The organism is Oxalobacteraceae sp. CFBP 8761 (genome assembly GCA_014841595.1).
In the GTDB taxonomy this organism is placed as follows: domain Bacteria; phylum Pseudomonadota; class Gammaproteobacteria; order Burkholderiales; family Burkholderiaceae_D; genus Telluria.
In genome coordinates, this window is sequence record JACYUE010000001.1 from 1 (window position 1) to 57671 (window position 57671).

Annotated in this window: 42 protein-coding genes and 2 pseudogenes (1 of these 44 running past the window's edge); 26 read left to right on the top strand and 18 right to left on the bottom strand. The window is 63.5% G+C overall.

What is annotated here, in order from left to right; genetic code table 11:
- Positions 1–1125 precede the first annotated feature (1125 nt).
- Entirely contained in the window at positions 1126–1542 is a 417-nt protein-coding gene (locus IFU00_00005; protein MBD8540658.1) for an SMI1/KNR4 family protein, read from the top strand.
- Positions 1543–1568: 26 nt separating this feature from the next.
- On the opposite strand, the pseudogene IFU00_00010 reads toward IFU00_00005, so the two are convergent.
- The 6 genes and pseudogenes from IFU00_00010 to IFU00_00035 form a co-directional block, all read right to left on the bottom strand.
- Positions 1569–2363: pseudogene (locus tag IFU00_00010) on the bottom strand (ATP-binding protein).
- Between the two features lie 8 nt (positions 2364–2371).
- Positions 2372–3520 (bottom strand): annotated as a pseudogene (locus IFU00_00015) (IS21 family transposase).
- Positions 3521–4167: 647 nt separating this feature from the next.
- Positions 4168–5790 (bottom strand): GDYXXLXY domain-containing protein, encoded by a 1623-nt coding sequence (locus IFU00_00020; GenBank protein ID MBD8540659.1) that lies wholly within the window; start codon positions 5788–5790, stop codon positions 4168–4170.
- On the bottom strand, positions 5787–6749 hold the full coding sequence (locus tag IFU00_00025) for a DUF2157 domain-containing protein (protein MBD8540660.1): 963 nt from the start codon (positions 6747–6749) through the stop codon (positions 5787–5789). Before IFU00_00025 ends, IFU00_00020 begins: the two co-directional genes overlap by 4 nt.
- A gap of 117 nt (positions 6750–6866) precedes the next feature.
- Entirely contained in the window at positions 6867–8309 is a 1443-nt protein-coding gene (locus IFU00_00030; GenBank protein ID MBD8540661.1) for a DHA2 family efflux MFS transporter permease subunit, read from the bottom strand.
- A 120-nt stretch (positions 8310–8429) separates the two neighbouring features.
- Positions 8430–8993 carry an acyloxyacyl hydrolase gene (locus IFU00_00035; GenBank protein MBD8540662.1) on the bottom strand — a complete coding sequence of 188 codons (564 nt, stop codon included), beginning with the start codon at positions 8991–8993 and terminating at the stop codon, positions 8430–8432.
- A 185-nt stretch (positions 8994–9178) separates the two neighbouring features.
- On the opposite strand from IFU00_00035, the gene IFU00_00040 reads away from it, so the two are divergent.
- Positions 9179–9835: a suppressor of fused domain protein gene (locus tag IFU00_00040; protein MBD8540663.1), complete on the top strand. Its 657-nt coding sequence runs from the start codon at positions 9179–9181 to the stop codon at positions 9833–9835.
- 45 nt (positions 9836–9880) lie between these two features.
- Here IFU00_00040 and IFU00_00045 read toward each other — a convergent pair whose 3' ends face one another.
- Entirely contained in the window at positions 9881–11074 is a 1194-nt protein-coding gene (locus IFU00_00045; GenBank protein ID MBD8540664.1) for an amidohydrolase, read from the bottom strand.
- Positions 11075–11319: 245 nt separating this feature from the next.
- On the opposite strand from IFU00_00045, the gene IFU00_00050 reads away from it, so the two are divergent.
- From IFU00_00050 to IFU00_00065, 4 genes are all read left to right on the top strand, one after another.
- Positions 11320–13422: a molybdopterin oxidoreductase family protein gene (locus IFU00_00050; protein ID MBD8540665.1), complete on the top strand. Its 2103-nt coding sequence runs from the start codon at positions 11320–11322 to the stop codon at positions 13420–13422.
- A 25-nt stretch (positions 13423–13447) separates the two neighbouring features.
- Positions 13448–14524 carry an aminopeptidase gene (locus IFU00_00055; GenBank protein MBD8540666.1) on the top strand — a complete coding sequence of 359 codons (1077 nt, stop codon included), beginning with the start codon at positions 13448–13450 and terminating at the stop codon, positions 14522–14524.
- A 173-nt stretch (positions 14525–14697) separates the two neighbouring features.
- The gene (locus tag IFU00_00060; GenBank protein MBD8540667.1) at positions 14698–16386 is read left to right on the top strand and encodes a long-chain-fatty-acid--CoA ligase; all 1689 of its coding nucleotides are present in this window, start codon (positions 14698–14700) and stop codon (positions 16384–16386) included.
- 88 nt (positions 16387–16474) lie between these two features.
- Positions 16475–18157: a long-chain-fatty-acid--CoA ligase gene (locus IFU00_00065; GenBank protein ID MBD8540668.1), complete on the top strand. Its 1683-nt coding sequence runs from the start codon at positions 16475–16477 to the stop codon at positions 18155–18157.
- Between the two features lie 54 nt (positions 18158–18211).
- Here IFU00_00065 and IFU00_00070 read toward each other — a convergent pair whose 3' ends face one another.
- Entirely contained in the window at positions 18212–18655 is a 444-nt protein-coding gene (locus IFU00_00070) for an acyl-CoA thioesterase (protein MBD8540669.1), read from the bottom strand.
- A 56-nt stretch (positions 18656–18711) separates the two neighbouring features.
- Between IFU00_00070 and IFU00_00075 the strand changes: the two genes are divergently transcribed.
- Positions 18712–20595, top strand: coding sequence for an ABC transporter ATP-binding protein/permease (locus IFU00_00075; GenBank protein MBD8540670.1), 1884 nt, complete (start codon positions 18712–18714; stop codon positions 20593–20595).
- On the opposite strand, the gene IFU00_00080 is transcribed toward IFU00_00075, so the two are convergent.
- From IFU00_00080 to IFU00_00090, 3 genes are all read right to left on the bottom strand, one after another.
- Positions 20596–21669, bottom strand: coding sequence for a type II asparaginase (locus IFU00_00080; protein ID MBD8540671.1), 1074 nt, complete (start codon positions 21667–21669; stop codon positions 20596–20598).
- A 31-nt stretch (positions 21670–21700) separates the two neighbouring features.
- Entirely contained in the window at positions 21701–22984 is a 1284-nt protein-coding gene (locus IFU00_00085; GenBank protein MBD8540672.1) for an amidohydrolase family protein, read from the bottom strand.
- An 82-nt stretch (positions 22985–23066) separates the two neighbouring features.
- The gene (locus IFU00_00090) at positions 23067–24335 is read right to left on the bottom strand and encodes a dicarboxylate/amino acid:cation symporter (GenBank protein MBD8540673.1); all 1269 of its coding nucleotides are present in this window, start codon (positions 24333–24335) and stop codon (positions 23067–23069) included.
- A gap of 252 nt (positions 24336–24587) precedes the next feature.
- Here IFU00_00090 and pyrC point away from each other — a divergent pair, with 252 nt between their 5' ends.
- From pyrC to IFU00_00115, 5 genes are read left to right on the top strand one after another with little or no spacing between them, the layout of a single operon-like run.
- Positions 24588–25637: a dihydroorotase gene (pyrC, locus tag IFU00_00095; protein ID MBD8540674.1), complete on the top strand. Its 1050-nt coding sequence runs from the start codon at positions 24588–24590 to the stop codon at positions 25635–25637.
- Positions 25638–25642: 5 nt separating this feature from the next.
- A complete protein-coding gene (locus tag IFU00_00100; protein ID MBD8540675.1) occupies positions 25643–26446 on the top strand; it encodes a DUF3025 domain-containing protein in 804 nt (267 codons plus the stop codon).
- A gap of 15 nt (positions 26447–26461) precedes the next feature.
- Positions 26462–27463 (top strand): Gfo/Idh/MocA family oxidoreductase, encoded by a 1002-nt coding sequence (locus IFU00_00105; GenBank protein MBD8540676.1) that lies wholly within the window; start codon positions 26462–26464, stop codon positions 27461–27463.
- Positions 27460–27816 (top strand): VOC family protein, encoded by a 357-nt coding sequence (locus IFU00_00110; protein ID MBD8540677.1) that lies wholly within the window; start codon positions 27460–27462, stop codon positions 27814–27816. The genes IFU00_00105 and IFU00_00110 overlap by 4 nt, the downstream gene beginning before the upstream one ends.
- A 57-nt stretch (positions 27817–27873) precedes the next feature.
- Entirely contained in the window at positions 27874–28269 is a 396-nt protein-coding gene (locus IFU00_00115; GenBank protein MBD8540678.1) for a DUF469 family protein, read from the top strand.
- Between the two features lie 14 nt (positions 28270–28283).
- On the opposite strand, the gene IFU00_00120 is transcribed toward IFU00_00115, so the two are convergent.
- Positions 28284–29042, bottom strand: coding sequence for a hypothetical protein (locus IFU00_00120; GenBank protein MBD8540679.1), 759 nt, complete (start codon positions 29040–29042; stop codon positions 28284–28286).
- 209 nt (positions 29043–29251) lie between these two features.
- Between IFU00_00120 and IFU00_00125 the strand changes: the two genes are divergently transcribed.
- A complete protein-coding gene (locus tag IFU00_00125) occupies positions 29252–29986 on the top strand; it encodes an NYN domain-containing protein (protein MBD8540680.1) in 735 nt (244 codons plus the stop codon).
- Here the strand turns inward: IFU00_00125 and recG are convergent.
- Positions 29983–32043, bottom strand: a complete 2061-nt coding sequence (recG, locus tag IFU00_00130) for an ATP-dependent DNA helicase RecG (GenBank protein MBD8540681.1) — start codon at positions 32041–32043, stop codon at positions 29983–29985. The genes IFU00_00125 and recG overlap by 4 nt on opposite strands.
- A 118-nt stretch (positions 32044–32161) precedes the next feature.
- Here recG and queA point away from each other — a divergent pair, with 118 nt between their 5' ends.
- From queA to IFU00_00160, 6 genes are all read left to right on the top strand, one after another.
- Entirely contained in the window at positions 32162–33184 is a 1023-nt protein-coding gene (gene queA, locus IFU00_00135; GenBank protein MBD8540682.1) for a tRNA preQ1(34) S-adenosylmethionine ribosyltransferase-isomerase QueA, read from the top strand.
- Between the two features lie 12 nt (positions 33185–33196).
- On the top strand, positions 33197–34336 hold the full coding sequence (gene tgt / locus IFU00_00140) for a tRNA guanosine(34) transglycosylase Tgt (GenBank protein ID MBD8540683.1): 1140 nt from the start codon (positions 33197–33199) through the stop codon (positions 34334–34336).
- A gap of 180 nt (positions 34337–34516) precedes the next feature.
- On the top strand, positions 34517–34849 hold the full coding sequence (gene yajC, locus IFU00_00145) for a preprotein translocase subunit YajC (GenBank protein MBD8540684.1): 333 nt from the start codon (positions 34517–34519) through the stop codon (positions 34847–34849).
- A gap of 58 nt (positions 34850–34907) precedes the next feature.
- A complete protein-coding gene (gene secD, locus IFU00_00150; GenBank protein MBD8540685.1) occupies positions 34908–36782 on the top strand; it encodes a protein translocase subunit SecD in 1875 nt (624 codons plus the stop codon).
- 16 nt (positions 36783–36798) lie between these two features.
- Positions 36799–37821 carry a protein translocase subunit SecF gene (secF, locus tag IFU00_00155; GenBank protein MBD8540686.1) on the top strand — a complete coding sequence of 341 codons (1023 nt, stop codon included), beginning with the start codon at positions 36799–36801 and terminating at the stop codon, positions 37819–37821.
- Between the two features lie 478 nt (positions 37822–38299).
- A complete protein-coding gene (locus IFU00_00160; protein MBD8540687.1) occupies positions 38300–42037 on the top strand; it encodes a PAS domain-containing protein in 3738 nt (1245 codons plus the stop codon).
- Between the two features lie 67 nt (positions 42038–42104).
- Here IFU00_00160 and IFU00_00165 read toward each other — a convergent pair whose 3' ends face one another.
- The 5 genes from IFU00_00165 to IFU00_00185 form a co-directional block, all read right to left on the bottom strand.
- Positions 42105–43937, bottom strand: a complete 1833-nt coding sequence (locus tag IFU00_00165) for a glycoside hydrolase family 15 protein (GenBank protein MBD8540688.1) — start codon at positions 43935–43937, stop codon at positions 42105–42107.
- Complete coding sequence (gene fabG, locus IFU00_00170; protein ID MBD8540689.1) at positions 43930–44727, bottom strand: 3-oxoacyl-ACP reductase FabG; 798 nt, start codon at positions 44725–44727, stop codon at positions 43930–43932. The genes IFU00_00165 and fabG overlap by 8 nt, the downstream gene beginning before the upstream one ends.
- A 263-nt stretch (positions 44728–44990) precedes the next feature.
- A complete protein-coding gene (locus IFU00_00175) occupies positions 44991–45824 on the bottom strand; it encodes an HDOD domain-containing protein (protein ID MBD8540690.1) in 834 nt (277 codons plus the stop codon).
- 92 nt (positions 45825–45916) lie between these two features.
- Complete coding sequence (locus tag IFU00_00180; GenBank protein MBD8540691.1) at positions 45917–46198, bottom strand: hypothetical protein; 282 nt, start codon at positions 46196–46198, stop codon at positions 45917–45919.
- Positions 46195–46668, bottom strand: coding sequence for a MarR family transcriptional regulator (locus tag IFU00_00185; GenBank protein MBD8540692.1), 474 nt, complete (start codon positions 46666–46668; stop codon positions 46195–46197). The genes IFU00_00180 and IFU00_00185 overlap by 4 nt, the downstream gene beginning before the upstream one ends.
- Positions 46669–46847: 179 nt before the next feature.
- Between IFU00_00185 and IFU00_00190 the strand changes: the two genes are divergently transcribed.
- From IFU00_00190 to IFU00_00220, 7 genes are all read left to right on the top strand, one after another.
- Positions 46848–47786 carry a helix-turn-helix domain-containing protein gene (locus IFU00_00190; GenBank protein MBD8540693.1) on the top strand — a complete coding sequence of 313 codons (939 nt, stop codon included), beginning with the start codon at positions 46848–46850 and terminating at the stop codon, positions 47784–47786.
- 136 nt (positions 47787–47922) lie between these two features.
- Positions 47923–49224, top strand: a complete 1302-nt coding sequence (locus IFU00_00195) for an acetylornithine/succinyldiaminopimelate transaminase (GenBank protein MBD8540694.1) — start codon at positions 47923–47925, stop codon at positions 49222–49224.
- 68 nt (positions 49225–49292) lie between these two features.
- The gene (locus tag IFU00_00200) at positions 49293–50345 is read left to right on the top strand and encodes an arginine N-succinyltransferase (GenBank protein MBD8540695.1); all 1053 of its coding nucleotides are present in this window, start codon (positions 49293–49295) and stop codon (positions 50343–50345) included.
- Positions 50336–51415, top strand: coding sequence for an arginine N-succinyltransferase (astA, locus tag IFU00_00205; protein MBD8540696.1), 1080 nt, complete (start codon positions 50336–50338; stop codon positions 51413–51415). Before IFU00_00200 ends, astA begins: the two co-directional genes overlap by 10 nt.
- Positions 51408–52892 carry a succinylglutamate-semialdehyde dehydrogenase gene (gene astD / locus IFU00_00210; protein MBD8540697.1) on the top strand — a complete coding sequence of 495 codons (1485 nt, stop codon included), beginning with the start codon at positions 51408–51410 and terminating at the stop codon, positions 52890–52892. The genes astA and astD overlap by 8 nt, the downstream gene beginning before the upstream one ends.
- A gap of 2 nt (positions 52893–52894) precedes the next feature.
- A complete protein-coding gene (gene astB / locus IFU00_00215; protein ID MBD8540698.1) occupies positions 52895–54235 on the top strand; it encodes an N-succinylarginine dihydrolase in 1341 nt (446 codons plus the stop codon).
- A gap of 98 nt (positions 54236–54333) precedes the next feature.
- Positions 54334–57671 carry the 5' portion of an NAD-glutamate dehydrogenase gene (locus tag IFU00_00220; GenBank protein MBD8540699.1) on the top strand. It continues 1369 nt past the right edge of the window, so 3338 of the gene's 4707 nt are visible here — the first part of the coding sequence; its start codon is at positions 54334–54336; the stop codon falls past the right edge of the window.

The window sequence follows — 57671 nt, forward strand, 5'->3', positions numbered from 1 at the left end:
GCGCCGATGATAGTGCTGCAACCAGTGTGAAAGTAGGTTATCGTCAGGCTAGTTATATAGAAAAGCACCACTCAGTGACCTGAGTGGGGCTTTTCGCTTTGGAGCGCAGAAACTCAAATGCCTGAATGATCCGTGGCTAACTCCTCACTTCGACGGAACTCAGCATATGTATGATCAGACCAACTCCACTTGTGCCGGCGCTCATCCAAGACGTTACGCATCAGAAGAATGAATACCAGGAAGCATGGTACCGACGATCGCCTACATTGGTGCAAAGTCCATCTCGCCATCATCGCTGTCACACGATAATTCCCGGCTATCGAGGTAGCCAATAAGATTGCTTGCTCTGTACCGAGATCGCGGTGCCTTCAAATCAGCTCTCCCTTGCTTCTCTCAGTGCCTTGACCGTCGGGCCCACTTGCCAGCAGTACTACGCCGTTATGCCGTCAAGCAGGCAGCCGCAATGCTAACGCCCAGCTCGAGGATCCGATCGACGCACCGATGGTACGAGTCTGCACCCCTGCGTTGAGAAATCCAGGTTTTGGTGGATGGCTGGTATAAGGGCAAAGCGCGTGCGCGCGCTTGCGTGTGATGTGGCAGAAGCCGTGGACGCGGCGTCATTGAAATCTGGGTTGGTCTGATTGTGAATACCCATCGAGGCAACGTCAGAGCGGCTACGGATATGCTTACGGCGGCGCATATTATTGACCGCACCCAACCGGTTGAGGACGGGCCCGCACCCGTTGTCAATTTCCGGCAGTAAGACGCCACCGATTTTCGGCGTAATGGCACCACTTTGACCACTGATTTCAGGGGCTCAAACTGAGGTTGCAAGAATGCTCGATTTCGAGTGGCCTGGCAACGAGGTTTTCCGATGTAAATGGGGTTTTTAGACTATTTATTGTCGACCCAAATGCTGTGCCTGACCTTCTAGCCGGAGACCGTAAGGCTCTGCCGAGGCCATCCGTTGTGGGAGGACGCCGTCGATGGGTAGGCGCCTGCGGTCGAGTACAATCGACAGCAACCGGCCTAGGAGCAGTCACCCGGTTCTCTTTCCAAAAAATCGCGACCGAAAAAAATTATGAGAAACCTGGCTGAACTGAACATAATGAGGGGGGAAAGGCCGTGGAGCGCCCGGCACCCTCAAGAGAAGACATTGTTGAATTTGAACAAGCTTTTGGAGTGTCGCTGCCGCCCGGACTGTCTTTTCTTTTGCAAGCTTCGAACGGAGGTCATCCTGAATTCGACGCCGTTGGCGGCCCGGATGGACATTATGCAATCAATTGCTTTTACCATCTCATCGCGAGTGACAAAGGAACGAAAAGCATATGGTATGCAATGACACATTGGCGCCCGATTTTGGGCGATCATGCTGTTCCATTCGCCAACACTGGCGGTGGCGACCAATTTTTTATCGACCTGTCAAATAATCCTCCGAGTGTAAAGCTATGCCGACACGATGAAGGAATGCGGTTAATTGAGGTCGCGCCTTCCTTTGAAGTTTTTATTGACGAACTCAGTTTCGATCCCGATATGATCTGATGGATGCGCGGCGTTCGTGCGATTAGTCAGACCTCATTTATCGCGGCCTTCCTCCTCTTTTCTAGTGGTGGTTTGGACCCTTCCGACTCAGGCGGCAGGGCACGATAGCTCTCTCCATTAAGCACTAGTTTGTATGCGCCATGGCGTAAGCGGTCTAAGGTGGCCGCGCCAATCATCTTGTTAGCCGTGAAGGCGGCGCCTCACTCGTCGAAGTGCAAGTTCGACGTCAGGATCGTGGCCGTTCTCTCGTAGCGCTCAGCAATCAGGTCGTGGAAATCCTCGTCCTCGGGCGGTCGGAGCGGTTTCAGCCCAAAGTCACCGATGATGAGCAGCGACACCTTGCTGAGGTACTGCAGGCGCCGTTCGTACGTGCCCATGGCCGGCGCGGTGCGCAAGCTTGCCATGAGCTGGGTCTGGGTGATGAACAGCACGTCATAGCCCTGGCGCGCGGCTGCGTGCCCCAGGGACTGCGCCAGATGGCTCTTGCCTGTTCCACAGGGGCCGGCGATGAGCACGGCCACCTTCTCGTCGATGAATCGGCAGGTTGCCAAGTCAGGGACGGCGGCGCGGTTCACTCCGGGCAATCGGTTGAAGTCGAACCCGTCGAGCGTCTTCTGGTTGCGGAAGTTCGCGCCGCGCATGCGCTGCGCCAGCTTCTTCTGGTCGCGGCGGGCGACGTCGTCATGAATTAGCAGGCTCAGAAACTCGGTAAAGGCCAGTTTGCGGTCGATGGCTTCGCGGTTGCGTGCTTCCAGCGAGTCGAGGATGCCGGACAGGCGCAATTGTTTGAGCAGGGAAGTCAGTTCTGGAATTGAGTGCATGGTCGTTCTCATTGAAAGAGAGTATTGGTGGCGCGGTAGAGGCGACCGCTCTCGGTGTAGGTGCTGGCCAGGGCGTCGAACGCCGCCAGCAAGTCTTGTTGGTCGAGTCCTTTCTCGAGGATGCGTTTGACGACGTTGAGACCGGGCGTGCCGTAGTGGTTGGCACGCGAAAAGGCCGCCTCCAACCTGACGGCGCCGTATTTCTTCTGCAGCCCCAGTACGCCCGGCACGGCGCGCATGCGGATCAGTACCTTGTCGCCGAACATGGCGCGAACCATGGCCGCGCATGCCGGGCCCACTCGTTCGGCCTCCGCCATGCACCATTTGGTGTCCTTCAGGAGCCATGCCTGTGCCTCAGGCGGCATGTGGTCGGGCACGGTCTTGCGCTCGCCCCGGTGCTTGAGCCGTACGTGGGTGGCGACCGGCTCGTGTTCGAGGTACATCGTCACCACGGTGTCGCTCGCCTGGAGCCAGAGTGCCCGGCCGACCAGGCGGAACGGCACGGAGTAATAGATGTACTCGAACTGCACATGGGTATCGCGATGGACCTTGACCTTGAGTCACGTGGCCAGTTGGGGCGGCACGTCGGGCAAGGGCTTGAGCAGACTCTTTTCCACGGCGGCGAAGCGCTTGAGGGGCGCTTTGCGGGTCGTGCCGTGGATGCGATTGCCGGCCTGTCCCAGCACCCATTCCTGCAGTTGCCGATTGGCGTCTGCCAGGTCGCGGAATTCACGCAGTGGCAGGAAGCCGCCCTTGATGTATTTGACGCCCGCTTCCACGATGCCCTTCTTTTGCGGATCCCTGGACGGACAGGCATCGATCTTGAATCCATAGCCCTCCGCGCACTCGCCATGCGAGCGCTGTACTTCCGGCTCGTACACGCAGTTCCGCGTGATCGCGCACCTGGCGTTGTCGATCGTCACGCGAACGGGCGCGCCGCCGAACCACTCGAACGCACGGCGATGGAAGCCGACCCAGGTGGCGACGGTCTGGTCGCACACGAATTCGGCGTACTGGTGGCGCGACCACGCCAGCGTCATCACGAAGAACCAGGTCTTGAAGATTTCGCCTGTATGCACATCGGTGATGGGCGGACCAGCGCCGTAGTCGACTTGCACCGCCTCGCCCGGCTTGAACTCCAGGCGCAGCGGCACCTCAGCTACGTTGTCGACTCGCGAACCTGGGCGATCTTCTTGCGGCCCATGGTCTTCGACCGGGCGATCTTCCGGTCTGAGATGGTCACTACGAGCCGAGCAGCGGCTGCCTGACTGCCCGCCGGCGTCAGTTTTTTGCCGTTGTTCGTCGTAGGCGTGCGCGACGCATACAACGCTGAGTAGGCTCAGACGCTGTTTTGGAAAGCTGGTTCTATCCGTGTTGACCTCAATCGATCGCTTTCTTGTTGAGGCAGAGTCACCGCCGCACCCAGTAGACCAGACCAGGCTAGCCGACCGCTGCGCCAATACTCGAATAGGGCAGCTGGGCTGCAAGCTTGCCGAACGGTAGGGTGGACTCTCTCTGCGCCGATGATGGTGAGCGGTCGCTCATACCGTTTCGCGGCGCAGCGTTTGGTACTGTCTCGTTCGATTTCCTCCAACCAACGTCGATAGCAGGCTCTGCGATATCGTAAAAAAGCCGTTGACAATCATCATGAAACATCGCATACTCTCTTTCCTCCTGCTGCGACGAACACAACGCTTCGAAGAATACGGCAGAGGAAGCAGCACCGAATAAAGTTCTTTAAAAATTAACAGTCGATAAGTGTGGGCGTTTGATGAAGGTGCCAAGAACCTCGGTTCTTGATTACTTAAATTATCAAATGTTCACAAAANCGCTGTCCCGTGCCAGGTTCGTCCTCCGATATGGTTTCCAATGCCGGTCCACGAAGTCCTACTAGGATTGCCTCTCCTTGTTCATCAATGTGAAACTCTCCATATTTCGCACTGCTCCAACGACTCCCATCGCCTTCTTTGAAATACCAGGCGTCCGTAACAAGGACATTCCTGTTACCTCGCCGCACTACCTTAATCAATACCTCATCCGGCTTCGGTTTGTCGATCCCAACACGCCAATGCGTGACGACTGCCACGCCGTTTGCACCGCGTTTTGCAACCGCCAGGCCGGAGGCTTGTGTTGAGTCTTCGACTTCCGCAGGCAGAATGAATCTGAGCCTCATATAGTCACCCTGCATCAATGAGCGAGGATCCACCGGTTCTAATGCCACAAAGATCGTCGTGCCTTGGCGGATTAGCAGTTCGTTATCCCAGATTTTGACATTGATTGCGATGACGATCACACTGACTGGGACCACAAGCGCCCATTGCTTCCACCGGGCCGCAGGTATATCGACTGGTGAAATAGGGTTCCCCTGACTCTCCCGGTTCAATAGCCGATTGCTAAAAACTAAGGTCACACCGATACCAAATAGAAGAAAAGCTTTGTAGAGCAGGGGCCAGTCGAGCCTGTAATACAGCGATCCTGCCGTCCACAACCCGGCAACACAGGACACAAGCGCAAGGTGCTTTCGATAGAACAGAAAGTTGACGATTCCCATAAGGATGATGGCTCCCAGCGGCAAGGCGAAATAGCTGAGTACTGAAACCGGTATCGTGGCAAATAGCAACCAGGGGCGGTAGGACGTGTTTGCTTTTCCCGCTAACCACAGACAGGACCCTGCTGCAGTGCAGACCGAGATTACTGGAGGAAGGATGAGAAAATTTCCCAAACCAGTTCCTCCGTCCATCCATGCATGAAAGAACACAGAACCACTAAGCAGAAACGTGGGGCCAGAAGAGTAGGTCAGCATCACAATGATCATCAAGCCAGATCCGATCAGGATGGATTCGATGATCTCTGCCGCCAGATAGCTGCCAGCACGCTCGGTCTGTTGCAACAAGACGTGTGCAGTCAGCCACGCAAAACAGGACCCATACCAGGCAGGCAAAGGTATGAAAGACGTGATGTACTGCATGTTGCCGTCAAACCTTGCGCCTAATAGCCATACTGCTGCAGCTGCCAATAAGGCGCGTATCCATCGTTGCGGAACAAGGCAACTGGATGCAACGGCTACGAGGCCTGGTAACAGCTCTGGACCTCTGTGAAGCGGATTGAAATAAAGAAGAATCAGACTGCTTGCCATAAAGGCCGCCGCCGCATACTCGAGAAAAAGCGCAGTGGGGCGGGCAGCCAGAATGCCGATGGCGCATGCAAGCGTGATGCTACCAACGACAACCGGCTGCCAACCCTGTGCATCTTCAAGAAACAGCATCACTAACACGCCGCACAGCGGGATGGCTGCGAGCGCAGTCATCAGCGCAGTCATGATGACAACAGGCCAAGGTCGGGATGCTTCTCCAGTGTCCTTGGGTGGTGCCTCGATCAGTCCTGAGGCGATGGCGTCCTGAAGCGCACGTGCCAAATCCTGACTCATGATTTATCCTCCACCAAACGGGCGCGATGTAGCTCGAGGATCAGCGACACGGTAATTCCCAATACGACGAGTGCTGCAAGCGCACTGATGCAGAAAACAACGAGGAGTGAGTTGAATTCAAAACCCATCTTGGTGAATCCGCCAACGATCAGCAAACCCATGCCAAGCGCGCAAATACTGAGTGCGCGAATGTCGAATAACTGATGCAATATGCCAAGACCAGTCGCGTAGGCGACGGCGAGTAGCGCAGCTATATAAATGTCGCTGGCATCATGAAAAAGACTGGCAATGCCAGCTGTCGTGACGAATACCGTGGAACACAGAATCGCCAGGTTGAAAGACCAAATCCCGGCACCGGTATAACGCTGTGATGGCTTGAACAGCGCATATGACATGCTGAACATGAGCACAAACGTCAGAAGATTGGTGCCGGTCAGATGGTTATCATGCTGCCAGAGGCCCAGGTGTCGCCACCATACTGTCACGCCCGTCATCGCAACGATGAGCCAAGCGCACCATATGGCATCAGAACGCGCGGCCAAAGCAAGCGGTACCCCCAGTGCTGCCCACCCTGCAAACATTTGCCACAAGTCGGCCCCGGACTGATAGTGCTGGCCAAAGAACGCCAGCAACGCGCCGATGACCAGAAATCCAAGTAGCGTCAGGGGCGTTCGACGTCGGATACTGCGAGCTGCCCACACGGCTGCGGTGACGAGGGCCAACTCCAGCCCGAAGAACATGGGAAACGGGTTTTCGGTTATCCAGTTGGCCGCGACAAAAAAAATGACGCCCAGTCCGGCAAACAGAAGCGCGACAAGATACACCGCCTGTTGTAGTGACACTTTGGCTGCGATACCAATGCCTTCACGTGACGCGCTGTGGAGCAATGAAGCGTAGGTATTCGCCGGAAAATGGTGTCGTCTGGCGAGTTCTAGAACAGCCAAGCGCATGCTTAACATGATTTTCTCCATAGAAAGTCGTGAAACATTCTAGGAGCCATCACGTCAACTAGCCTTGATGCGGCAGAACGATCTGTCAGGCACCCCTGGCATGGGTTTGATCAAGGCCATTCAGACTCACTGCCCCGTCACCGTTACCGGTTCGACCGTCTTGGCCACGCCGCGGCTCTGGCTGATGCTGTCGCCATCATCGCGGCGCAGGCGCCAGAACACCAGGGAAGAGAACAGCGTCAGTATCGCCAGCGCCATGAACCCGTGGTGTATTGCTTGCGTCACCTGACCCCCATTGGTCTGGGACACGTCACCAAGGAACCAGGCGGTGACAATCGATCCAGCGGCCAGGCCAAAGCTCATCGACAATTGCTGCAGCGAACTCGAGATCGTGCTCGCCATGCTTGAGTCCGCCGGTTCGATATCGGCGTAGGCCAGCGTGTTCATGCTCGAAAACTGCAGTGAGTTGAAGAACCCCAGCATCAGGCTGATGCACACGATCATGATCAATGGCGAACCGGCATCGACCAGCGTGAACATGGCGATGGTGACGCCAATCATGATCGTGTTGGCCAGCAGCACCTGGCGATAACCGAAGCGCGCCAGCAGGCGCGGCGCGAACAGCTTCATTCCCATTGCCGCCAGCGCCGATGGCATCATCATGAGCCCCGACTGCCACGCCGGCATCCCCAGGCCCAGCTGGTACAGTAGCGGCAGCAGGAACGGCAAGCCGCCCACCCCCAGGCGTGTGACGAAGCCGCCCAGCACGGCAATGCGGAAGGTACGCACCTTGAGCAGCGTCAGGCGCAGCAACGGAAACTTCGTGCGGCATGCGTGCCAGGCGTAGGCGCCGAGCAAACCCAGTGCCAGCAAGAACAGCAGACCGGCCGTGATGCCGTCGAGCGTGTGTTCGCCAAACACTTCCAGCACCCACGACAACAAGGCCGTGCCGCTACTGAACAGCAACAGACCGGCCACGTCGAGCGGGCGCCGCTGCTCCGAACGGTAATCCGGCATATGCCGCCACACAAAGTACAGCGCGATCAGGCCCACCGGGATATTGACGAAGAAGATCACGCGCCATGACGTCCAGTGCACGATCAGCCCGCCGATCGTTGGGCCCAGCAACGGCCCGATCAGCGCCGGGATGATCACGAAGTTCATCGCACCCAGCAACTCATTCTTGGGGAACGTGCGCACGATTGCCAGGCGCCCGATCGGAATCATCATCGCGCCACCCAAGCCCTGCAGCAGGCGCGCGCCCGTCATCATCCGCGCATCGACCGACAAGCCGCACAACACGGATGCAAAGGTGAAGATCGCGATCGCCGTAAAAAATACGCGCCGCGTACCGAAGCGATCGGCCATCCAGCCACTGAGTGGAATACCGACAGCCAGGCCCAGGATATAGCTGGTGACAACGGATTTGAGACTGAGCGGTGTGACGCCGAGACTGGCGGCGATGCTGGGGATGGCAGTGTTGACGATGGTCGCGTCCAGCTGTTCCATGAACAGGGCGATGGCGACGAGCCAGGGGAGGTAGCGTTTGAGGGTGGGCGAAGGAGTCAATCGGGCCTCGACAACAGCGCGCGGACTGCGCCGCGAAAGGCCCGATTGTGTCATGAAATGCTATTTACCCGCGCCGTGTACCCGCAGCCGAAGCGGGTGTTACGTGGGTAACAAAACCCATCAGAAGCGGTAGGCTGCCTTGGCGACAAGCCAGTTGGCGCCGGCGTTCGGGCTCTTGATGCTGCCGTTCGAGTAGTGCTGGTATTTCAGGCCGAAGTCCCACTTGGCGGTGGTGTAGCCCACGCCGATATGGTCGCCGAACTGGAACGCGGTCGACAGTTCCTTGTCTTCATTCTTGTACAGCGTCGACAGCAGGTTCAGGCCGATGCCGATTTCGCCATACAGGCCCAGCTTGTTGTCGTTCTGGTAGCGGAACACCGGGGTAAAGCCCAGCACGCCGATGTTCTTGTTGCGACCGCGGACGTTCTCGTACGAGTTCAGGCGCCACAAGGCCAGGTTCGTTTCAAAGTAACCTGACAGATGACGGCCATTGCCTGCGAACCATTGCTTGTCCCAGTCCGACTGGATCGCGACACGGCCCATGCGCTGCTGCGGATTGGTGCCGTATTCGAACGATACGGAATCGATGTAGCCGTTGCCCACGGTGGACTGGGCGAACGCGGCAGGCGCGCACAGCGCGGCGCTGGCCAGCGCCAGCATGCTGATTTTTTTGAGAGTGAACATGGTCTACCTGGAAAGGGTGGGGGATGACATTTTGGAATAATGCGGTATTGTACTAGCGAGAACAATAGCGTGCTGGCAGCCACGCAAGCGGGCGGCGCAGGTATCATAGGCGCCCGCCGCAACAATATCGATCAATCACCATGGCCGAACCAACCATCACCCCGCTGTATCCGTTGACCGCGCCGATGCAGCGCCAACCCGAATCCGTCGTGCTGCCGCATGACCCGGTCGGCGAGCACATTGCCGCGCACCTGGGCGCCCCCGCGATGTTCTTCCACGAGACCGATGGCGGCGCCGTCCAGGTTGACATCCACGTGATCGGACCAACCGCCGACTTCCCCTACGTGCGCCTGGTAACCTCGGGAATGAGCAAGCGTCCGATGACAACGCCAGAGGGCGCGCCGCCGTTCGCTGAACTCATGATGACCTTGCCGGCAAACTGGCAGCTCGACGAAGCGTCGATCAAGGAAGAGCGCTGGTACTGGCCGGTGGCCCTGATGCGCCACCTGGCGCACTATCCGCACCACCAGGGCACCTGGATCGGCCTGGGCCATGCGCTGCCCAACGGCGCCCCGCCCAAGCCCTACGTCGATGGCGTGGGCTTCTGCGGCGCCATTCTGCTGCCGCCGGTATCGGCGCCGGAACCATTTCATTCGGTGACGGTCGAAGGCAAGGACATCTACTTCCACTGCGTCGTGCCACTGTTCAAGGAAGAACTGGATCTGGCGCGGCACCAGGGGTTTGCCGCCCTGATCGACAAGTTCAACGACAAGGACGTGACCGATGTCGTCGACCCGGCACGCAAGAACACGGTCAAGAAAAAATTCCTCGGCCTGTTCTAGGCGCCCTCAAGCAGGACCGGGCACGGTGCCCGGCCCGCTAGCTTGTCAGGCAACTGAAAGACGCATCTCCGCCAGGCGTACCCAATAACTCGCGCCAATCGGCAGCAGATTGTCGTTGAAATCGTAACTGGCATTGTGCAACTGGCATGGTCCAAGACCGTGGCCACCAGCGCGATGGTCGCCGTCGCCATTGCCCAGGAAGACATAGCACCCTGGTTTGGCCTGCAGCATGAAGGCGAAATCCTCGGCGCCCATGGTCGGCTCGACATTTGCGTTGACCGCGTCCGGGCCCACCACCGCGCGCATTGCCTCGATCGCAAACGCGGTCTGCTCGGTGTGGTTTACCAGCGGCGGATACTTGCGCTTGAAGCCAAAGTCGACCGTCGCGCCAAAGCCCGCAGCAATCCCGTCAGCCATTTCCTGCATGCGGCGCTCAATTAGGTCGAGCACCTCGGTCGTGAACGTGCGCACCGTGCCCACCAGCTGCGCTTCATCCGGAATGATGTTGGTGGCACTGCCTGCGTGGATCTGGGTGATCGACAACACCGCCGTGAGCAGCGGATTCTTTTCACGTGAGATGATCGTTTGCCACGCCTGCGCGATCTGCACCGCCACCATGATCGGATCGATGCCGCGGTGCGGCTGCGCCGCGTGGGCGCCCTTGCCGCGCACGGTCACGCGAAACTCGTTACTCGACGCCATCATCGGCCCGTCGACGACGGCAAACGTGCCTTCGGCAATGCCTGGCCAGTTGTGCATGCCGTACACGGCGTCCATCGGGAAGCGTTCGAACAGACCATCTTCGATCATGCGCTCCCCGCCGCCGCCGCCTTCTTCGGCCGGCTGGAAAATCAGATACACGGTGCCATCGAAATTGCGGTGCTGCGCCAGATAGTGCGCGGCGCCGAGCAGCATCGCCGTGTGGCCGTCGTGGCCACAGGCGTGCATCTTGCCCGCATTGGTCGACGCGTGGGCGAAGCCATTGATTTCCTGCATGGGCAGCGCGTCCATGTCGGCGCGCAGGCCGATCGCGCGGTCGGACGTGCCGTTCTTGATGATGCCGACGACGCCCGTCACGCCAAGGCCGCGCACGACGGGAATGCCCCACGCTTCGAGCCGGTCGGCCACGATCTGCGCGGTACGGTGTTCTTCGTAGCCCAATTCGGGATGCGCGTGCAGGTCGCGCCGGATTGCCTGGATTTCGGCGAGTGACGCCAGGATAGGTTCAACCAGTTTCATGATGTTCTCCGCGATGGGGACCTCGGTGGCGCTGCCGCGCGCTGCAGCGCGTCAGGCGCTGCACGTAGGGGTTTGCTGGAGGCCCCTCGGTTGTCTTGCCACCCTTGCATGGCATGGTTTTAACTATTGTAGCGTGCCTTAAACAGACTTGTCAGGGGAGGTCACGGACCCCGTCCGAATCGTATAAAGTATTGGTTTAGCGCAGTTTTTTCAGTGCAGCCTGCATTCAACGCCCAAATAACAATATGACCACCACCACCGTCCGTGCGACCTGTCCCCATGATTGCCCCGATACCTGCGCGCTGCTGATCAAAGTCGAGAACGGCGTCGCCACGGAGGTCAAGGGCGACCCGGACCATCCCACCACGGCCGGCGTGCTGTGCACCAAAGTCGCGCGCTACGTCGAGCGCACCTATCACCCGGATCGCGTGCTGTACCCGATGCGGCGCGTCGGCCGCAAGGGCGAAGGCAAGTTCGAGCGCATCACGTGGGACGCCGCCCTGGACGAGATCGCCACGCGCCTGACCGGCATTGCCGCGCGCGATCCCGAAGCGATCCTGCCGTACAGCTATTGCGGCACGATGGGCCTGGTGCAGGGCGAATCGATGTCGCTGCGCTTTTTCAATCAACTGGGCGCGTCGCTGCTCGATCGCACCATCTGCGCCACGGCCGGCGCAACCGGCTACCGGTATTCCATCGGTAGTTCGATCGGCACCGACCTCGAACAGTTCCAGAACGCCAAATTGATCCTGATCTGGGGCGGTAATCCGATCGCGTCGAACCTGCATTTCTGGATGCGTGCGCAAGAAGCCAAGCGCAATGGCGCTACCTTGATTGCCATCGATCCGTATCGCTCGCTCACTGCCGAAAAATGCCATCAACACATTGCGCTGCTGCCCGGCACGGATGCCGCGCTGGCACTGGGCATGATGCATGTGCTGATCAAGGAAGACCTGCTCGATCACGCCTACATCGACAAGCACACACTGGGTTTCGAGCCGCTCAAGGCGCGCGCGCTCGAATGGCCGCCGGAACGCACGGCCGAGATCTGCGGCATCACTGTCGATGAAGTGGTCAATCTGGCGCGCCTGTATGGCCAGACCGCAAAGAACGGCGAGGCGGCCGCGATCCGCGTCAACTACGGCATCCAGCGCGTGCGTGGCGGCGGCATGGCCGTGCGCAATATCGCCTGCCTGCCGGCCCTGGTGGGCGCCTGGCGCCTGCCCGCAGGGGGCATCCAGTTGTCGAGCTCAGCCTCGTTCCCGACCAACCGTCCGGCGCTGCAGCGCCCGGATCTGCTGGCGGGCCGCACCCCGCGCACGATCAACATGACCACGATCGGCGACGACCTGCTGCGCGAGAGCGCCCCCGATTTCGGCCCGAAGATCGAGGCCGTGATCGTCTACAACGCGAATCCGCTGGCGATCGCGCCCGATTCGCGCAAGGTGCAGCAGGGCTTCGAGCGCGAAGACCTGTTCACCGTGGTGCTCGAGCACTTTCATACCGACAGCGCCGACTACGCCGACATCCTGCTGCCGGCCACCACCCAGCTCGAACACGTCGATGCGCACCTGGCCTACGGCCACCTGTACATGATGGCCAATAACGCCGCCGTCGAGCCGGTGGGCGAATCCAAGCCGAATACCGAATTCTTCCGCCTGCTTGCCGCGCGCATGGGCTTTACCGATCCCTGCTTCCGCGAGAGCGATGACGCCATTGCAGCGCAAGCCTTCAACAGCAAGGATACGCGCGCAGTGCACTTCGACTGGGAGTCGCTCAAGCGCACAGGCTGGAGCAAGCTCAACATGCCGGACGCACCGTTTGCCGACGGCGGCTTCACGACGCCATCGGGCAAGTGCGAGTTCTTTTCCGAGAGCATGCTGGCCGACGGCCTCGATCCGGTGCCGACGTACATCCCGCCGTACGAGTCGGTCGCCTCGAACCCGGAGCTGGCAAAAACCTATCCGCTGGCCATGATTTCTCCGCCGGCACGGAACTTCCTCAACTCGACGTTTGTCAATGTACAGAGCCTGCGCGCAACTGAGGGCGAACCGCACCTCGACATCCACCCGCGCGATGCCGCCGCACGCGGCATCGCGCACGGTGACATGGCGCGCATTTATAACGACCGCGGTTCGTTCCTCGCCCGTGCACGCGTGACCGACAAGGCGCGCGCCGGACTGGTGGTGGGCTTGTCGATCTGGTGGAAAAAACTGGCTACCGACGGCAAGAACGCCAACGAAGTCACCAGCCAGCGTTTGACCGACATGGGCCGGGCGCCCACTTTCTACGACACCCTGGTGCAGGTTGAAAAAGCTGCGCCCCCGACACGAGATGACGCCCTCTAGATTCTCACAGGCCTTCCGGCCGCTCATGGCCGTGGCAGCTGCGGCCCTGATGTTGACAAGCTGCTCATCGCTCTCGTACTACACCCAGGCCGCGCAAGGCCAGTTGCAACTGCTGTCCGATGCGCGCCCGATCGACGACTGGATCGCCGACACCAGCACCAGCGCCAAATTGCGGCACCGGCTCGAGGCAGCGCGCCAGATCCGCCGCTTCGCCATCCAGGAAATGCAGCTGCCCGATAACGGCAGCTACACCAATTACGCCAGTCTCAAACGCCCCTACGTGCTGTGGAACGTGGTGGCCACGCCCGAACTGTCCCTCAAACCGATCCAGTGGTGCTTTCCGGTAGCCGGCTGCGTGAACTACCGCGGCTACTACAGCAAGACCGACGCCCAGGCCTATGCCCGGCAACTGCGCGCAGAAGGCCATGACGTGGAAGTGGGCGGCGTGAGCGCCTATTCGACGCTCGGCTGGTTCAGGGACCCGCTGGTGTCGACCTTCATCAACTACCCCGACGCCGAACTGGCGCGCCTGATCTTCCATGAGCTGGCGCACCAGGTCGTCTACGTCGCGGGCGACTCGCAATTCAATGAATCGTTTGCCAGCGCCGTGGAGCAGGCCGGCGTGGAAGCCTGGCTCGAACGCTTCGGCAACCCGGCCATGAGCGCGGCCTACGATCGCTATAAAGCCCGCAAGCGCGACTTCCTGGCGCTGCTGCTGCGCTATCGCGGTGAGCTCGAGCGCACCTACAAGAGCATCGAACCGGACGCCACCAAGCGTGCCACCAAGGGCCGCCTGTTCATCGCGCTGCAGAACGACTACCAGGTGCTCAAGGCAAACTGGGGCGGTTACGCCGGCTATGACCGCTTCTTTGCCGAGCCGCTGTCCAATGCCCATCTTGCCTCGGTGGCGACCTACAATGATCTGGTACCAGCGTTTCGCGCCCTGCTACGCCGCGAGAAAACGTGGGCGGGTTTCTACAAGGCCGTCAACCGTCTTGCCGCCCTCGACAAGAAAGAGCGCACCCGTGTGTTGACGGGGTTGGCGGCGACGGGTTCCACGGGCCTGCAGGTGGTGCAGCGCACCATGAGTGCTCTGCCGTAGAGGACCGGTTCCAATCGGCGTAAAAGCGCTTGCGCACAAGGGCGCTGCCCGATAGCATCACAACCAGCGATAGCAAAGGCATAAGCTTCGTGCGCACGCGAGCCGGCAACATAGCACGGCCGTCGACAAGAACGATCATGATCTTGAAAAAGATCCCGAGACAGAGGCAACCCATGGACAAGATTTGGCTGCAGTCGTATCCACCAGGCATGCCGGCAGAGATCAATCCGGACCAGTACTCTTCGCTGGTGCAATTGCTGGAAGAATCGTTCAGCAAATTCGCAGACCGCAACGCCTTTGTCTGCATGGACAAGTTCCTCACCTACCGCGAACTTGACGCCTGTTCGCAAAAGCTCGCCGCCTGGCTGCAAAGCCGCGGCCTGACGCCGGGCGCGCGCGTGGCCATCATGATGCCCAATGTGCTGCAGTACCCGATCGCGCTGGCCGCCGTGCTGCGCGCCGGCTACGTCGTCGTCAACGTCAATCCCCTCTACACCGCGCGCGAACTCGAACACCAGATCACTGACTCGGGCGCCGAAGCCATCATCGTGCTGGAAAACTTTGCCCACACCGTGCAGAAGGTAATGGGCAAGACGCCGCTGCGCCACGTGGTGGTGGCGAACATGGGCGAGCTGCTTGGTGGCGTCAAGGGCATGGTGGTCAACCTCGTGGTCCGTCACGTCAAGAAGATGGTGCCCGAGTTCTCGCTGCCGAACATGGTGACCTTCAAGGATGCGCTGGCGCAGGGCGCCCGCATGACCTTCAAGCCGGCCACGCTCAAGGCCGGCGACGTCGCCTTTCTGCAGTACACGGGTGGTACCACCGGGCCCTCAAAAGGCGCCACGCTCACGCACCGCAACGTGATCGCCAACGTGCTGCAAAGCGAAGCCTGGTCGGCGCCGGCGCTGGGCGAGGCGGGCGGCGAGCCTTTGACAATCGTGTGCGCGCTGCCGCTGTATCACATCTTTGCGCTGACCGCGTGCGCCATGTGGGGCATGCGCATGGGCGCCCTGAACGTGCTGATCGTGAACCCGCGCGACATCCCCGGCTTCGTCAAAGAACTGGCCAAGTACCGCTTCAACATGCTGCCGGCCGTGAACACGCTGTACAACGCGCTGGTGAACAACCCCGATTTCGCCCACCTCGATTTCTCCGGTCTGCGCATCTGCAATGGCGGTGGCATGGCGGTGCAAAAGGCCGTGGCCGACAAATGGCGCGATATCACCGGCGTGGCCATCATCGAAGGCTACGGCTTGTCCGAGACGTCGCCGGTGGCCACCTGCAACCGCGCCGACGTGCTGGACTTCACCGGCACCATCGGCTTGCCGGTGCCATCGACCGACATCGCCATCATCGACGATGCCGGCAATCCGGTGGCGCTGGGCGAAAGCGGCGAGATCGCGATCCGCGGTCCGCAAGTCATGCAGGGATACTGGAAACAGCCGGCCGAAACCGCCAAGGTCATGACGGCCGACGGCTTCTTCCGCTCGGGCGACATCGGCATCATGGACGCGAACGGCTACGTCAGGATCGTCGATCGCAAGAAGGACATGATCCTGGTCTCGGGTTTCAACGTCTACCCGAACGAGCTCGAAGGCGTGATCGCCGGCCATCCAGGGGTGCTCGAGTGCGCCGTGGTCGGTGTGCCGGACGCCCATTCGGGCGAGGCGGTCAAGGTATTCGTGGTAAAAAAAGACCCGGGCCTCACGACGGACGACTTGCTGGCCTACTGCAAGCAGGAATTCACCGGCTACAAGCGCCCCAAGTACATCGAGTTCCGCGATGAGCTTCCCAAGACCAACGTCGGCAAGATTCTCCGCCGCGCGCTGCGGGACGAAAAGCAGGCGGACACGGTGGCGTAAGTCACGGCGGATGATGGGCAACCAGCCGAAGCCGCCCGCGAGGCGGCTTCGGCGTTTTATTGGAACAACAAGGAAGGCAGTGGAATACATGGACAAATTCTGGCTCACGTCGTACGAAACCGGTGTACCGGCAGAGATCGATGCGACGCAATATCGCTCGCTGGCGCATTTGCTCGAGGAGGCGTTCCGCAAGTACGCCGACCGCAAGGCCTATGCCTGCATGGGCAAGTCCATCACGTTTTCCGAACTCGATACGATGTCGCAGCGCATGGCCGCCTGGCTGCAGGCGAAAGGCCTGAAACCGGGCGCGCGCGTGGCGCTGATGATGCCCAACGTGCTGCAGTATCCGGTGGCGCTGGCCGCCGTGCTGCGCGCCGGCTATGTCGTCGTCAACGTCAACCCGCTCTACACCCCGCGCGAGCTGCAGCACCAGCTGACCGATTCGGGCGCCGAGGCGATCGTGGTGCTGGAAAACTTCGCCCACACGCTGGAACAGGTAGTCGGAAAGACACAGGTCAAACACGTCATCCTGGCCACCATGGGCGACCTGCTGGGCGGCCTGAAAGGCACGCTGGTCAATCTGGTGGTGCGCAAGGTCAAGAAGATGGTGCCGGCCTATTCGCTGCCAGGTGCGGTCGCCTTCAACAAGGTGCTGGCCGACGGCGCGCGCGAAACGCTGGGGCAGGTTGCGATCGGCCATGACGACATCGCCTTCCTGCAGTACACGGGCGGCACCACGGGCGTGTCGAAAGGCGCGGTGCTGCTGCACCGCCACGTGATCGCCAACGTGCTGCAGAACGAGGCCTGGTTCGCGCCGACCCTGGGGCGCCAGCTGGCGGGCCAGCAGGCGCAGTTTGCCTGCGCGCTGCCGCTGTACCATATCTATGCGCTGACGGTCTGCGCGCTGCTCGGCCTGCGCGTGGGCGGCATGAACCTGTTGATCCCGAACCCGCGCGACATCAAGGGCTTCATCAAGGAACTGGGTGGCTACCGCATCAACATCTTCCCGGCCGTGAACACGTTGTACAACGGCCTGCTGAACAACGACGATTTCGCCAAGCTCGATTTTTCGGGCCTGATGGTGTGCCCGGGCGGCGGCATGGCCGTGCAAAAAGCGGTGGCCGACAAGTGGCTCAAGACGACGGGCATCCCGATCGTCGAAGGCTACGGCTTGTCCGAGACGTCGCCCGTGGTCACCGCCAACCGCTGCGATATCAGCGAGTTCACCGGCACCATCGGCCTGCCGCTGCCCTCGACCGAACTGCGCATCCTGGACGATGCCGGCAACGCCGTCCCGTTCGGCACCCCCGGCGAAATCGCCGTGCGCGGGCCGCAGGTCATGGCCGGCTACTGGCAGCGCGATGACGAAACGGCCAAGGTCATGACGCCCGACGGCTTCTTCAAGACCGGTGACATCGGCATCATGGACGACAAGGGCTACACGCGCATCGTCGATCGCAAGAAGGACATGATCCTGGTTTCGGGCTTCAATGTGTACCCGAACGAAGTCGAAGGCGTGGTCGCGTCGATGCCGGGCGTGCTCGAAGTGGCGTGCGTGGGCGTGCCTGATCAGCATTCGGGCGAGGCGGTCAAGCTGTACGTGGTCAAGAAGGATGCCAGCCTCACCGTCGACCAGGTCACCGCGTTCTGCAAGGAGCAGCTGACCGGTTACAAGCGGCCGAAGTTCGTCGAGTTCCGCGAGACGCTGCCGAAGACGAACGTCGGCAAGATCCTGCGGCGCGAACTGCGCGACGAAAAAAAGCCGGGCTGATGCCGGCGTGACGTTCTGAAGGCCGCCATGATGGCGGCCTTTTTCACGACCGGATCACCGGTTTGCGATCAGCGATTCGAGTGGCGGTAACTGGCGCGGCTTGCGATCCGGGCCGGTGGCCACGTAGGTCAGCGTCGCCTCGGTCACCTTGACCACCTCGGCCGCCAGCCGGTTGCGCTCGGCGTACACCTCGACGAACACCGTGATCGACGTGTTGCCCACCTTGGTGATATCGGCATAGAACGACAGCAGGTCGCCGACGAACACCGGATTCTTGAACAAAAACGAGTTTACGGCGATGGTCGCCACGCGGCCATTGGCGCGGCGCGTGGCCGGCAGCGAACCGGCCAGGTCGACCTGGGCCATGATCCAGCCGCCGAATACATCGCCATACACATTGGCGTCGGACGGTGCGGGCATGACCCGCAGTTCGGGCATCTTGCCGGCGGGGAGGCGAATGGTACTGGGCGTGGTAACGGTATTTTCGGGCGTGGTCATCGTGAATTCTCGGTAAAAGCTACAATCGACCCGAATTGAACCACAAAAGTCTCCCCATGCGCCGCAATACCTCACTTCCGCCGGACCCTACCGGCATTCCCCGCAACGACTGGGCAACGCTCAAGACCTTGTTCCCGTACCTGTGGGTCTACAAGTGGCGCGTGCTGGCCGCCATGGGCGCACTGGTCGCGGCCAAGATGGCCAACGTCGGCGTGCCGTTGGTGCTCAAGCGGCTGATCGACGGCCTGGCCATCGATCCCGCGCACCCGCACGCACTGATGGTGCTGCCCGTTGGCGTGCTGATCGCCTACGGTCTGCTGCGGCTGTCGATGACTGTCTTCACCGAGCTGCGTGAATTTCTGTTCGCGCGCGTGACGCAGCGCGCCGTGCGCACGATCGCGCTGCGCGTGTTCCGTCACCTGCATGCGCTGTCGCTGCGCTTTCACCTGAACCGGCAGACGGGTGGCATGACGCGCGACATCGAGCGCGGCACGCGCGGCGTGAACTCGCTGATCTCGTACTCGCTCTTCAACATCCTGCCGACGCTGGTCGAGATCACGCTGGTACTGGGTTACCTGATACTGAACTACGACATCTGGTTCAGCATCATCACCGCCGTGGCGCTGGCCTCGTACATCACCTTTACCGTGGTGGTCACCGAATGGCGCACGCACTTCCGGCGCACGATGAACGATCTCGAATCGAAAGCCAGTACCAAGGCGATCGACTCGCTGCTCAATTACGAAACGGTGAAATACTTCGGCAACGAAGACTACGAAGCCAAGCGCTATGACGAGGGCCTGAAGAACTACGAGAACGCCGGCGTGCGCTCGCAGACTTCGTTGTCGGTCCTGAACACGGGCCAGTCGCTGATCATCGCGACTGCCGTCACGCTGATCCTGTGGCGCGCCACGCAGGGCGTCATCAACGGCACCATGAGCCTGGGCGACCTGGTGCTGGTCAATACCTTCATGATCCAGCTGTACATGCCGCTGAACTTCCTGGGCGTGATCTACCGCGAGATCAAGCAAAGCCTGGCCGACATGGAGCGCCTGTTTGGACTGCTCGACCAGAACCGCGAAGTGGCCGACGGTCCCAAGGCGCTGCCGCTGGATATCAAGGGTGCGCAGGTCGAGTTCTCGCACGTGGAATTCAGCTACGAGACCAAGCGCCAGATCCTGTTCGATGTCGACTTCACCATCGCCGCCGGCACCACGACGGCGGTGGTGGGCCACAGCGGCTCGGGCAAGTCCACGCTGTCACGCCTGCTGTTTCGCTTCTATGACGTGAACGGCGGTGCGATCAGGATCGATGGCCAGGATCTGCGCAACATCACCCAGTCGTCGCTGCGCGCGGCGATCGGCATCGTCCCGCAGGACACGGTGCTGTTCAACGACACGATCGAATACAACATCGCGTATGGCCGCCCGGGTGCGAGCCGCGATGACATCGTGGCAGCCGCGCGTGCGGCGTCGATCCACGACTTCATCGAAAGCCTGCCGGATGGCTATCAGAGCATGGTGGGTGAGCGGGGCCTGAAACTGTCCGGTGGCGAGAAGCAGCGCGTGGCGATCGCGCGCACGCTGCTGAAAGACCCGGCGCTGCTGATCTTCGATGAAGCGACGTCGGCGCTCGACTCACGCGCCGAGCAGGCAATCCAGGCGCAGTTGAAAGAGATCGCGAAGAACCGCACGACGCTGGTGATTGCGCACCGCCTCTCGACGATCGCCGATGCGCAGCAGATCATCGTGCTCGATCACGGCAAGATCGTCGAGCGCGGCACACATGGTTCGCTGCTGGCGGCGCGCGGCCTGTATGCGCAGATGTGGGACCGGCAGCTGGCGCGGCCTGACGAGGATGTGGCCTCGCCGCCGCTGGTGCCGGAAGCGTTTGAACGCGTGGACGGCGCAACCGTCCACCCTACGGTATCCGGCGCGTAATCAATACGTGTAGAACATCCGCTGGATTTCGCTGGTGCTGGTCGTTCTGGTCAGCGCCAGCATCAGCAGGATACGTGCCTTTTGGGGACTGAGCGTATCGGCCACCACGAAGTCCAGCTGATCATCATTGGCTTCGCCATTGCGCGCCACGATGCCCTGTCCCACGCGGCTCGCGCGCACCACGATGACGCCCTTGGCACGTGCAGCCACCAGCGCCGGTTTGGTTTTGGCAGGCAGGCTGCCGTTGCCGACACCCGCATGCACCAGCCCCTTGGCGCCGGCTGCCACCAGCGCATTGACCGCCACATCGCCCACGTTCGCATACGCGTACGCCACGTCCACCTGCGGCAGCGCATCGAGTTTGGCCAGATCGAATTCGGTGTCGACCGTGTGCTTGCGCGTCACGTCGCGATAAAAGAACGGCTTGCCGCCCTGGATGTAGCCGACCATGCCCAGCTCCGTCGTGCGGAAGGTGTCCGCCGTCGTCGTATTGGCCTTGGTGACGTCACGCGCCGCATGGATCTGGTCATTCATCGCCACCAGCACGCCGCGTCCCGCCGCGTCAGGCGTGCCCGCCAGGCGCACCGCGTTGTACAGGTTGATCGGGCCGTCGGCCGACAGCGCCGTTGACGGCCGCATCGAGCCGACCACCACCACCGGCTTCCTGCTCTTGACGACCAGGTTCAAAAAGTATGCCGTCTCTTCCAGCGTGTCGGTGCCGTGCGTGATGACGATGCCATCGACGCTGCTTTGCGCCAGCAGCACGTTGACGCGCTTGGCCAGTTGCAGCCACTGCGCATCGCTGATGTTTTCACTGGCGATCTGGAATACCTGTTCGCCGGTGACGTTGGCCACCTTCGCGATCTCGGGCACGGCCGCGATCAGCGATTGCACGCCGACGGTGGCAGCAGTGTAGCCGATCGTGGTCGTGCTGCTGGCGCCCGTTCCGGCGATGGTGCCGCCGGTGGCGAGGATCGTCACATTCGGCAGCTTGGCGGTCTGGGCCTGGACGGCGGCCGCAAACAGAAAAAGAACGCCGCACAGGGCGGCGTGGGCAGAGCGCGGGAACAGCATGAAGGTCTCCGGGTTTTATAAACCCGGCAGCTTACAGCTTTTTAAAGACGACGCCATCCTTCATCACGAACTTGACCTGCTCGAGTAGTTTGACGTCCTTGAGCGGGTCGCCCTCGACCGCGATGATGTCGGCCGCGAACCCCGGCGCGATCGCGCCCAGGCGCTTGGGTTGATCCAGCAGCACGGCCGCATTGACGGTCGCGGCGCGGATTGCGTCGATCGGTGTCATGCCGGCTTCGACCATGTAGCCGAATTCCTTCGCATTCTCGCCATGCGGGAACACGCCGGCATCGGTGCCGAACGCGATCTTCACGCCGGCCTTGTGGGCGCGGGCGAACGTGGCCTGCAGCTGCGGCCCGATCGCCGCTGCCTTGGGCTGCACCAGCGCCGAGTAGTAGTTCGGCACCTTGGCCTTGTCCGCCACGTAGCGGCCGGCCGAGATGGTCGGCACGTACCAGCCGCCGGTCTTCTTGAAGAGCGTGATGACTTCGTCGTCCATCAGCGTGCCATGCTCGATCGAGTCGACGCCGGCGCGCAGCGCGCGCTTCATGCCTTCCGCGCCGTGGGCGTGGGCCGCCACGCGAAAGCCGTAATCCTTCGCGGTCGTGACCACGGCGCGCAGTTCGTCCTCGGTGTACTGCGAGTTCTGGCCGCTGGCGGCTTGGCTCAGCACACCGCCGGTGGCCGTCACCTTGATCAGGTCCGCACCATCCTTGTAGCGCTGGCGCACGGCCTGGCGCGCCTCCTCAGGGCTGTTGAGCACACCCTCGACCGGGCCGGGCGTGCCGATCTTCTCGTTCAAAAAGTGCGACAGATTGTTGGTCGGATCGGCATGGCCGCCCGTGGTGGCCAGCGATTTACCGGCCGTGAACATGCGCGGGCCCGGTACGTCGCCGGCGGCGATCGCGCGCTTGAGCGCAATGTTCAGGTCATCGGCCGCGCCCAGGTCGCGCACCGTCGTGAAGCCCGCCATCAGCGTGCGCTCGGCAAACCTGATCGAGCGGTAGGCCATGTCGGCCGGGTTGGCGGTGAGGCGGTCGCGGTAGGCGTCGACCGCCGGCTGGGTTTCGCTGGTCAGGTGCACGTGCATGTCGATCAGGCCGGGCAGGCAGGCGTGGCGTGACAGGTCGATGTTGCCAGCGGCGCCGGTCATGGGGCCGACCGAGACGATGCTGCCATTCTCGATGACGATGCTGACGCGTTCGCGCCAGGTGCCTTGCTGCACGTCCAGCAGGCGGCCGCAATCGACTGTCTGGGTGGCGGCGTGCGCGCTGTTCAAGGCCAGCAGCATGCCGGCGGCCAGTATGGTTTTCATCGTTTGTCCCTCGTTATTTTCATGAAAAAAAAGGCCCTCCATCGCTGGAAGGCCTTCCGGTGTCAGGCAATGCCCGCCGCGCCTAGCGCAGTGGTGAAATGGCGGGTTCGGCGTTCGGTTCCCCGAGCTCGCCCTCCCACTTGGCCACGACGGCGGTGGCGATGCCGTTGCCGATGACGTTGGTGGCCGAGCGGGCCATGTCCAGGAAGTGGTCGATCGCCAGCAGCAGCAGCAGGCCGGCTTCCGGGATGTCGAACTGGTTCAGCGTGGCGGCGATCACGACCAGCGACGCGCGCGGCACGCCGGCCATGCCCTTGGAGGTCAGCATCAGCACCAGCATCATCGTGATCTGGGTGCTCATCGACAGTTCGATGCCGTAGGCCTGGGCGATGAAGACGGCGGCGAAGGTGCAGTACATCATCGAGCCATCGAGGTTGAACGAGTAGCCGATCGGCAGCACGAACGAGGCCAGACGGTTCTTGACGCCGAAGCGCTCCAGGCCTTCCAGGGTTTTCGGGAACGCCGCTTCGGACGAGGCAGTCGAGAAGGCCAGCAGGGTCGGGCCGCGCAGTTCGGCGATCAGGCGCAGGATGCGCGGGCCGATGAAGATCATGCCGATACCGATCAACACCACCCACAAGAGCGCAATGCCGAAGTAGAACTGGGCCATGAAGACGCCGTAGGTCGACAGCACGCCCAGGCCGCTCTTGGCGATGATGCCCGAGACGGCGGCCAGCACCGCGATCGGTGCGAAGTTCATCACGTAGCCGGTCAGCTTGAGCATCACGTGGGCGACGCCGTCGATGGCGTCGATCATTGGCGTGGCGCGCGCACCGACGGCAGCGGCAGCGGTGCCGAAGAACACCGAGAACACGACGATCTGCAGGATTTCATTGCGGGCCATGCCGTCGACGATCGAGGTTGGCACCAGGTGGGTGATGAAGTCCTTCATCGTCAGGCCGCTGGTGGTAATGCCCGAAGTGGCGTCCACTGGCGGCATCATGCCGGCGGCGAACAGCGCGTCACCGGGACGGAACAGGTTCACCAGGATCAGGCCCAGCGACAGCGAGATGAGCGAGGCGATGAAGAACCAGCCCAGCGCCTTGACGCCGATGCGGCCGACTTCCTTGGCGTCGCCCATCTTGGCGATGCCCACCACCAGGGTGGCAAACACCAGCGGCGCGATGATCATCTTGATCAGGCGAAGGAACAGCGTCGTGATCAGCGACATCGTGTCGGAGAAGCTTTGTGCCCCGGCCGTATCTGAATTGCTGTTGACCAGATAGCCCACCAGAATACCGATCACCAGCGCGATCAGAATATAAGTGGTCAGGCGGTTTCGATTGTTCATAAAGCTTCCTGTCTTTGGGACCTGTGCGACACCCGCGGCAACGGCGCTGTCGCTGGTGAATTGTTCGGGCAGTGGCTGGCTGTCGAGGACCGAAAGACCAGTTGATTCTGAAGATTATGGCAAGTTCCGCAGTATCCTAGCCGCTGTTGGTGCTGTCAAGCATGCCGTCGCGTGCGTCATTGCCCGCGTTGCGCGGTGATCCACGGCGCCCCGGCACAGGTAAAATACGCCATCCGTTTTCCGAGAGCCGCCATGTCCACCATCGAAATCCCCGACACCATCACCATCACCCGTCCCGACGACTGGCACCTGCACCTGCGCGACGGCGCGGCCATGGCCAGCGTGCTGCCGCACAGCGCGCGCCAGTTCGCGCGTGCGATCGTGATGCCGAACCTGCGCCCGCCCGTCACCACCACCGCGATGGCGCTGGACTACCGCGCCCGGATCCTGGCTGCGCTGCCCGAGGGCGTGCAGTTCGAGCCCCTGATGACGCTGTACCTGACTGACAACACCAACCCGGACGAGATCCGCCGCGCGCAAGACACGGGCTTCATCCACGCCGTCAAGCTGTACCCGGCCGGCGCCACGACCAATTCCGATGCCGGCGTCACCGACCTGACCAAGTGCTACAAGACGCTTGAAGTGATGCAGGAAATCGGCATGCCGCTGCTGGTACACGGCGAAGTCACCAACAGCGACATCGACCTGTTCGACCGCGAAGCCGTGTTCATCGAGCGCGTCATGCGCCCGCTGCGCCGCGACATGCCGGCCCTGCCGGTCGTGTTCGAGCACATCACCACCAAGGATGCGGCCCAGTACGTGGCCGAAGCCGAAGGCCCGATCGCCGCCACCATCACCGCGCACCACCTGCTGTACAACCGCAATGAACTGTTCAAGGGTGGCATCCGCCCGGACTTCTACTGCCTGCCGGTGCTCAAGCGCGAAGAACACCGCCTGGCGCTGGTCACTGCCGCCACCAGCGGCGACGAGCGCTTCTTCCTGGGTACCGACTCGGCCCCGCACGCGGTGCACACCAAGTACGCGGCCTGCGGCTGCGCGGGCTGCTACACGGCGCTGCACGCGATGGAGATGTATACCGAAGCCTTCGCCCAGGCCGGCGCGCTCGACCAGCTGGAGGCGTTCGCCAGCTTCAACGGCCCGGCGTTCTACAACCTGCCGCGCAACGAAGGCACGATCACGCTCAAGCGCGAAGCCTGGACGCTGCCCGCATCGGTGCCGATGGCCGAACACCAGCTGGTGCCGCTCAACGCGGGCGAGACCATCAACTGGAAGATGCTGTAACACCGATGCTGCCGCCGATCGACTGGGCGCAGCCGTGGTACGACACGGTGCGTCCGGCCTTCGAGCGCGCCGCGCCGCCGCCCGACGGCTTCATCGACGCCTTCAATGTCGCGGCGCGCGCGCTGGACCTGCGCAACGGCGCCGGCCAGCCGCTGTGCTTCGTGCTGCAAGCGAGCCTGCCCGACGGCATGGCGTACGAGGCATTCATTGGCGCGACGGGGCAGGTGCCCACGCGCGACAATCTGCACGACTTTTTCAATGCGCTGGTGTGGCAGACGTTCCCGGGTATCAAACGCGCCCTGAACACGCTGCAGGCGGCGCAGATCGCACAGGCCGGCGTGGGCAAGTCGCGTGGACCCGCGCGCGACGCCGCCACGATCTTCGACGAGAACGCGGCGTTGCTGGTGGTGCGCGACACGGCTGCCGGGCGCGCACTGGTCGACGACCTGCGCGCGCACCGCTGGCTTCAAGCGCTGTACGACGGGCGCGCCCTGTTCGGCCGCGACGCCGAGGTCTGGCTGTTCGGCCACGCGCTGATGGAAAAGCTGGTTACGCCGCGCAAGGCAATCACGGCGCACACGCGCGTCGTGTTCGTGGATGACGCGTACTTTGCGCTGGCGCCGGCTGCGCGCCGCGCCTGGATCGACGGCGAGGTGGCGAATGCGCTGGCTGGCGAAGGCCTGGCGAGCAACGGGGCCACAGCGGGCTTCACACCGCTGCAGGTGCTGGGTGTACCGGGCTGGTGGCCGGGGCAGGACGCCGATTTTTATCGTGATACCACCGTGTTCCGTCCACGCCGGACGGACTAACCAAGGAGAATGTGCATGGCTGAAGCGGTACGTTGGGGAATCCTCGGCACGGGCAAGATTGCCCATGCCTTTGCCACTGCACTCAAGGATGTGCCGGGCGCGGTGCTGGCCGGCGTGGCGTCACGCAGCCAGGAAACGGCCGATGCGTTCGGCCGTGAATTCGGCGCGCTGGCCAGCTACGGCTCGTATGAGGCCCTGGCCGCGAACCCGGACATCGACCTGGTCTACATCGGCACGCCGCACCCGCAGCACGTCGAGAATGCGTTGATGGCCCTGCGCGCCGGCAAGGGCGTCCTTTGCGAAAAGCCGTTTACGATGAACCTGCGCGAAGCCGAGCAGGTTGTCACGCTGGCACGCACGAAGCGCCTGTTCCTGATGGAGGCGATGTGGACGCGCTACCTGCCGGCCTACCAGGAAGTCCAGCGCATCCTGGCGTCCGGCGAAATCGGCACGCCGCGCCAGGTGGTGGCCGACTTCGGGTTCGCCGCCACGTTCGGCCCCGAGCACCGTGTGTTCAATCCCGAGCTGGGCGGCGGCGCGCTGCTCGACCTGGGCATCTATCCCTTGTCGATCGCCGCGGGCCTGCTTGGCCCGGTGACGGAAATCCGCGCCCAGGCCGAGATGGGCCCGACGGGCGTCGACGTGCAGACGGGCTTCACGCTCAAGCACGAAGGCGGCGGCATGTCGGTCTGCAGCTGCTCGCTGCTGGCGCGCACGCCGGCCGAACTGACGGTGGCGGGCGAGCGTGGCCACGTGCGCATGAACACGCGCTTCCACTGCGCGACCTCGGTCACGGTCACGCTAGACGACGGCACCTCGCGCACGATCGACACGCCGTATCTCGGCAACGGCTACGTGCACGAAGCGATCGAGGCGCAGCGCTGCTGGCAAGCCGGTTTGCTGGAAAGCCCGGTGATGACGCAGCGCGAAACGCTGGCGCTGATGGGCGTGATGGACGAGATCCGCCGACAGATCGGCTTACGTTACGAGGCAGACCGCGTACGCCCGCCAGCATGATGCTTGGCGCCGTCACGCCGATCCTGCGTATCTTCGATGAAGCCAAGGCCAGGCAGTTCTACGTCGACTACCTCGGCTTCAAGGTCGACTGGGAGCATCGCTTCGCGCCCGATCTGCCGCTGTATCTGCAGATCGCGCGTGACGGGTGCGTGCTGCACCTGAGCGAACATCATGGCGATTGCTGTCCTGGTGCGGCGCTGCGGATCGCCGTTGACGATATCGATGCGCTGCATGCCGGGCTGACGGCCAGACAATATGGCTACGCAAGGCCGGAGATCGAGGATACGCCATGGGGCTCACGTGAATTGAGCATCAAGGATCCGTTCGGGAACCGGCTCACGTTCGCATGCTGACGACACGATCGAACCGCCACCGGCGGTTCGGATAACACCGAGAACAACAAGGACACCATGAAACGCGATGCCCGCTCGACCGCCCGTGTACGGCGCCTCAATCAACGTCAACGCAAGAAGCTGCGCCTTGGCGAATTTACGGAGTATGTCTTCGATGTCGAGCTGACGTTCAGTGAGCCGATCGATGTCGAGTCCTACTACGGCTTTACCGATGGCCTGTTCGGATTTCTCGAGGGACGTAGTTTGCTCGGTGGCGGTTTCGGCGGACGCTTCCCTCTGACAGCAATCTCTGGCGTCATCACGACGTTGGAACGCGGCTCACCGGGCGAAGACGATCGCGAGGCCGTCGAGCGGTGGTTACGGGCCCGGCCAGAGGTAGCCGATGTCCGTGTTCATGCATTGGTCGATGGATGGCACGGCGGAACCCAATATGGGCATGATCGTACCCAATAAAGGTATGTTCCGAGTCAGGCAGCTGGTGGCTTCGACGCGATCGCCCCATCCAGCCGCCTGAACAAGTCGCGATGCAGGTCCCGCGTGTGCTTTTCCATGTGCTTGCGCGCGTGCGCGATCTCTTGCAGCTCACGCTGCGCCACATCGTTCTTGCCGTTGGTAATGGCCCACAGCGCCAGTTCGACGCGCGCATCGATACTGCCGAAGCGCTCCACCACTGACTCGAACTGCACGCCGGCTTCGAGCTGCTGATTGTTCGCGGCATATGCGCAGCCCAGTGCCAGCCCGACTTCATCGGCGCGAAAGCCCGGCTGCCGATCTTGCAGCGACGCGAGCAGCGCAATCGCTGCCGCTGGCTGGCGATGCGCCGCATTGGCGCGCGCGGCGCCCAGCACCACTTCCGGATCGCCCGCGAACGGCCCGCGCAGGCACGCATCGTAATGCTGCACGGCTTCGTCGGACTGGCCCGCACCCAGCAGCGCGGCGGCCAGGCGCATCTGGTTGTGGGCGGTCGGGGTCAGGTCGAACGCGCGCCGCGCTTCGCGCACGTCGCGACCCGGATCGATGGTTTTCTGCAGCGCGCGGGTGGCGATGCGGCCCTGGCGCTGAAGGCGCGACGCGGGCAGGTACTCGGCCACGAAGTAGGCCAGGCTGCCAAGGACCGGGAACGAAAACAGGATCAGCAGCCAGTACATCTGGCGCCCGTTGCGCAGCGCATGGACCGCGAAGAACAGCGCGATCAAAAAGTGCAGTCCGAGTCCGACGATAGGCATGCCAGGTTCCGTGTTGAATGGTAAATGAGAAGCGCATCTGCCCCGGGCAGGGCGTTGCAACTCAGCCAAGATAGCCGCAAACAGGGAGCAAATTTCTAACGGATTGTCACAGTGCGTTTGTACAACACGGTAAGCGGCCAGACGGGAAATCCCACCCGCCCGTCGTCAATATCCTGCTAGAGTTAAGTTGTTGCCTAACAGGAATTCTCATGCCTGCAGAACGGAATGTCGCAGTACTGGTCGATTGCGAAAATGCGCAGAGCGCCGTGCTCGATCAGGCGATGCAGCACGCATCAAACCTCGGGCGTGTGGTGCTGCGGCGCGGTTACGGCAACGCGGCTTCGCTGACCAACAAGTGGCAGGAAGCGCTGATCCGCCACGGCTTTGCGCCGTGTCTGCAATTCCAGTATGTGGGCGGGAAGAACACGGCCGATATCGCGCTGGCGCTGGACGCACTCGAGATGCTGCTGGACGGGCGCGCCAACCAGTTCGTGATCGTCACGAGCGACTCGGATTTTGTCGGCTTGTGCCGCAAGCTTCAGGAGCGCGGGGCCGGCGTGCATGTATGTGGTGAAGCGAAAACGCCTGCGGCCTTGCGATGTGCCTGTGACGCATTTCATGAGGCGGTACTGACCGCACCGGTCGTCGAAGCGCCACCGGCTGCGGCGGACGCCGTGAAGACCGTCGTCGACTGGCGGAATCTACTGGTCAAGACGGTCCGCAAAGTCACAAAAGCGTCGCCCAATGGATTGGTCAACCTGAGTGAACTGGGAAACCAACTGAAGCAGGCCAGTCCCGGGTTTTCTCCGGCAGCGCATGGTCATGCCAAGCTGCGGACGATGATCGAAGCTTGCAGCCAGTTGCGATTGCACCAGACGGAGGGTGGCCATTGCACCGTCAGCATGGCGCCAGCATCGCCGCCGACCGCCCTGCGCGCCGTCTAGACCTTCAAGAACTCCTCACGCCCACCCAGCCAGCGCGCCAGGTGCGCATCGACGACCGCCATCTTTTCCGGCGTCTCGCCCTCGAGCAGCCATTGCGCCACGTCGCGCGCCCGGTCGACCATCCACTGGTCGATCTCCAGGTCGGCAAAGCGCAGCATCGCCTGTCCCGACTGGCGCGCGCCCAGAAATTCACCAGGCCCGCGAATCTCCAGATCGCGCCGCGCAATCTCGAAGCCGTCCGTCGTTTCGCGCATCGTCAACAGGCGCTGCTTGGCCACCTGGCCCAGCGGCGACTGGTACAGCAGCAGGCACACCGACGCCGCCGAACCGCGGCCCACGCGCCCGCGCAACTGGTGCAGCTGCGACAGGCCAAACCGCTCTGCATGCTCGATCACCATCAGCGACGCATTGGGCACGTCCACGCCCACTTCGATGACGGTCGTCGCCACCAGCACATGCACCTGTCCCGCCGTGAACGCGTCCATCACTTCCTGCTTCTCGGCCGGCTTCATGCGGCCATGCACCAGCCCCACCTGCAGGTCGGGCAGCGACTCGGCCAGCGTTTCGTAGGTCTCGGTGGCGGTCTGCAATTGCAGCGCTTCGGATTCCTCGATCAGCGGGCAAACCCAGTACACCTGCCGGCCTTCGAGCGCCGCGGCGTACACGCGCTCGACCACTTCGTCGCGGCGGTTCTGGTCGATGGCGCGCGTGACAATCGGGCTGCGTCCCGGCGGCAGTTCGTCGATCACCGAGACTTCGAGGTCGGCGTAGTACGTCATTGCCAGCGTGCGCGGGATCGGCGTGGCCGACATCATCAGCTGGTGCGGCACCAGGCCGTCGCTGCCCTTGTTGCGCAGCGTGAGGCGCTGGCCGACGCCGAAGCGGTGCTGTTCGTCGACGATCACCAGGCCCAGTTTGGCAAACTGCACCGAGTCCTGGATCAGCGCGTGCGTGCCGATCACCAGGTGCGCCTCGCCCGATTCGATCAACGCGTTCGACGCGACCTTGTCCTTTTTCTTCAGGCTGCCGGTCAGCCACGCGACCTTCACGCCAAGGGGCTCCATCCACGCGGCGATCTTGCGGAAGTGCTGCTCGGCCAGGATCTCGGTCGGCGCCATCAGGGCCGCCTGGTAGCCGCTGTCGATCGCCTGCGCGGCGGCCAGCGCCGAGACCACGGTCTTGCCGCTGCCAACGTCACCCTGCAGCAGGCGCTGCATCGGGTAGCCTGCGCGCAGATCGGCGCGGATTTCTTCGACCACGCGCTGCTGCGCACCGGTCAGCGCGAACGGCAGCCCGGCCAGGAAGCCTTCGGACAGCTTGCCCACCGCGCGCAGTGGCGGCGCGCCTTTTTCGCGGCGCGCACGCTGCGCGCGTTTCAGCGACAACTGCTGCGCCAGCAGTTCGTCGAACTTCATGCGGTCCCAGGCCGGGTGCGAGCGCTCGATCAGCGCATGCTCGTCGACGTCCGCCGGCGGGTAGTGCAGGAGCTTGACGGCCGGCTCGAAGTCCATCAGGTCCATGCGCTTGCGGATCGCGGGCGGCACGGTGTCGGCCCAGTCGATGCGCTTCATCGCGTCGGCGATCGCGCGCCGCAGCACCATTTGCGACAGGCCTTCGCCGGCCGGGTACACGGGCGTGAGCGAGGCGGGCAGGGGCGCGCCTTCGTTGACGACCTTGTAGCCCGGGTGGACCATCTCGGCACCGAAGAAGCCGTGTTTGAGTTCGCCCCGCGCGCGGATGCGCACGCCTTCGGCCATCTGCTTGACCTGGCTGCCGTAGAAATTCATGAAACGCAGCAGCAGGTCGCCCGAGGCATCGGCGATCGTCACGAGAAGTTGGCGGCGCGGCTTGAACGAGATCTCGTTCTTGGTCACGATGCCTTCTACCTGCCAGGTCTGGCCGCCGCGCATGCAGGCATCCCGGATCGTGATGATCTGGGTCTCGTCCTCGTAGCGCAGCGGCAGGTGCAGCACCAGGTCCATGTCGGTGCGCAGGCCAAGGCGGGCGAGCTTGCTTTCGAGCGTTTTTGGGGGCGTTGTGGTTTTAGGGGCGGGCATATTGCGGCAAAGTGGCGCTTGCTGACGTAAAATAGAAGGTTCGCCGTATGCGCTTCAAGCCTCTATTGTAAAGCTGGCAGCATTGATTTGCCGAGATTTGCCCAACCAATTGAACATCATGTATTCGCTATCCGATTTCGACTTCGACCTGCCCCCCGAGCGCATCGCGCAATTGCCGCTGCCGGACCGCAGCGCGTCGCGCCTGCTGCACCTCGATGGCGACCAGATCATCGACCGCCAGTTCGCCGACATCGTCGACCAATTGCAGGCGGGCGACCTGCTCGTGATGAACAACACCCGCGTGCTCAAGGCGCGCTTCTTCGGCGTCAAGGAATCCGGCGGCCAGGTCGAGGTGCTGGTCGAGCGCGTGCTCGACAACCGCACGGTACTGGCCCAGGTCCGCGCGTCGAAGTCGCCCAAGCCGGGTAATCGCATCCGCCTGGCCGACGCCTTCACTGTGACGGCAGGCGAGCGCGCCGGCGAATTCTTCACGCTGCACTTTGAAGGCGATGTGTTCGACCTGATCGAAGCGCACGGCCGCCTGCCGCTGCCGCCGTACATCGAGCACACCGCCGACGAATTCGACGAACAGCGTTATCAGACCGTGTACTCGAAAGAGCCGGGCGCCGTGGCCGCGCCCACGGCCGGCCTGCACTTCGACCAGCCGCTGCTGGACCGCCTGGCCGCGAAAGGCGTGAACTTCGCGTATGTCACACTGCACGTGGGCGCCGGCACCTTCCAGCCGGTGCGGGTCGAAGACCTCAGCGAACACAAGATGCACACCGAGTGGTACACGATCGCGCAAGACACGGTGGACGCGGTGCGCGCCACCCGGGCCGCAGGCCGCGATGTGATTGCCGTCGGCACGACCAGCCTGCGCGCGCTGGAGTCGGCCTCGCAAAGCGGCGAGCTGGTTGCCGGTAGCGCCGACACGGCCCTGTTCATCACGCCCGGCTACACCTTTAAAACGGTCACGCGCCTGGTGACCAACTTCCACCTGCCCAAGTCGACGCTCCTGATGCTGGTGTCGGCCTTTGCCGGCTACGCGCCGATCCGCGCTGCCTACGCGCACGCGATTGCCAACGAATACCGCTTCTTCAGCTATGGCGACGCCATGCTCTTGAGCACCACCTCACGATAAGTCAGAGAACACATGCTCGAATTTACCCTGCTCAAAAAAGACACCAGCGGCCTGTCGCACGCCCGCCGCGGCCGCCTGAAGCTGAACCACGGCACCATCGAAACCCCGATCTTCATGCCGGTCGGTACCTACGGCTCGGTCAAGGCGATGGACCCGATCGAGCTGAAAGACGTCGGCTCGCAGATCATCCTGGGCAATACCTTCCACCTGTGGCTGCGCCCGGGCGTGGACGTGATGAACAAGTTCGGCGGCCTGCACAAGTTCATGGGCTGGGATGGCCCGATCCTGACCGACTCGGGCGGCTTCCAGGTGTTTTCGCTGGGCGCGATGCGCAAGATCACGGAAGAGGGCGTCAAGTTCGCCTCGCCGATCGACGGCTCGAAACTGTTCCTGTCGCCGGAAATCTCGATGCAGATCCAGCGTGCGCTCAATTCGGACATCGTGATGCAGTTCGACGAATGCACGCCGTACGAAATCGACGGCCGCCCGGCCACCGCCGACGAAGCGGCGAAATCGATGCGCATGTCGCTGCGCTGGGCCCAGCGCTCGATGAACGAATTCACCAGTGGCGGCAACCCGAACGCGCTGTTCGGCATCGTCCAGGGCGGCATGTACGAGCACCTGCGCGACGAATCGCTCGCAGGCCTGGAAGACATCAACTTCCCGGGGCTGGCCATTGGCGGCCTGTCGGTTGGCGAGCCAAAGGAAGACATGAAGCGCATCCTGGCCCACGTCGGCCCGCGCCTGCCCGAGAACAAGCCGCACTACCTGATGGGCGTGGGTACGCCGGAAGACCTGGTCGATGGCGTGGCCAATGGCGTCGACATGTTCGACTGCGTGATGCCGACCCGGAACGCCCGCAACGGCTGGCTGTTTACGCGCTTTGGCGACGTCAAGATCAAGAATGCGCGCTATAAAGAAGAGATGGCGCCGCTCGACGAGAGCTGCACCTGCTACTGCTGCCAGAATTTCTCGCGCGCCTATCTGCACCACCTGCACCGCTCGAACGAGATCCTGGGCGCGCGCCTGAACACGATCCACAACCTGCATTACTACCTGAATCTGATGCAGGAAATGCGCGACGCGATCGACGCCGACGGTTTCCAGGCCTTCCGCGTCAAGTTCGCGGCCGACCGCGCACGCGGCGTGTAAGCACTTGCTTACCCTGCAGCCCCGATCTTGCCGTATTGACGGTTGGGGCTGCATGCAATATCGACCGGTTTGTCTTGCAATACCTGAAAGCAAGACGACATACTGCCGGATATGGTTTGCGGCTTCTGGCCGATGCTAGAATACACCGCTTATTTTTTTAACTTCACCATCGGAGCTCTTGTGTTCATTTCCAACGCGTACGCGCAAACTGCCCCTGTCGCCGATGCCGGCATCATGGGTAGCCTGACGACCTTCCTGCCGCTGATCCTGATGTTCGTGGTCATGTATTTCCTGATGATCCGTCCTCAGCAGAAACGCCAGAAAGAGGCGAAAGCCATGATGGACGCACTGGCCAAGGGCGACGAAGTCGTGACCGCCGGCGGTATCGTCGGCCGTGTTTCGAAAGTGGCCGAAGCCTATGTGACGCTGGAGGTTGCCGTCGGCACCGAAATCACCGTGCAAAAGAATTCGGTGACCACGCTGCTGCCAAAAGGCACGCTGAAAGCCCTGTAAGCCCTGCTGTGCGCCGTGCGGGGCAACCCGCACTGCCTAACCTGAACGCCGGAACACTATGAATCGCTATCCCGTCTGGAAATACTTACTGATCGTCATTGCGCTGCTGCTGGGCGCCTTGTACACGGCACCGAACTACTTCGGCGAAACGCCGGCGTTGCAGGTCACATCAGGCCGTTCTACCCTGAATATCACGAGTGCCTCCACCACCGTGGTCGAGGATGCGCTCAAGCGTGCCGGCATTCCTTCCACCGGTATCACCCTCGAAGGCACGGGCCACACCACCTCGGTGCGCGCGCGCTTCGCCGGTACCGAAGAGCAGTTCAAGGCCAAGCTGGCTCTTGAGCGCGAACTGAACCGCGACCCTGCCAATCCCGATTACATCGTCACCGTCAACCTGGTGAAGAACACCCCGGCCTGGATGACGGCCATTGGCGCAGCGCCGATGAGCCTGGGCCTGGACTTGCGCGGCGGCGTGCACTTCCTGCTGCAGGTCGACACCAAGGCGGTCCTCGACAACAAGGTCAAGGCCCTGCAGTCGAGCGTGCGCAGCAACCTGCGTGACAAGAACGTGCGCCATAGCGGCATCGAGCGCGTGCGTGACACCATCGAAGTGCGCTTCCGCGATGCTGCCACCCGCAGCAACGCGCGCAACGTGCTGGCCGCGCAGTCGAGCGAGCTGGCCTTTGCCGACGCCGCCGATGGCGCCGACATGAAGCTGGTCGTGAGCCTGAAGCCCGAAGCCATCAAGCGCTCGGTCGAAGACGGCATCAAGCAGAACATCATGACGCTGTCCAAGCGTATCAATGAACTGGGCACCACCGAGCCGATCATCCAGCAGCAGGGGGCCGACCGCATCGTGGTCCAGCTGCCAGGCGTGCAGGACGTTGCCCGCGCCAAGGACATCATCGGCCGCACCGCCACGCTCGAACTGCGCATGGTCGACACCACCGTGACCCCGGGCACCGAGCTGTCGGCAGCGATTCCGCTGAACTCCGAACTGTTCACCGAAGGCCGCGGCGCACCGATCGTTGTCTCGCGCGACATCATCCTGACCGGCGAATCGATTTCGAGCGCCACCGCCAGCTTCGACCAGAACCAGCAGCCTGCCGTTTCGCTCGACCTGAACGGCGACGGCGGCCGCCGTATCCGCCTGGCCACGCGTGAAAACGTCGGCAAGCGCATGGCGATCCTGCTGAAAGAAAAGGGCGTCTACAACGTGCTGTCGGCCCCGACCATCCAGAGCGAACTGGGTTCGAGCTTCCAGATCACCAATATGGGCAGCTCGCAGGACGCCAACGAGCTGGCACTGCTGCTGCGCTCGGGCGCGCTGTCGGCGCCGATGGAATTCGTCGAGGAACGCGTGATCGGCCCGCAACTGGGCGCCGAGAACATCGAGCGCGGCCTGCATTCCACCATCTGGGGCTTCGTGGCGATCGCGATCTTCATGATCATCTACTACCACCTGTTCGGCGTGTTCTCGGCGCTGGCGCTCGCGGCCAACGTGCTGTTCCTGCTGGCGCTGCTGTCGATCCTGCAGATCACGCTGACGCTGCCGGGTATCGCGGCAATCGCGCTGGCACTGGGCGTGGCAATTGATTCGAACGTGCTGGTGAACGAACGTATCCGCGAAGAGCTGCGGGCCGGCGCGACGCCGCAGGCGGCGATTTCAGCCGGTTCCAAGCATGCCTGGGACACCATCGTCGACTCCAACGTCACCACGCTGATCGTCGGCCTGGCGCTGCTGATCTTCGGTTCCGGTCCAGTGCGCGGCTTTGCCGTGGTCCACTGCCTGGGCATCCTGACCTCGATGTTCTCGGCCGTGGTCGTGGCCCGCGGTTTCGCCAACCTGTGGTACGGCCGCCAGAAAAAGCTGACGAAGATTTCGATCGGCACGGTCTGGCAGCCTGGCATGACGCCTAACAAGAAGTAAGCACCGGGATACGACAATGGAATTTTTCAAGATCAAACGGGACATCCCGTTCATGCGCCACGCGCTGGTCCTCAATGCGATCTCGGTGATCACATTCGTGGCGGCGGTGTTCTTCCTGATCACCAAGCCCCTGAACTTCTCGGTGGAGTTCACGGGCGGCACGGTGATGGAGCTGCTCTATCCAAAGGCGGCGGACCAGGAAAAGATCCGCAACACGCTGCGCGGGATGGGCTATTCGCACCCTGAGGTGGCCAGCTTCGGCACCGCGCAGGACATCATGCTGCGCCTGCCGATCGTCGCGGGCGCGCCAGCGGCGAGCAGCTCGACGGCCGTGTTCAATGCCATTTGCCGCGACGAGCAGGGCACGACCAAGCAGACGCAAACGACGACCGACAAGGGTGAAGTGCTCAACCGCACCAGCTGCGTCGCACCAGGCGGGCAAGAGCTGATCAGCCTGCAGCAAGTGCAGTTCGTCGGCCCGTCGGTCGGCGAGGAGCTGGCCCAGAACGGCCTGAACGCGCTGCTGATGGTCATCCTGGGCATCGTGGTCTACCTGGCAATCCGCTTCGAATGGAAATTCGCTGTCGCCGCCGTGGTCGCCAACCTGCACGACGTGGTCATCATCCTGGGCTTCTTCGCGTTCTTCCAGTGGGAATTCTCGCTGACGGTGCTGGCCGCAACACTGGCGGTGCTGGGTTACTCGGTCAACGAATCGGTCGTCATCTTCGACCGGATCCGCGAGATGTTCCGCAAGCAGCGCCGCATGAGCGTGCCGGAAGTGATCGATCACGCGATCACCAGCACGATCTCGCGCACGATCATCACGCACGGCTCGACGCTGATGATGGTCCTGTCGATGCTGTTCTTCGGCGGCTACGCGCTGCACTACTTCGCGATCGCGCTGGCCATCGGCATCTGCTTCGGTATCTACTCGTCGGTGTTCGTGGCGGCGGCTGTGGCGATGTGGCTGGGCGTCAAGCGTGAAGACCTGATCAAGCCGGTCAAAGAGAAAGACGACACCGACGGCGCGGTCGTCTGACCGATTGCACGATTGCGGCTTTGTGTGTGTCAACGCACGGAGCCGCGATGTGCCCGTATTTATAGTGGAACTGTCTCTTTCAGGACATCCCTAGTTTTGGACTTCACCCGCCCCGGCAACGGCGCGGGTTTTTTTTGTCCCGCATTCCTTACAAAAAAGCGGGGGTCAGGTCTGACATTCGGACACGATCTCGACAGAAAAGCGGGGGTCAGGTCTGACATTCGGACGCGATCTCGACAGTCAGGCAGCCTGAACGCGCTGACACTTGGCCATGCTAATCGTGGGCGAGACGCCATTGAACGTGGCCACGGCTGAGATCGTGTCCGAATGTCAGACCTGACCCCGGCTGTGCTACCGGGCACCGAAACGCGCTCAAGAGACGAATCACCGATATGGGACGGAGTTCCAGCCCAGCTCGGGCATTTGACGATGTGCCGCTGTGAGACAATCGGCGAGATTTCATTGAACGAGCCCGCTTATGCTGACTGCACCGATGCCATTGGACGAACCTGAGCGCCTGCGGGCGCTCGAACGGCTCGGCGTCCTCGACACCGCGCCCGAACGTGAGTTCGATGCCCTGGTGGCAATCGCTGCCCTGGTGTGTGGCGTTCCGATCTCGCTGGTCAGCCTGATCGACCACGACCGGCAATGGTTCAAGGCCAATGTTGGCTTGCCCGGGGTGACAGAGCTGCCCCGCGATGCGGCGTTCTGTGCTCACGCGATTCTGGATGACGGCATTTTCGAGGTGCCTGATGCCCTGGCCGACCCTCGCTTCGCCGATAATCCGCTGGTCGCAACCGCGCCAGACATTCGCTTCTACGCCGGCGCCACGCTGCGCCTGAGCGACGGTGCCCACGTCGGCACGCTATGCGTGATCGACCGTGTGCCCCGCCGACTGAGCGAGACGCAGCGCGAAACGCTGCGCCTGTTGTCGATCGCTGTCGTCCAGGCACTGGAATCGCGTCGCATGGCACGGGGTTTCCTGGCCAGTGAAACCCGCTTTCGCACGCTCAGCGAGGCATCTCCGTTAGGCATGTTCGCCGCCGATGCGGCTGGCGCCTGCACCTACACCAATGCTCGCTGGCAAGCCATTTACGGTTTGAGCGAGGCCGAGGCGCTGGGCCACGGCTGGAGCCATGCGCTGCACCCCGACGACAAGGCCGCCGTTTTCGCCCAATGGGAGCGCGCGGCGCCGCTGAAGCACGAATTCGACATGGAGTTCCGGGTTCGCCACCACGACGGCGCGGTGCGTCATGTGCGCGCTGTTGCGCGGGCCTTGCTGGATGGCGATGACGAGGTCACGGGCTACGTGGGTTCGGTGGAAGACATCACCGAGCGCTTGCAGTCGCGCCGGACACTCGACGACGAGCGCGTGCGCCTGGCAGCGATCATTCAGGGCACCGGGGCGGGCACCTGGGAATGGAACGTCCAGACGGGCGAGACGCGCTTCAATGAGCGCTGGGCCGAGATTGTGGGCGCCACCCTGGACGAGCTTTCCCCGACCACGATCCAGACCTGGGCCGATCTGGCCCACCCCGAGGACAAGGCGCGATCCGCTGCGCTGCTGCAAGCCCACTTTGCGGGTGAGACGGCGACTTACGAATGCGAGGCGCGCATGCGTCACCGCGACGGCCACTGGGTCTGGGTGCTCGACCGCGGCAAGGTGCTGACCAGCACCGCAGACGGCCAGCCCGAGTGGATGTTCGGCACGCATCTGGATATCACGGCGCGCAAGGCGCAGGAAGATCGGTTGCGCAAGAGCGAGGAACTGCTGAACCGCACCGGCGCCCTGGCACAGGTCGGGGGCTGGGAGGTAGACATCACCAGCGGCACCGTTCACTGGTCCGAGCAGACCTGTCGCATCCACGGCGTGGAGCTCGATTACCAGCCCCAACTGGCCGAGGCAATCGACTTCTATGCGCCGCAAGCCCGCCCCCTCATCGAGGCCGCGGTAGCGCAGGCCATGGCCGACGGCACGGACTGGGACCTGGAACTGCCTTTCATCCAGAAGAGCGGCCGCAGGATCTGGGTGCGCGTGGTGGGCCATGCGACGTTCGAGGGCGGAAAACCGGTGCAGCTGTTCGGGGTGTTTCAGGATATTACCCAGCGCGTGGAAAGCCGCCAGGCCCTCGATGCCGCTCAACAACGCATTGTGCTGGCGACCGAAACCGGTGGCATCGGGGTCTGGGAGCTGAACGTACAGACAGGCGTATTCACTTGCGATGCCCTGATGTACGCGCTGTACGGCCTGCCGGAGGGATCGGGTACGGACGGCTACGAACACTGGGCTCGCCACCTTCACCCCGCCGATCAGAGCCGCGCCAGGCAGGAGTTCAAGTCGGCCCTGGAAAACGGTACCGATTTGCGCTCCGAGTTTCGTGTGATCTGGCACGACGGCTCCGTGCATTTTCTTCGTGCCGCTGGCAGTGTGAGGCGTGATGCCGAGGGCCAGGCTCTGCACATGGTGGGCGTGAGTTGGGATGTGACCCCACTGCGCGAGCTCGCCAACCAGCTGGCCGAGCAGCATGAGCTCCTGCGCGTGACGCTGCAGTCGATTGGCGACGCCGTGATCACCACCGACGCCGAAAGCCGGGTGACCTGGTTGAACCCGGTAGCCGAGCGCATGACCGGCTGGCTGTCCAGTGAAGCACTCGGGCGCCCACTGACCCAAGTCTTTCATATCGTCAACGCAGAGACCCGGAATCTCACCGAGAGCCCTGTGGCCAACTGCTTGGCACAGGGCAAGATCGTGGGCCTGGCCAAGGACACCGTGCTGATCTCGCGCAATGGCGACGAGTTCGGCATTGAGGATTCCGCTGCACCGATCCGCAACCCGAGTGGCGATGTGCTCGGCGTCGTGCTGGTCTTTCACGATGTGACTGAACAACGTCGACTGTCCGGTGAGATGAGCTACCGCGCCACGCACGACGCCCTCACGGGCCTGGTCAACCGGGCCGAGTTCGAGACCCGGTTGCGCCGCACCCTGGACAAGGCGCACGAGGACCGTAGCGAGCATGCCCTGCTGTATATCGATCTCGACCAGTTCAAACTTGTGAACGATGCCTGCGGCCACTCGGTGGGCGACCAGCTCCTGCAGCAGGTGGCCAAGCTGCTGCGCGAAGCCGTGCGTGCGCGTGACACGCTGGCCCGCCTGGGCGGCGACGAATTCGCGGTCATCCTCGAACACTGCATGGCCGACCAGGCACTGCGCGTGGCGCAGCAGATCTGCGACCGCATGGAGGCGTTCCGGTTCGTGCACGACGACCGCCGCTTCCGTATCGGCACCAGTATCGGGCTGGTGCCGATGGACAACCGCTGGACCAGCACGGCCGCCGCCATGCAGGCGGCAGACACGTCGTGCTACGCCGCCAAGGAGGCGGGCCGCAACCGTGTGCATGTCTGGTTCGACACCGACCAGGCCATGCGTACCCGTCATGGCGAAATGCAGTGGGCCGCGCGGCTGGAGCAGGCGCTGGATGAAGGCCGGTTTGTGCTTTATGTGCAGCGCATCGACCCGCTTGGCGAGGGTGCCACGGGGCTTCACGCGGAAGTGCTGATCCGGCTGCTGGACAACGATGGCAGCCTGATTCTGCCGGGGGCCTTCCTGCCGGCTGCAGAGCGCTTCCACATGGCCACGCGCATCGACCGCTGGGTGCTGACGCACGCCGTCCAGCAGATTCAGGACATGGCCGATTTGTGTACGCTGCAAACCTTGTGCATCAACCTGTCAGGCCAGTCGGTGGGCGACCGCGCGTTTCACCGATATGCCATCGACGTATTGACCGAAGCGGGGAGTGCCGTCTGCCGCTGCATCTGCCTGGAGATCACGGAGACCGCTGCCGTCACCAATATGGCCGATGCCGCGATCTTCATCGAACAGGTACGCGCTCTGGGGGTCAGGGTCGCACTCGATGACTTCGGGGCCGGAGCGTCGTCGTTCGGCTACCTGAAGACGCTCAAGGTCGACCTGCTGAAGATCGATGGCAGCTTCATCCGCGACGTGATCGACGATCCGCTGGACGCCGCCGCTGTACGCTGTTTCGTTGATGTGGCCCGCGTGGTGGGGGTCAAGACGGTTGCCGAGTTCGTCGACCAGCCCAAAGTGCTGGAACGCGTGCGTGAGATCGGCATCGACTACGCACAAGGGTACTTGCTGCACAAACCCGAGCCGATCGGGAACCTGTTCGGCGCTGCCGCGCTACGCACGCCGGCCTGAATCAACGCCGCGGCCAGGTCGATGATCTTGCCGCCGCCCTGGAAAGGTGGCGTGCAAGGTGCTTGCGCTACAACTGCCACGGATGGTTGTTCCTGCCATCGAGCGCGCTGTCGAGATACGTCGCGGCGCTGATCAGGGCCAGGTGCGTGAACGCCTGCGGGAAGTTACCGAGCAGCTCAGCCTTGCCGGTGAACTCCTCGGCGTACAGCCCGACGTGGTTACCGTAGGCGAGCAACTTTTCCATATTGTTGTGCGCCTGCTCCAGGCGGCCGGCGCGCGCCAGGCATTCCACGTACCAGAACGAGCAGGCCGCGAACGCGCCTTCTTCGCCTTCGAGACCATCGTCGCGGTCGTAGCGCAGCACCAGCGCGTCGTCGCCCAGCTGGTCGCCGATGGCGTCGAGCGTGGCCAGCCACTGCGGGTCGGTCGAGCCGATGAAGCGCACCAGCGGCATCATCAGCATCGCGCCATCGAGGTCGGTGGAGCCCTTGCTGCGCACGAAGTGGCCCAGTTCCTTGTTCCAGAAGGTGGCCCAGATGTAGTTGGAGATGTCGTTGCGCGCCGCGATCCACTGGTCGAACGGGGCAGTCAGCGAGCGCTTGCTGGCCAGGCGGATCGCCCGGTCGACCGCCACCCAGCACATGAGTTGCGAGTGCAGGTGCTCGCGCGGCGCTTCACGGCCTTCCCAGATACCGGCGTCGGGCCGGCGCCAGTTGTCGCACACGAAGCCGACCACGTGGCACACGCCCAGCCAGCCGGCGTGCGAGATCGCTTCCCCATACTTGTTGCTCAGGTAAACCGCATCGAGCAGGGCGCCGAAGATATCGAGCTGCAGCTGGGTCGCCGCATCGTTGCCGATCCTGACCGGCTGCGAGCCGGCATAACCGGCCAGGTGATCGAGATCGACTTCGGCCTGCACCTCGCCGCCGTCAAGCGCGTACATGATGCGCAGCTGGCCGTCATCGGGCCCATGGCTGGGCCGCTCGGCCGACCAGCGCGTGAACGCCTTGGCTTCCTCGGTGTAACCAAGGCGCATCAGCGCATACACGGTGAACGAGGCGTCGCGGATCCAGGTCGAGCGGTAATCCCAGTTGCGCGAGCCGCCCAGTACCTCGGGCAGGCCGAAGGTGGCGGCAGCGACCATCGAGCCATGACGGCGCGAGGTCATCAGCTTGAGCACCAGCGCCGAACGCGTGACGTCCTCGCGCCAGCGGCCCTTGTAGGTCGAGCGCCTGGCCCAGTTGCGCCAGTGCGCGACGACGTCGACGACCAGCGTGTCGCGCGCAGCCTGGTCAAGGGGCGGGTCGCCTTCTTCGTCCATGACGATGTCGATCGACTCGCCGGCCTTCAGCACGAAGCTGGCGCCGGCGCCGCCGTCGACAGCGGTGAAGTCGACCGGCGCGCACAGGCGCAGCGACGGCGCGCCGGCGGCGGAAAACACCACCTGGTCCTGCGTGATGCTGACCTCGGGCTGCAGGCGCGCATAGTCAAAGCGCGGCTGGCAATCGAGCCGCATCCGTACTTCGCCCTTCGTGACTTCCACGCGCCGCAGCACGCATGCCGCGCCGTGACCGATTTCCTCGGGGCCGGCCATCAGGTCGGTGATCTGGACGCTGGCCTCGTCACTCAGCCACTGCGTGAGCAGGACGTTGGTGTCGGGCAGGTAGGTCTGCACGACGCGCGCATCGGGCATCTGTGGCGCGAGCGTGAAGTGGCCGCCCTTGTCCGGGTCGAGCAAGGCGGCGAAGATGCTGGGGCTGTCGAAGTCGGGCCAGCACAGAAAGTCGATCGTGCCGTCGGTAGCGACGAGCGCCATCGTGGCCAGGTTGCCGATGGCGCCGTGGTTGGCAATCGGTCTTGGCGGCGGGGTGCCGGCCGAATTATCTGAACGTTCAACCATTGTCTTCGAAGCCCGGATACAGTGCCATGCCGCCATCGACGTACACCGTGGTGCCGGTCATGTAGTCGGCCAGGTCGGACGCCATGAACAGCGCCAGCGCCGCGACGTCGTCGACATCGCCGATGCGGCCATACGGGATCAGCTTGAGCAGCTTGTCGGCTGCTGCGCCTTCGGTGGCCTCGGCATTGATCGGCGTGCGGATCGCGCCCGGCGCGATGGCGTTGACGCGGATGCGGTCCGGCGCCACTTCCTGCGCCAGGGAGCGCATCAGCATGCCGATGCCGCCTTTGGAGGCCGCGTAGTTGACGTGGCCGGCCCAGGGAATGATCTCGTGCACGGAACTCATGCACAGGATGGCGCCATTGGCGCGCATGCGGCCGCGGTTGCCCTGCTCGCGAAATTGCCGGATGGCTGCGCGCGTGCACAGGAACTGGCCGGTGAGGTTGACGTCGATGACGGCTTGCCAGTCTTGCAGCGTCATCTCGGCGATCGGGGCGTCTTTCTGGATGCCCGAGTTGGCCACCAGGATGTCGATACCGCCGAAAGCCTTGACCGTCTCGTCGAACAGGCGCCCGACATCGTCTTCCTTCCCGACATTGGCCTGGACCGCCACGGCGCGGCCTCCGGCGCCCGTGATCTGCGCGACGACCTCTTCGGCCTTGTCGCGGCTGCTGTTGTAATTGACGACGACCTGGGCGCCGGCCTCGGCGAACGCGAGGCTGATGCCGCGGCCAATGCCGGAATCGCCGCCGGTGACGAGCACCACCTGGTCCTGCAAGCTGATTTTCATGGGATTCTCCAGAAGGTCGGGACGCACTGTTGCGTACGCCAGTGATTGGCGTGACCTTAGCAGAAAGCGGGGATGCGACCGGCACGCCATGGGTGGCAATGGCGTGTGGAAAAACGGGAACTGAATCCGTGCGAAAAGATGGTGTGAGTGTGAGTCACCGCACCGAGTGAGCACCCCGCGAGACATAAGATCAGGCTGTCTCTTTCAGGACATCCCTAGTTTTGGACTTTGGCCCGCTCGTCACCGAGCGGGCATTTTTTTGCCTAGAGCAGCGCCGAGGCCAGGCTCTTGACCTCTTCGCCCGACTCTTCCAGCACGCCCTTGAGCGTGCCGTGGCCGAACACGAAGTCGATGGTGGCCGCGGCCGCATAAGTCGTGGCGCCCACGGGCGCGAACAGCGGCGACGGGAACGGCGCCAGATCATTGGCCAGCAGCAGCGTGTCGCCGAGGGTTTCGGGTGGCAGCGCGCGCATGCCGTCCCACAAGGCTTCGATGGCGCTCATCACGGGCGCCGGCACGGCGAGCTGGTGCAGCACGCCGCGACCGATGGCCGCTTCGCCATGGTCGAGCCAGGCATCGAGATGATCGTCAAGCAGCCCCGGCATCGCTTCGGCGCGCGACAGCAGATAAAAGCCGCCGACTTCATGCACGATGCCGGCGAACAGGGCGGTTTCAGGGTCGACGAACGAGACGCGGCGCGCGATCACCTGGGCCAGTGCGGCCACGTGGGCCGAGTGTGTCCACAGCTGGTCGGCCTTCTTGCGCAGGCCGGGGTCGCGGATTTCGCTGGCCAGCTGGCGCACGATGACGGACGCGGCCAGCGCGCCCAGCGTGCGAAAGCCCACCCGCTGCACGGCGGCGGGCACGCTCGTGACGTCGTTGCCGGAGCGGTTGTAGGCGACCGAGTTGGCGATCGCCACGGTGCGCGCGGCCAGCAGCGGCTCGGCCTGCACGAGGCGGGCAGCGGCGTCGATGTGGCAATCGGGTTCACTCAACGCCCGCTGCAACTTGAGCGATGCGTGAACGCTGGTGGGAAACGTGAGTTCGCCCCTGCTGGCTTCAGCAGCGATGCTGTCGAGGGAAGAGAGTTGGTCCATCAAAAAATTATACCCCCAACCCACCAGAACGCGACCAACTATATTGCTCTAGAGAACCACGGGCCTTGGCCTGTGGCATCCCAGCGACCGGATTACGCTTCGCTGAAGATGGCGTCGCAGCCTTCTTTTGGCTCTTCAGTGTTTTCCAGCTCGTCGGCCAGGCCCAGATCGAACAGTTCTTCGACCGCGTTCATGTAGCTGTTGAGCTTGGTTGCGCCGATGAGGCGGTAAATGTCGCCGGCTTCGTTGCGCACGCCGATCAGCATCGGTTCTTGCTGGACTTCGTCCAGTGGGGCGACGTCGAGCAGGATGTTGCCGATGATGTGCTTGTCGAAATGGGCGGGCTTCTTGTCGTCGATGAGGGCGGTTTTCAAGGCGTTTCCTTCAGGTGGGGTGATGATGGCAGGGGACCGTTGCCGTGGCTGGCGATGCGGGTGCGCAGCAGCGTCAGGGCGGTTTCGAGCGTGGCGAAGTCGGTGTCGCTGTAAGCGTGGAACAGTTCCTTGCCGCGTGCGATCACGATCGGGAATACGTTGCAGAATACCTGTTCCCCGGCCGGCGTGAGGCGCACGAAGAACGAGCGCTTGTCGTCGCAGCTGCGCTCGCGCAGCACCAGGCCCTTGTGCTCCAGGCGTTCGATGACGCCGGTGAGCGTGCCCTTGGTGATCAGCGTGCGCTCGCCCAGCTCCTTGTAGCTCATGCCGCTCGTGTTGCCGAGCGTGGCGATGATATCGAACTGCGCGTGTGTCAAACCGTTCTGGCGCACGGCGTCGCCCGAGACGCGCTCGAAGCTCTGCATGCACTCGGCCAGCAGTCGGACGCTTTTTAGATATCGTTCCCCCATGGGCCGGGATTATAGCCGCCCGCTGCACTGACCGCTGCACCGCGCGTCCATCGGTACGCAATATGACGGGGTGGACCGCACAGGCTTGTTGCGCGAATGTTCTCCGGTATGATGTACGCCCATGTCGTTTGCACAGGCCTGTGGCCATTTCCTATTCGTGACCCTGACCATCCGCCGCGATGCAGCCTGACCTGTCCCTGCTGACCCAGGAGCGGCTGTTGCGCGTGCTACTGGTCAATGCCGGCGAGCCGGACGCGCTGACCTGGTCCGGGCTGTACCAGCCGCTGCGGCTGGCCGCCAAGGTACTGGGGCCCGAGCGCCTGCACGTCGACGTGCGCAGTCCCGACAAATTCATGGGCGACGCCCAGCGTCACTGGCACCTGGTGCTGCTGGTGGCCGACGAAGCCGAAGCGGCGCTGCGTCCGGCCAATCTGCGCGCCTTGGTCGAGCGCTGCCGCGCCGCGCCGTTCTGGGGCGGCGTCGGCGCCGGCGTGCTGTGGCTGGCCGACGCCGGCGTCCTGCATGGCGTGCGCACGGCGCTGCCGTGGGCGCTGTACCCGGACGTCAATGCCCAGGCCGAACAGGCCCTGCTCACCCCCAACCTGTACGAATTCGACGCCAACCGCCTGACCTGCTGCGGCGGCGCGGCCAGTATCGACTTCGCGCTGACGCTGGTCGACCTGCTGTTTGGCGCGACCGTCCAGGCGCAAGTGAAAGAGACGCTGTGCATCGACCGCGTGCGCGGCCCGGACGAGCGCCAGCGCGTGGCGCTGCAGGCCCGCTTCGGCGCGCTGCAACCGAAACTGTCCGAGGCGGTGGCGCTGATGGAAGCCAATATCGAAGAGCCGCTGTCCACCGACGAAATTGCGCAGCTGTCCGGCATTTCGCGGCGCCAGCTCGAACGCCTGTTCAAGCAATACCTGGGCAGCCTGCCATCGCGCTACTACCTCGAACTGCGCCTGCGCCGCTCGCGCCAGCTCTTGCTCGACACCAATCACTCGATCGTGCAGGTGGGGCTGATGTGCGGATTTTCGTCCGGCTCGCATTTTTCGACGGCGTTCGGGGCCTTGTTCGGCAATACGCCGCGCGAAGAGCGGCAGAGGAAGCTGGCGCAATAGCGCCGTCCGGTAGCGTCAAAAATGAAAATGCCTGTCGCACTTCTAAAAGAAGTTGTCGGCCAGCGTTTCTATAATGAATTGATCATGCGGGAGAAGCATCCCGCGCCATTTACATTGATTGGATGAGGAAAAAGCCATGAACGCTCAGCTTGATTCGGGTATCGCCACGCGGTCTGTCACCCGCCAGACCTTCGACGACGTCCTGGTCCCGACCTACGCCCCGGCCGCCATGGTGCCGGTGCGCGCATCGGGCCTGGACCTGTGGGACCAGGAAGGCAAGCAGTATCTGGACTTCACCTCGGGCATCGCCGTCACCTCGCTGGGCCACGCCCACCCTGAAGTGAACGAAGCGCTGACCAAGCAGCTCAACACCCTCTGGCACCTCGGCAATGGCTACACCAACGAGCCGGTGCTGCGCCTGGCCAGCGCCCTGACCGAAGCGACGTTCGCCGAGCGCGCGTTCTTCTGCAACTCGGGCGCCGAAGCCAACGAAGCGGCCCTCAAGCTCGCCCGTAAATACGCGCACACCAAGTTCGGTCCGCACAAGTCGCGCATCGTCTCGTGCCTGGCTTCGTTCCACGGCCGCACGTTGTTTACCGTGTCGGTCGGCGGCCAGTCGAAATACACCGAAGGCTTCGAGCCGCTGCCACCGGAACTGAGCCACATCCCGTACAACGACATCGAGGCCGCGCGCGCCGCGATTACCGACGATGTCGCGGCCGTGATCGTCGAGCCGATCCAGGGCGAGGGCGGCGTCATTCCGGGCAACCCGGACTACCTGAAAGCGCTGCGCGAGCTGTGCGACCAGACCGGCGCACTGCTGATCTTCGACGAAGTCCAGTCGGGCATGGGCCGCACCGGCACGCTGTTCGCCTACGAGCAGATGAACGTCAAGCCGGACGTCCTGACGTCGGCCAAGGCGCTGGGCAACGGCTACCCGATCGGCGCGATGCTCACGACCACCGAGATCGCCAAGCACCTGGGCGTGGGCAGCCACGGCACGACCTACGGCGGCAATCCGCTGGCCACCACCGTCGCCCTGAAGGTCCTGGAGATCATCAACCAGCCGGCTTTCCTCGCGCGCGTGAAAGAAGCCAACGTGGCGATCATGACGAACCTGCTGCAACTGGCGGCGGACTTCCCGCAGGTGTTCGGCCAGCCACGCGGCATGGGCCTGCTCCTGGGCCTGCCGATGGCGGAAACGTCGAAGGGCCGCTCGAAGGACTTCACCAAGATCGCCGAGAAGATGGGCCTGATGCTGCTGATCGCCGGTCCGGACGTCGTGCGCCTGGCGCCGGCGCTGATCGTCTCGGACGCGCAGATCGCCGAAGCGAACCGCATCATGCGCGCCGCCGTGGCCGAATTCCTGGCCGACGCCATCGACGAACCTGCGGCGCCACGCAAAGAGGCACCCGTGCCGGCACCCGACGCCGCCTGACGCATCGGACCCGCCGGCCGCCTTGACCAAGGCGGCCGGCTGCACGCACTGACCCACAGGGAGACCACATGTATGTTGTCCGTCCGGTAGATCGCGCGGATATCGGCGCGCTCGAAGCGATGGCCGCTATTTCGATGCCGGGGGTGCATACGCTCCCGCGCACGCGCGAAGGCATCAATGCCGCCGTCGAGCGCTCGCTCGCCTCGTTCGCCGCGCAAGTCGATATTCCAAGCGAAGAATCGTATCTGTTCGTGCTCGAAGACCTGCGCTCGCGCGAGGTCGTCGGCACCGCCGCCATCCACGCATCGGCCGGCTCGAACGGCACCTATTTCGCGTTTCGCAACGATGTCATCCAGCAGGTCTCGCGTGACCTGAACATCAGCCACAACGTGCACGCACTGACGCTGTGCTCCGAGCTGACTGCCTACTCGCACCTGTCGGGTTTTTTCGTGCGCAACCGCGAGAGCGCGGGCGTCGAGGCGGCGCTGTTGTCGCGCGCGCGCCTGCTGTACGCGATGCTCGCGCCACACCGCTTTGGCGACCGTTTCTTCGTGCCGCTGGCCGGGCGCGTCGATGCCGATGGCCAGTCGCCGTTCTGGAATGCGCTGGGCCGCAAGTTCTTCAAGATGGATTTTCTCGAAGCCGAGCGCCTGATCGAAGGCGCCCGCAACCGCACGCTGATCGTCGAACTGATGCCGCATTATCCCGTCTACGTGCCGCTGCTGCCGGGCGACGCCCAGGCGGCGCTGGGCCAGATCCATCCGGGTGGCCAGATGGCGTTCGACCTGCTGGCGCAGGAAGGCTTCGAAGCCGACGAGTACATCGACATCTTCGACGGCGGCCCGATCCTGCAGGCGCACAAGAACGCGCTGCGTTCGTTCGGCGCGTCGCAGCGCCTGCGCGTGGCCGCTGCCGGGCAGGAGTCGCCGAATCACGGCGCGCCGGTGGCGTACGCCGTCGCCAGCGTCGACAACGGCTTCCGGGCCGTGACGCTGCACTCTTCGCCGCTCGAACAAGGCTCGACGATCGCACTGCCGCGCGACGTCCAGCAAGCGCTTGGCGTCGCAGCGGGCGACGAGGTTGTCTGCCTGCGCATCGAAGGAGAAGCATCATGCTCGTGATCCGCGCCGCCAAAACGTCCGACCTGGACGCCCTGATCAATATGGCGCACCAGGCCGGCAGTGGCATGACCACGCTGAAGCCCGATCCCGAGATGCTGGGCCAGCGCCTGGCCACGTCCGAGGCGTCGTTTGCCGAAACCATCCGCCCCGAACAGCGCGACTACATGTTCGTGCTCGAAGAGCCGCAGGACGGCAGCATCGCCGGTGTCTGCGCGATCAAGGGCGCGGTGGGCCTGACCGAACCGTTCTACAACTACCGCATCGGCACGCTGGTGCACTGCAGCCGTGAGCTGAATGTCTTCACGCGCATGGAGACGCTGTACCTGTCGAACGATCTCACCGGTTCGACCGAACTGTGCTCGCTGTTTCTGCTGCCCGAATACCGCGTGGGCTTCAATGGCAAGTGGCTCTCCAAGAGCCGCTTCCTGTTCATCGCCCAGTTCCAGCAGCTGTTTACCGAAAAGATCATCGCCGAGATGCGCGGCTACCAGGACGAGGGCGGCGATTCGCCGTTCTACGAAGGCCTGGGCCGGCACTTCTTCAAGATGGATTTCAACCATGTCGATGGCCTGACCGCGATCGGCAAGAAATCCTTCATCGCCGAACTGATGCCGCGCCAGCCGCTGTATGTCGACTACCTGCCGCAATCGGCCATCGACGTCATCGGCAAGGTGCACACCTCGACCCAGCCGGCGCGCCGCCTGCTGGAGCAGGAGGGCATGTACTACGAAGGCTATGTCGACATCTTCGACGCCGGCCCCGTGCTGCAGGGCCGCGTGTCCGAACTGCGCGCGGTGCGCGACAGCGTGCTGGCCGTGGCGGCGCAAGGCTTGCCGGCGATCGACGCCGGCGAGGTGCTGGAAGGCGCACCCAAGGACGTCGCCCACGACACCGAACACATGCTGGTGTCGAACACGCGCCTGGACGACTTCCGGATGATCCTCACGCGCGCCGTGCCCGGCGCGGGCAGCGTGGTCCTGAGTCCCGACGAGCTGGCGCTGCTGCGCATCGCCGCCGGCGACAATGTGCGTACCCTGACACTCAATACCAGGAAAAACACCCATGGCTAATCTCTCGAATTACATCAACGGCGAATGGCTCGCCGGCAGCGGCGCCGAACTCGCGACGATCGACCCGTCGACCGGCCGCCAGACCTGGACCAGCAATGCCTCGAGCCCGGATGACATCGCGCGCGCCGCGCAAGCCGCGCACGACAGCTTCGAAGCCTGGGCCTTGATGCCGCTGGCCGAACGCATCGCCATCGCCACGCGTTTTCGCGATCTGCTGAAGGACAACGCCGAGTCGCTCGCCGCGACGATCGCCGAAGAAGTCGGCAAGCCTTTGTGGGAAGCGCGCACCGAAGTGGCCACGATGGCCAACAAGATCGACATCTCGGTCCAGGCGCACGCCGCGCGCACCGGCGAGAGCGCAACCAAGGTCGCCGACGGCAACGCCGTGCTGCGCCACCGTCCGCACGGCGTGTTCGCCGTCTACGGGCCGTACAACTTCCCCGGCCACCTGCCGAACGGCCACATCGTGCCGGCGCTGATCGCGGGGAACACGCTGCTGTTCAAGCCGAGTGAATACGCACCGCGTACGGCGGTCAAGACAGTGCAGCTGTGGGAGCAGGCCGGTTTGCCCAAGGGCGTGCTGAACCTGGTCAACGGCGGCCGCGACACCGGCATCGCGCTGGGCCAGCAAGCGCTGATTGACGGCGTGCTGTTTACCGGCAGCAGCCAGACCGGCGCCGCGCTGCATAAACAGTTCGGTGGCCAGCCGGGCAAGATGCTGGCGCTGGAAATGGGCGGCAACAATCCGCTTGTCGTGTGGGGCGTAGAAGACATCGACGCGGCTGTGCACCACACAGTGATGTCGGCGTTCATCTCAGCGGGCCAGCGCTGCACTTGCGCGCGCCGTCTCGTGATCGAAAACGGCGCTGCCGGCGACGCGTTCCTGGCGCGCCTGGTGGCCGTGGCTGCACAGTTGCAGGTTGGCCCGTCGAACGCCGAACCGCAGCCGTTCATGGGCCCCGTCGTCTCGAGCGCCGTCGCTGCGCGCCTGGTGCAGGCGCAGGAAGACATGGTCGCGAAAGGCGGCAAGCTGCTGCTGGCGATGCGCCAGCTCGACCCGAACACCGGCTTCGTCACTGCCGGCATCGTCGACACGACCGATGCACAGGGCATCCCGGACGAAGAATGGTTCGGCCCCTTGCTCCAAGTGATCCGCGTGGCGAGTTTCGACGAGGCGCTGCGCGTGGCCAACGCCACCGACTACGGCCTGGCCGCAAGCCTGCTGTCGCCATCCGAAGACCAGTGGCAGCGCTTTGCCGTGCGCGCCCGCGCCGGCATCGTCAACTGGAACCGGCCAACCACCGGCGCGGCCAGCTCGGCGCCGTTTGGCGGCGTGGGCAAGTCGGGCAATCACCGTCCGAGCGCGTATTACGCCGCCGATTATTGCGCCTATCCGGTCGCCTCGATCGAGAACCCGGTGCTGGACATGCCGGCCAAGCTCTCGCCCGGCTTGCGCTTTCCGGCTGAAGGAGCTTGAGCATGCGCGACGCACGCGAATTCAATTTCGACGGGCTGGTTGGCCCGTCGCACAACTATGCTGGTCTGTCGTTCGGTAACGTGGCCTCGTTCAGCAATGTGCGCAGCAGCTCCAATCCGCGCCAGGCCGCCTTGCAGGGCCTGGCCAAGATGCGTGAGCTGGCCGCGCGCGGCTTTGCGCAGGCGGTGATGCCGCCGCAGGGCCGCCCGAATTTCAGGTTGCTGCGCAGCCTGGGTTTTTCGGGCACCGATGCCGATGTGCTGGCCCGCGCCTATCGCGAAGCGCCGGTGATCCTGGCCTGCGCCTGGTCGGCCGCGCCGATGTGGACCGCCAACGCGGCCACTGTCAGCCCGTCGGCCGATTCGCTCGATGGCCGCGTGCACTTCACGGCCGCGAACCTGAACAACAAGCTGCACCGCTCCGAAGAACACGTGCAGGCCACGCGCACGCTGCGCGCGATCTTCGGCAACAGCGAACATTTCATGGTGCACGACCCGCTGCCATCGGTGCCGGCCTTTGCCGACGAAGGCGCGGCCAACCACACGCGCTTTGCCGCGAGCCACGGCGCGGCCGGCGTCGAGTTCTTCGTGTATGGCCGCGTCGAGTTCGATCCGTCCGCACCGGCACCCAAAAAATACCCGGCGCGCCAGACACTCGAAGCGTCGCAAGCCATCGCGCGCCTGCACGGCCTGGACCCGGCGCGCACCGTGTTCGCATCGCAGAACCCGGACGTGATCGACCAGGGCGTCTTCCACAACGACGTCATCGCGGTCGGCAATGGCAATGTGCTGTTCTATCACGAGCAGGCATTCGCCGATGAAGCGGGCACGCTCGACGCGCTGCGGCGCGCGCTGGCCGTGGCCGGCACCGAGCTGCACCCGGTGCGCGTGGCGAGCAGCCAGGTGGCGGTGGGCGACGCTGTCGCCAGCTACCTGTTCAACAGCCAGCTGCTGTCCAAGGCCGATGGCCGCATGGCGCTGGTGGTGCCGCACGAATGCCGCGAGAACGCCGCAGTTGCCGATTATCTGGCAGGCTTGCTGGCGGGGCGCGGGCCGATCGACGAATTGATCGAATTCGATCTGCGCCAGAGCATGCGCAATGGCGGCGGGCCGGCGTGCCTGCGCCTGCGCGTGGCGCTGACCGATGCCGAGGCGGCCGCAATGCACCAGGGCGTGATCATGACCGAGGCGGTGTACGCGCAACTGGTCGCGTGGGTCGAACGCCATTATCGCGACCGCATCGAAACGCAGGATCTGATGGACCCGCAGCTGGCGCTCGAATGCGCCGCCGCGCTGGAAGAACTCACACGCATCCTCGGCTTGCCGGGGCTGTACGACTTGTAACAGCAGGATTCGGACGGGTAATCCCTGTCCATATAAAGCAGGGCAGCGCCACGCCACGAGCCGGTTGCGCGCCAGGCACACAACTTTGGAGAAGCAAGATGAAAGATATGCCCAACGATTTGCGCGGCCAGACGCTGGCGCTGATCAACGAGAATGGTTCGGCCAATCAATCGGCCGGCAGCGCGCAGGTCAATGCCTTGATCGCCGCCTGGCTCGAGTCGCTCGACGACGAAGACCTGGCCGGCACCGCGCCGCAAAGCCTGGCGCCCGTGCTGGTCGACGGTTTCTCGCAACTGGCCCAGCGCACCGGCCCTGGCGCGCAGATCGCCACGATGGGTTATTCGGACGGTCGCGGCGGCAAGGCCACCGCACTCTTGATTCTCAACGATGACCGCCCGTACCTGGTCGACTCGTTCGTCATGGCACTGCGCAAGGAGCGCATCGTCGCCGCCGGCGTCATGAACGCCGTGCTGCCGGTACGCCGCGACGCCACCGGCGCATTGGCCGCCATCGGCGAAGCGGGCAGCCCGCTCGAATCCATCGTCCTGTGCCTGCTGAACGACGAACTGCAGGTCGAAGAACTCGACAAGCTGACCGCGCGCATCCGCATGGTCGCCAGCGACGCTGCCACCGTGCAGCGCGACGCCGTCGCCATGGGCGACCGCATGACCGCCGTGGCCGCAGCCGCTGCCGCCGCCGGCACGCCGGACGGCCAGGAAGCCGCCGCGTTCCTCGAATGGGCCAAGAACGAAGGCTTCGAGCCGTTCGGCTACGCCTACTACGTCGTCAAGGCGGGCGAGCGCGAACTCGAACGCGATCTGGGCAGCCGCATCGGCGTGCTGAAAGACACCGCGCATCCGGTGTATGGCGATTGCCTGGCCAGTATCCCGGGTGACCTCGATACGCTCTCGCGCCGCGCTGACACGCTCTCGATCGTCAAGGCCGACGTGGGCGGCACGCTGCACCGCGACCAGCCGCTGGACTTCATCGGCGTGCGCGACACCGACGCGCAGGGCCGCATCCTGGGCGAGCATTGCTTCATTGGCCTGTTCACCCGCGCCGCCACCTCGACCCCGCTGGCGCGCCTGCCGTTCGCCCGTGGCCGCGTGGCCAAGGTGCTCGGCATCGCCGGCGTGCGCCAGGAAGGTTTCCGCGCCGAGAAATTCATTGAGATCCTCGAATCGCTGCCGCGCAACGAAGCGCTGGAAGCCGAGCCGGAATGGCTGGCCGAAGTCTGCAGCGCCGTGGTGTCGCTGTACAAGCAGCCGCGCGCCAAGGTGTTTGCCCGCCGCGACGTGTATCGCCGTCACCTGAACGTGCTGGTGTACCTGCCGCGCGAGCGCTTCAGCGCTGCCGTGGCCGCGAGCCTGGCAGCCGCCCTGAAGGAAAGCTCGGGCGCGCGCGACGTCGACGTCCAGACCCTGGTGGCCGATGGCCCGCTGGCACGCGTGTACCTGATCGCGCACGCGGCCCGCTATCCGCTCGACCTGGAAACCGACCTGCAGGCCCCGCTGCTGGGCGTGCTCGATGGCTGGCATGACCGCTTTGCCCAGCTGACCAACAGCGTCGATGAAAGCCGCCTGCGCAGCCTGATGCGCAAGGTGGTGCCGACGCTGCCGGTGAGTTTTGTCTCCGCCACTGCGCCCGAAACGGCATTCCGCGACGTGCACGCGCTGTTGACGCGCTGCCGTCCGGATCGCGTGACCGCCCGCATCGAGCAGGATGACGCTGCCGGTACCTCGATCCGCCTGTATTCGAGCGAGACCGTGCCGTCGCTGTCGCGCATCCTGCCGGCGCTGCAGAACGCCGGCATCGCGGTCGACCGCGAGCAGACCTTCCGCCACACCGGCCTGGATGGCGTGCGCCGCTACGTGACCGCGCTGTCGGTCGACGCCGAAAGCGCCGCCAAACTCACCAAGCCGGGGATCGGCAAAGTGGCCGAAGAATTGTTCTCGGCCCTGTTCAATGACGAAGCCGAAGATGGCCGCATGAACGGCCTGACCATCGAAGGCGGCCTGTCGCTGCGCGAAGTGCAGCTGGTGCGCGCCTACATCAGCTACTGGCGTCAGCTCGGCTCGAAGTTTTCGGTGCGCTACATGGCCGAAACGCTGCGCGCCCAGCCTGGCCTGGTCAAGGAATTCGTCAATGGCTTCATGCAGCGCTTCGATCCGGCCCTGACCGACGAACAACGCAACGAAGGCAGCAGCGCGCTGTACCTGCTGAAAACCAGCCTGCCGGGCGTGAACCACGCCGACACCGAAGAAATCATGGCCGCGCTGATCGACCTGGCGCTGGCCACCGTGCGTACCAACTACTTCCAGAACAGCGGCGAAAAGATCATCTTCAAGGTCGACACGAGCGACCTGGCGCTGGCGCCGGAGCCGCGGCCGTTCCGCGAAATCTATGTGTTCTCGCGCCGCTTCGAAGGCGTGCACCTGCGCGGCGGCCCGGTCGCCCGCGGCGGTCTGCGCTGGTCGGACCGCATGGAAGACTACCGCACTGAGGTGCTGGGCCTGGTGAAGGCGCAGATGGTCAAGAACGCCGTCATCGTGCCGGCCGGCTCGAAAGGCGGCTTTGTCTGCAAGCAGATGCCGAAGGATGCGGCGCGCGACGTGGTCGCCGCCGAGGGCGAAGCCGTCTACCGCCTGTTCATTGCCAGCCTGCTGGAAGTGACCGACAACCGCGTGCGCGGCGAGATCGTGCCGCCAGAGGCGACCGTGCGTCACGACCAGGACGATCCGTACCTGGTGGTGGCCGCCGACAAGGGCACCGCGACGTTCTCGGACATCGCCAACAGCATCGCCGTGCAGCGCGGCTTCTGGCTGGGCGACGCGTTCGCGTCGGGCGGCTCGAACGGTTACGACCACAAGAAGATGGGCATCACCGCCAAGGGCGCGTTCGAAGCGGTCAAGCGCCACTTCTATGAACTGGGCCATGACCTGGCCAACAACCCGATCACGATGACCGGTGTGGGCGACATGTCGGGCGACGTGTTCGGCAACGGCGTGCTGCTGTCGCGCCAGCTGAAACTGGTGGCGGCGTTCGACCACCGCCACATCTTCCTGGACCCGACGCCGGACGTCGAAGTCTCGTTCAAGGAACGCGAGCGCATGTTCGCGCTGCCACGCTCGTCGTGGGAAGACTATGACAAGAGCCTGATCTCGGCCGGCGGCGGCGTGTACCCGCGCAATGCCCGCTCGATCGAACTCTCGCCGCAGATCCGCGAGGCGCTGCAGATCGAAGAGACATCGCTGCCGCCACAGGAACTGATGCACCGCATCGTCAAGGCGCCGGTCGACCTGTTCTACAACGGCGGCATCGGTACCTATATCAAGGCCTCGACCGAGACGCATGCACAGGTGAAGGACCGCGCCAACGACCAGATCCGCGTCAACGGCAATGAGCTGCGCTGCAAGGTGGTGAGCGAAGGCGGCAA

Coding starts and splice junctions, on each gene's coding strand:
- IFU00_00045 (MBD8540664.1), bottom strand. CDS start 11,074: ATGAAACTGGTTGAACCTATCCTGGCGTCACTCGCCGAAATCCAGGCA.
- queA (MBD8540682.1), top strand. CDS start 32,162: ATGTATTCGCTATCCGATTTCGACTTCGACCTGCCCCCCGAGCGCATC.
- IFU00_00100 (MBD8540675.1), top strand. CDS start 25,643: ATGCTGCCGCCGATCGACTGGGCGCAGCCGTGGTACGACACGGTGCGT.
- IFU00_00115 (MBD8540678.1), top strand. CDS start 27,874: ATGAAACGCGATGCCCGCTCGACCGCCCGTGTACGGCGCCTCAATCAA.
- IFU00_00185 (MBD8540692.1), bottom strand. CDS start 46,668: ATGGGGGAACGATATCTAAAAAGCGTCCGACTGCTGGCCGAGTGCATG.
- IFU00_00075 (MBD8540670.1), top strand. CDS start 18,712: ATGCGCCGCAATACCTCACTTCCGCCGGACCCTACCGGCATTCCCCGC.
- astA (MBD8540696.1), top strand. CDS start 50,336: ATGCTCGTGATCCGCGCCGCCAAAACGTCCGACCTGGACGCCCTGATC.
- IFU00_00065 (MBD8540668.1), top strand. CDS start 16,475: ATGGACAAATTCTGGCTCACGTCGTACGAAACCGGTGTACCGGCAGAG.
- IFU00_00035 (MBD8540662.1), bottom strand. CDS start 8,993: ATGTTCACTCTCAAAAAAATCAGCATGCTGGCGCTGGCCAGCGCCGCG.
- IFU00_00060 (MBD8540667.1), top strand. CDS start 14,698: ATGGACAAGATTTGGCTGCAGTCGTATCCACCAGGCATGCCGGCAGAG.
- IFU00_00050 (MBD8540665.1), top strand. CDS start 11,320: ATGACCACCACCACCGTCCGTGCGACCTGTCCCCATGATTGCCCCGAT.
- IFU00_00070 (MBD8540669.1), bottom strand. CDS start 18,655: ATGACCACGCCCGAAAATACCGTTACCACGCCCAGTACCATTCGCCTC.
- secF (MBD8540686.1), top strand. CDS start 36,799: ATGGAATTTTTCAAGATCAAACGGGACATCCCGTTCATGCGCCACGCG.
- IFU00_00085 (MBD8540672.1), bottom strand. CDS start 22,984: ATGAAAACCATACTGGCCGCCGGCATGCTGCTGGCCTTGAACAGCGCG.
- IFU00_00025 (MBD8540660.1), bottom strand. CDS start 6,749: ATGTTAAGCATGCGCTTGGCTGTTCTAGAACTCGCCAGACGACACCAT.
- IFU00_00190 (MBD8540693.1), top strand. CDS start 46,848: ATGCAGCCTGACCTGTCCCTGCTGACCCAGGAGCGGCTGTTGCGCGTG.
- astB (MBD8540698.1), top strand. CDS start 52,895: ATGCGCGACGCACGCGAATTCAATTTCGACGGGCTGGTTGGCCCGTCG.
- IFU00_00120 (MBD8540679.1), bottom strand. CDS start 29,042: ATGCCTATCGTCGGACTCGGACTGCACTTTTTGATCGCGCTGTTCTTC.
- IFU00_00125 (MBD8540680.1), top strand. CDS start 29,252: ATGCCTGCAGAACGGAATGTCGCAGTACTGGTCGATTGCGAAAATGCG.
- IFU00_00105 (MBD8540676.1), top strand. CDS start 26,462: ATGGCTGAAGCGGTACGTTGGGGAATCCTCGGCACGGGCAAGATTGCC.
- IFU00_00200 (MBD8540695.1), top strand. CDS start 49,293: ATGTATGTTGTCCGTCCGGTAGATCGCGCGGATATCGGCGCGCTCGAA.
- IFU00_00040 (MBD8540663.1), top strand. CDS start 9,179: ATGCAGCGCCAACCCGAATCCGTCGTGCTGCCGCATGACCCGGTCGGC.
- IFU00_00055 (MBD8540666.1), top strand. CDS start 13,448: ATGGCCGTGGCAGCTGCGGCCCTGATGTTGACAAGCTGCTCATCGCTC.
- recG (MBD8540681.1), bottom strand. CDS start 32,043: ATGCCCGCCCCTAAAACCACAACGCCCCCAAAAACGCTCGAAAGCAAG.
- IFU00_00160 (MBD8540687.1), top strand. CDS start 38,300: ATGCTGACTGCACCGATGCCATTGGACGAACCTGAGCGCCTGCGGGCG.
- IFU00_00110 (MBD8540677.1), top strand. CDS start 27,460: ATGATGCTTGGCGCCGTCACGCCGATCCTGCGTATCTTCGATGAAGCC.
- IFU00_00175 (MBD8540690.1), bottom strand. CDS start 45,824: ATGGACCAACTCTCTTCCCTCGACAGCATCGCTGCTGAAGCCAGCAGG.
- IFU00_00195 (MBD8540694.1), top strand. CDS start 47,923: ATGAACGCTCAGCTTGATTCGGGTATCGCCACGCGGTCTGTCACCCGC.
- astD (MBD8540697.1), top strand. CDS start 51,408: ATGGCTAATCTCTCGAATTACATCAACGGCGAATGGCTCGCCGGCAGC.
- IFU00_00080 (MBD8540671.1), bottom strand. CDS start 21,669: ATGCTGTTCCCGCGCTCTGCCCACGCCGCCCTGTGCGGCGTTCTTTTT.
- IFU00_00165 (MBD8540688.1), bottom strand. CDS start 43,937: ATGGTTGAACGTTCAGATAATTCGGCCGGCACCCCGCCGCCAAGACCG.
- pyrC (MBD8540674.1), top strand. CDS start 24,588: ATGTCCACCATCGAAATCCCCGACACCATCACCATCACCCGTCCCGAC.
- tgt (MBD8540683.1), top strand. CDS start 33,197: ATGCTCGAATTTACCCTGCTCAAAAAAGACACCAGCGGCCTGTCGCAC.
- fabG (MBD8540689.1), bottom strand. CDS start 44,727: ATGAAAATCAGCTTGCAGGACCAGGTGGTGCTCGTCACCGGCGGCGAT.
- secD (MBD8540685.1), top strand. CDS start 34,908: ATGAATCGCTATCCCGTCTGGAAATACTTACTGATCGTCATTGCGCTG.
- IFU00_00090 (MBD8540673.1), bottom strand. CDS start 24,335: ATGAACAATCGAAACCGCCTGACCACTTATATTCTGATCGCGCTGGTG.